The organism is Afipia sp. Root123D2, assembly GCF_001425835.1.
Lineage (GTDB): Bacteria > Pseudomonadota > Alphaproteobacteria > Rhizobiales > Xanthobacteraceae > Afipia.
The window spans coordinates 70,001-125,462 of the sequence record NZ_LMDP01000003.1 but is presented as its reverse complement, the minus strand read 5'-3'; the positions used below and the strand labels follow the sequence as shown (position 1 = coordinate 125,462).

Here is a 55,462-nt window from a genome sequence, read left to right as displayed (position 1 = left end):
GATATTTCGATGCTAAAGCGTGCCTTGCTTCATGACGGAATCATTCCAGAGAAACTGCTCAATAGAGCCGCCAGATAGCGCTCCTATTACGTGTTCATCATGAGAACCGAGATACCGAGCGATATGCTTGGCTTCGACCAAACTCATTGCGCCTATGTTGGCGCGGTTCATGGCGACGGACAGAAGCTTTTTTGAAGGCTCGCCGAGTGCGTCATTTCGCTAAGCGAGCCGAAGGGTAGCCCTCGGAGAGCATCCTCAGGAAAGAGTCAGAGCGGGGTTCCCATTGTCGGCTCTCCAATAGGCCGAATAGTAAAGCCGGTTTGGGCCCGCGCCATGCGCAGTTTTCGTTGCCTATTCCGAAGCTCTAGCCGGGACCGCGTTCGCAGCCGCGCCTTCCCGATCCGGCTAAGCTGGTCCCGCCGATGTTCAAGTGCGTCATGGCGGCGGATAAGGGGCCGGAAGGCGAGAGGAAGTTGTCAGTTAAGGTAGATAGCATCAAAGCAGAAGGGGACGCCGCATGTATTGTAATATAGCCGTCAGATCCTCGGTTGCCGCGTCGCGCGACGCACCCGTCGACCATAACGCTCGTTATCCGTCGGATCGGGGTGCTTGCCGCCGCCCTTCCAGTCGTCGGAGATCAGCCAGTCCTCGAAATAGTAAAGCCACGTTGTGGCCCAGGGTACGAATGTCTGATCGATCCGCATCGTGCCGGTCCACTCGCGCGTTCCTGGCAACGTGAGGCACAGGCGCAGGGGATCATGATAGACGTGCGGCAGGGGCCGCTCACCCGCCAAAGCCGAAAGCTCGGGGTCCGTGACGAAGACGCTTGGTGTTTCGCCCCGCTGAAATGTAATGCGCATGGAGTATTCACGGCTAAGGGGCGTCGGCCTGTCACGATAATCCCAAATAAAGCCAGTCGCGTGCAGCCGGCCTGTCCCCGTACAGATGGGATTGGCGCGCAGAAACATAAACTGCTGCGCGGGCGTCAGGTCTGGGCGGTCACGCGAAAACACCTAGTCACCGAAGAACGTGTTGGAGCGAACCGGCGTCGCATTGGCCGCGCTGGACAGCGTGAGCCCGACCGTCGGCGCGACGTAGAGCTTCTTGGCCGTGCGTGCCTGCGAAATGCTGTCGGTGCGAGCATCGATAACTTTGCGAACGACCGAACTCCCGAGGCTTCCTTCCAAGCTCTTGCCGATAACGTCGATGCCCTGCAAATCCGGAAGGGCCTCGAAGTCCGCCAGTGCCTTCGCATGCCACTCGTAGAAGGCGGCGGCGCGAGCCGGCTCAGTATTCCAGCGCTCGGCGAAGTTCTCGCCGACCGTGGTTTCGTTGGCCACCACATAGATCCGCCGACCATTGACGACCGGCTTATCGATGAAGTGTGGCATCAACCGAATGGTCGCGATCAGAACGTCAAGTTCGGAATCGAAAACAAAGCTCTTGACGCAATACTCATACGACTGTGCCGCGAGCGTGGTGATGATGATGGAGATCGGTGCGATCTCCTCGACGACTTCCAGGAAATGCACATCACGATGCCGCTTGAGGATCTGCACCGTCCGCCGCAGGATGCCTTTGGCGGTGCCATGCACAGGGAAGGGCTCGACGGCCGCACGGTCCTCGGCAGCGAGAGCCTTTTGCATCCGCAAGGTGGGGATTAGGGCTGCCCTGCGTTCAAAGAGCGCCTTGTAGCCTTTCGGATTCGTCGGTTTGAATTCCCGCAGCTTCTTGTCGGGAACCAATTCGCCGCCGTTGGCGCATTTGGCATTGTTGATCGTCGGCGAGATGTCGAGATGATATTCGCGTGCGTAGTTCAAGCGCCAGCAGCGCTTCTTCTCTTCGAGCATGGCAGCGTAGCGCGCGTTCTCCTTCAGGCGATCGCCGACAATGCGTTTCAACTCTGCCGGTGGCCGGTCAGCGGTAAAGCGCAGCACCTTGCAGATGAGATCGACGTCGAAATCTTCGCGCCCGATCGGTTTGACCGTCGTGCCGAGGCCGGTCGAGCCGTGAGCATAAATATCGATCCACTTCAGAAGAGGGTTGTCCGACCCGGAGAGCCATTCCGCGACAGCCTCGTAGCTCGTCCGCGCAGCCTCAAGCTGAGCAGCGGTCAACTCCAGCGCTTGGCAAATCTGATCGAGGAGCGAGTAAACCTCGGCTTTGCGCAAAAGCAGATGCGTCTGGGGAGGCGCCGTGAACATCTGATTCATGGCTCAATTCCTTTCACGGTGTAGATAGGTTTGAACGATTCGGCAGTTTCCGTCAGAAAAACGGGTTCAATGCGAGGACGCTCCTTACGAGCTGATGAGGCGCCCATGCCTTTGAGTTGCGCGATCTTGCGCGTGTCATCGAGATTGAAGAAATCCTTCGGCACATCCGGGCAGCACCGGAAAATCGCCTCACGTTCGTATTGATGGCCGGTAAGCAACTTCGCCATACCAAGCGCGCCATGCGACTGGCCGTCCATGAACAGGCGGGTCACATCCTTTGCGAGACCGCCCCAACCAGGCGCCTCGCCGATCATGTAGACCTCGTTGACGCAGCCCAGGCTCAGCACTCGCAGACTGCTGGCCGGCCAGTCGAGCAAAGTGACGGCCTCGACCACCGCCAACGCGATCGGGTTGTTGGCCCATACGCCGCCGTCGAGCAGACCGACATCCTCGGCGGTCCGGTGGCGCTTGTAGTAGGTGGGCGCGGCGGCCGTCGCCATCGCGGCATCGACGGCGAGGCGCTTGTAATCGGTCTTGAGGCGGGGATGATGCGCTGTCTTGAAAATATAGACACCGCGATGGTCGGCATCCCATGCGGGAATCACCAGTCGCGTTCTCGCATCCCCAATGCGCCTGCTGCCGAGAACTGTAGAGAGTTCGCTCCGCAGCAGATCAGCGTCATGCTTCGGGGTGACGATGTGCTTGAGGCGACGCCACGCGTCGCCGGCGAAGCTCGCCAGAGCGCCGCCCGACTGTCCAAAAATGTGTGGGCCGCGACGGACATAGAGGTCAAGGAGATCACGCGCGGGAAGACCCATCGCCAATCCGATCGCCAGAATGCCGCCCGTGGACGTTCCTGCGATCAGATCGAAATACTCTCCGATGGGCCGGTCGAGATCCTCTTCCAGAGACGTAAGAAAGGACGCCGGCTGCGTTCCCATGATGCCGCCGCCGTCAATCGAGAGAATTCGACGAATCGGCGGTTTATCTGAAGGAACTGCAACCTGCGTCATGTCGCTTAGCCCTTCGGAGGATAGGGATCGTGCCCGTAGGAATTCTTGTCGCGAATCCGACCGTCCGGCCGATGAATGACGACTTCGCTCTGCTGGTTGATCGCGATCTCCCGTGCAGCCCGTTCGGCATCTCCCTGGGTCGGATGGATCGAGGTTGCCCTCTCATTCCTTTCGCCACGCACGGCCCATTCGTCACCGTGCGGAACGACATGCTGATTCTTGCCTGCCATGCTCACAACTCCTGATTCCTTGACCTGATTCGCAAATCGTAATAAGTAGCTATACGCTCTGTCATAGCCTGAGCCGAAGAAATAGCCCCGCGGGGCTGTCGACGATCTAGACATGGAACTCTATACGATCTGTCATGGCCGAGTCAAGCGCACCAAAAGACTTCGCCTCTCGCCTGCGCAAAACGCGCGAAACGCGGGAGCTAAGCCAATCCGAACTGGCCAGGGAAGCCGGCATGCAACCTTCGGCCATCGCCCATTTTGAGGCTGGGCGCCGCAAGCCGTCGTTCGACAACGTGCGAGCGCTCGCGAAGGCGCTGAAGGTCTCGGCCGACTACCTACTCGGGGCGCAAGCCGCGACGACCGCCTTTCGCGACGAAGACAAGCTGAGCGCAAAAGATCGACTTTTTATTCAGAACATCATCGACACAATGATTAAGGACAAGAAATAGGGGGCGAAACATGGCGGGCTTTCGGTTGAAGATGGCAACCCAGCACGGCGAAAAGGTCGCTGAGGAATTTGGCTTCAATCAGTTTCCAGTTAGACCTCGAGAGATCGCCAAGGCCAGGGATATTGTCATCCAGGCGAAACCAGCCGAAGTGACGGGCGTGTCCGGCGCGATCATCTTCGCCGGTGATTCGGCCACCATCATCTACTCCACCGAGCACGGCAACGAAGGCTTCGAGAATTTCTCCATTGGCCATGAGCTGGGGCATTGGTTCCTGCCGGGCCATCCCGAGGAGATTATCAAGGCCGGCGGCGCGCACATGTCCCGCGCCAATTTTACACAGAATACGTCGATCGAGCTGGAGGCTGACCACTTCGCCAGCGGCCTTCTCTTGCCGTCCAATCTCACACGCAACCTGCTCTCCAATTATCAGATCGGCCTCGACGGCATTCTCAAGCTGGCTGAGAAGGCCCATTGTTCGATCACGGCTGCCGCGATTCGGGCCGCGGAGTGCGGCAGCTATCCGATGGCGATCATCGTCAGCAAGGGCAACGAGATCGCATATGCGTTTACCTCGGAGTCTTTCAAGAATCTCGGCAAGCTAGCGTTCTTGCGAAAAGGCGCTCCTTTGCCCGACGGAGCGACGCAGAGGTTCAACGCGGATGCGGCGAATGTCCTTCGCGCCGAACGCGCCGTTGGTGAAACCGACTTGGCGACATGGTTCGACGGCCCGGGTCGGATCACTCTTGATGAAGAGATCATCGGCCTTGGCAAATACGGCTACACCTTGACCGTGTTGACCAGCGAGGGGCTGCCCGAAGCCCCTCTCGATGAGGAGGATGAGGATGCTGAATTGGAGCGAAGCTGGACACCCCGCTTCGCTTATGGCCGGTAGCCACATCCGACATTGGGCCGATTAGCAGGGCCATGCTGCGGGCCGTGGGATTGCCCTCGAACTAATACGGGTGTTGCACCCCCCGCAACCATCCCCTCTTCGAAACAGTATTATGACCCTTCCGGTAATTTCGGCTGCCGGAGATGATATTTCGGACGTGGCCGTAGTCCAGGAAGGTCGAAAATGCTTTATCTTTCAGCGGGGGCTGACTGACACTCTCTCCGTCGCACTGCTTCTCCATTGTATCCGGCCGTTCGAAGCCACGGCAAAGCATTGGATCTAGGCGACAACGGCTGTTGCGGTTATCTCAGGCGGACAAGCGCAACGCGATGCAACGGATGCGAAATCGATCCTTCCAGCACGAGATGCACAAGCGTCGACGATTATCACATGAGCTTTGCGACGGGTTGAATTGGGCAACTTAACAGGCCTGATGATAGGCGACTCAAGCCTGCGCGCCTCCCTTGATCGGCATCACCTTCTTGGGATCGAGCCAGTGGTCGATCCGATCAGCCCAATGCTGCATCAGCTTCGTGCGCGAGCCGATCAGCGCGAGGGGTCCGTGCTTCTTGTAGAGACCTTCCACAGTAGAGTTATCGAGATGTGCGAGCTGCAGCTCGACGACATCGCCATCCCATGTCTTGGCGTCCTTGATCTCTTCGTGGTGAGATAGAGTCGAGAACGTGGTCCGGAATCCGTGGGCACAATGATCAGTCTTGGTATCAATGCCAAGCAGCCGCAAGCGCTTGTTGAGCGTATTGTTTGATAGCGGCGCGTCCTTCGAGCAGGAAAACGCGTACCGGCGATGGCCGGTCAGCTTCTGGACGCTACGCAGGATCGCGAGTGCCTGTCGTGACAAGGGCACAACATGGTCCCAACCGGTCTTCATCTTGGGAGCTGGAACAGTCCAGCGTTTGGCATCCCAATCGACCTCGCCCCATTCCATTTCATTGACCATGCCGGGGCGGGGAATGGTCAGCGCATTGAAGCGCAAGGCAAGGCCAACGACGTCACCAAATCTCGCTCTCGTCCACGGTGCGCTGATAAGTTTGAAGACGCGCGTGACGTCGCGTGGTTCGGTGACACCGGGACGCGGCGTCGAAATGTTGGCAATCATCTGTCCATTCAGGTTGCGGAATGGATTGTAGCCGTCGCCTTCGACGTCGGCATAGTCGCAGATCTGCTCGCCGATGCTGCGCACTCGGTCCCGGGTTTCCAGCCTTCCCTCTGCTTCATATGAACGCATGAAAGCGAGCACGTCGGGACGCTTGATGTCCTGCCTGCACAGCTTGCCGAAGCGAGCCTTGACGTAGCCGACGCGCAGCTCGAGCACCTCGACGGTCTTGGGGTCGCGCACTGCGACGATCCTGCCGCGCTTGACTTTCTCCACCTTCTTCTTGGCGAGCCACTCATCGGCCCATTGCGCGAAAGGCCGGGCGGCGGCCTGCTTGTGCTTGTCGAGCTGCTTCTCGATGCTCGGGTCTTTGCCTTCCTTGAGCAGGTCTTTGGCCTTGTCGCGCTCGCGCCGCGCGTCTGCGAGCGAGAACGTGCCATCCCTGCCGTTGCCGTAGGGGCCGATGGAGTAGGTTTTCTGGCGGCCGTGGAAACGGTAGTCCATCCGCCAGAGCTTGGAGGCAGCGTTGCCGGGCCTGCTCACGTCCGGCGTGACGAAGAGATAGAGCCAGCCGCCGGTCACGTCGGAAATCTTAGCGGGACTCCACGCGCCATTGTCGAATTTCGGTCGGGCGGCGCGGCAGTCGACGTCGGTCTTAATCTGCTTGGGATTGGCGCACGCGCCGTCGTTCTTGCCGCCCATCGGCTCAATTCCTTCATTCGGCAAAGCGAAAGTCGCCGTGAACGTTTGTTCTCCCGATACCAGCAAAAATACCAGCAAATCGGGCGGCTGGGATCGGAGGAGAACAAACGGTGACGAACTAGAACGTACGCGGAAGTGCCTATTTTTCAAGGCTTTCCGAGCACGGTGCGGACGGTTGCGGACGTTTCGGAACGGGCTTGAACAGCCTGGTTGGTGCCCCTGGCCGGAATCGAACCAGCACTCCTTGCGGAACTCGATTTTGAGTCGAGCGCGTCTACCAGTTCCGCCACAGGGGCCCACGGATCGCAGCCCGGAGGCTGCGGTCGCGAAGCGGGCGGACTATAGCCAGCGCCCGCCGCCGGTCAACCGGCTGTGATGCGACGTGTCTCGACACGTCCCGCTGCCCAAGCTAGAGCCGGTGCACGTCTGGCGAAGCGCCCCCGGATTTTCATATGTCTGTCTGGGGCGTTCACGCAAAGTCACCCGATACTGGCGGTAAAATGCACCAGACGGGATAATGGGGGATCAGGACGGTGTCGTCTGAAACGACTTTCAGGCCGGGCTACTCCGGGCGGGATTTCAATCCCGCGCTGATCGCCGCGGTTGCCATAGCCGCCGTCGCGGTCGCGGCGATTGCCGGCGCGTGGTTCTTTCAGCTCGTGCTCGGCATCCAGCCTTGCGAACTGTGCCTTGAACAGCGTTACGCCTATTATCTGATTATTCCGCTGGCGGCGGTTGTGGCATGGAGTGCCTCGCGGGGCGCGTCTCGCACGCTGCTCCTCGCCGGATTCGCCGTGCTTGCGCTGGCGGCGTTCGCCAATGCGGCTCTCGGCGCCTACCATTCCGGCGTCGAATGGGGCTGGTGGCCGGGGCCGACCGCGTGCAGCGGCCCGATCACCGATTTCGGCAAGCCCGGCAATCTGCTCGAAAGTCTCAAGACCCTGAAGGTCGTCCGTTGCGACGAAGTGCAATGGCGTTTCCTCGGCCTGTCGCTGGCCGGCTACAATGTGCTGATCTCGTTGTTCATGGCGATCCTGGCGCTGTGGGGCTTCGGCGCCGCCTCGAAAATGCGGCAGCCGTCGTAACCCGCATCAGTCGTCGACATCATCCTGTGGCCGCCCGAACAAATGGACGATGCCCGGCGTGGCGAGGGTGACGAACAGGAAGCGCGACAGATGATGCGCGCCGACGAACACCGGATCGATGTGCAGTGTCAGCGCCAGCGCCAGCATCGCGTCCATCGCCCCGGGTGAGAACGCCACGACAATATCGCTGAAACGGGCATGAGTGGTGTAGGCGACGATGGCGACGAACACTGCCGACACCGCGATGGCGACGGCAAACGATCCCAGCGCCGCGCGGATGTGACCGAGTAGCGTTTTTCGCGACATGCGAGCGAAGCGGGTGCCGATCAGGGTGCCGATCCCGATCAGGGCGACGGCCCGCGCCCATGGCGGCAGGCCGCCTTCGATCCAGTCGCCGCCGTGAAGCACGCTCGAGGCCAGCATCGCGCCGAACATCCAGCTGGCCGGGAAATTCAGCCAGCGCAGCAGCATTGCTGTCGCGACCGCCGCGACGGCAAGAAGCAAGAGCGCCAGCGGCGAGGCCTCCAACGCGGCTGTGGTCGTGGTCAATGGCGGCGTTAATCCGGAGATTGCAAGCAGCAAGGGCAGTGCCGCGGTCAGCAGGATGACGCGCATGGTCTGCACCACCGAAATGCCGGCGACATCGGCATTGCGCTCCGACGCCAGCATGACGATCTGCGACAGCGCCCCGGGACTTGCCGCAAGAAGGGCCGAGGTGCGATCCCAGCCGTGCAATTTCTGGAGATAATAGCTGCTGCCGAAGGTGGCGCAGAACGTCGCCAGCGCAAGCATCGCGATGCTGAGCGGATAGGCGCCGAGATTCGACAGCAACTGGCTCGACACCATCGAACCCAGCGAAATACCCAGCATCACGAGGATGGTCTGCGCCAGCACCGGAGGAATGTGCAGCGGCCGTCCTGCGATGGCGAACGCGCCGACCGCGATCATCGCGCCCGAAATCAGCCCGCCGGGAAAATGGGTCCACTGGAACAGCAGGCCGCCGATAGTGCCGATCGCGACCGTTTCGAGAATGCGAAGGATGTCGGATCGGCTCGGAAGAGAAAGCGTCATTGTCACGGAGTGCTCGGAATTTGAACTCCGCTTATGGCAAATCCACGCTCCGCCGACAAACCGGCCCGCTCAGCGGGCCGGTTTTTCATGTCTGTAGACGGCGGCCGCTGCATTGCGGCCGCGAAGCAATTCCGGCGAAGGTCAGTTTTAGTTCGCCTTGCTGGCGTTGCGCTTGCACTCGGAGCGGAATTTCTTGCGCTCCTTGCCGTGAAGCCCTTTGGCATCGGCCTGTTTCGAGCATTCGAGCGATGCGGCGGTGCGGGGCTTGGCGGCCTTCGGCGTGGTGGTTGCGGCCTTTGGCGCGGTGGTTGCCGCTTTCGGCGCTGTGGCTGCGGGCTTTGCGGCAGGCGCTGGCGTGGTCTGTGCGAACGCCGAACCGGCGAGCAGAAACGAAGTGACAGCCGTGGCAAGACAGAACGAGGATATTTTCATCATGGGACACTCCTGTGACGAGACGATCCAGCGTCGCGCTCCCTGTCTGAACTGCCGGTGAACGGCGCGGCGCAGCAGGTCTCCCGGCTATGCAATTTTTTGAGCGGGCGCGGAACCCTTCGCGTTGAAACCGGGTTCCAGTGCGTTAGGATGAGGGTGTCTTGATCGCCCCTCAGGAGATTGTGCGATGAAAGTGTCTTCGAAATTGATGTGTTTCGCGACGATGTCCGGCTTGCTCACCTTCGCGGCGGTGCTGCCCGCGCAGGCCCTGTCGATGCAGGAGTGCAGCGCCAAGTATAAAGCGGCGCAAACCGCCGGTACGCTGGGCGGCCAGAAGTGGAATGACTTCCGCAAATCCCAGTGCGGGACCGATGCCACGCCTGCGGCAGCGACGTCGCCCGCTGCTGCTCCCGCTGCGGCACCGAAGACTGCAGCCAAGCCTGCCGCTGCGCCCAAGGTAGCGACAGCTGCACCGGCCGCGCCTTCGGGACCGGCTGTTTTCCCCACGGCTGTCTCGCCGAAATATTCGTCCGAGAGTGCCGGCAAGGCGCGAATGCACACCTGCGTCGATCAATACAACGCCAACAAGGCAGCCAATGCCAATGGCGGCCTGAAGTGGATTCAAAAGGGCGGCGGCTACTACAGCGAATGCACCAAGCGGCTGAAGGGCTGACGCGCTTTCGGTTGCCATCGCGCTGACCGGACGGCCTCATGCCGTCCGGTCGGCGCTTGAGGATCGTGCGTCCGGAAGAGGATCGGATCGGCCCTGCCGATGTCATCGCCCGCCAACCGCCCGGTTGTCCGCAAGCGCCGCCGCTCCAGGCGTGTGATTGCGGTGCTGGCTGTGGTCCTCGCCCTTTACGGTCTGCTGGCCTATCTCCTCCTGCCGGCGCTGTGGCGGCACTACGAACACCAGACCAAGCTCGATGGCCTGCCGATGGTGACGGCCACCGCGCAGGGCATTCCGGGCGATCCGATCAATGTCGGCATGGTCGGAGCGGAGAAAGATATCCTGTGCGCGATGCGCGCTGCCGGGTGGCACGCCGCCGATCCGGTTACCTGGCGCTCAAGCCTGGAAATTTTGGGCAGTGTGATCCTCGATCATCCCTATCCCGACGCACCAGTCAGTCCGCTGTATTACACCGGCCGCAAGCAGGACCTTGCGTTCGAGCGGCCGGTCGGGACCAGCGCCGACCGCCGGCATCATGTCCGGTTGTGGAAGGTACTCGACAGCGGTCAGGAGAACAGGCCGGTCTGGCTTGGCGCCGCGACCTTCGACCGGAGCGTCGGGTTCAGTCATTACACCGGCGCGGTGACCCATCACATCGCTCCTGACATCGACGCCGATCGCGCACTGATCGAGGCCGATCTTCAGGCGGCCGGCATGATCAGCGCGCGCTATCAGGTGATGGGGATCGGGCCGACATTGCTGGGGCGAAACGGCGAGGGCGATCCGTACTTCACCGATGGCGAGGTCTGGGTGCTGCGTCTGGTCGAGGGTTGCGTGAAGCAGACCTCCCCGCCCGAAATTCTCCCCGATCCGCCGGCAGTGGCATTCAAGGATGCGATCTGGAAAAGCGTGGCTGATCTTTATCGCGCCAATACGCATTGAGAAGGTCTGACCCGCGCCGATTGGGGCCGTGCGTGGCGGATCACCTGATAGGATGCCGCGTCGTCATCTGCGGAAACACGCCATGATTGCCAGTCTCAGCCTGATCCTGATCTGCCAGTTGATCGGAGAGATTTTCGTGCGCGGCATCGGCCTGCCTCTGCCGGGACCGGTGATTGGTCTGCTGCTGTTGCTGGCGATCCTGCTGATGCGCGATCGTTTCAACGTGCTGGCGCGTGGACCGTTGCGCGATAGCGGGGTGGAGAATGCGTCCAAGGGGATGCTGGCGCATCTGTCGCTGCTGTTCGTGCCGGCGGGCGTTGGTGTAATCCAGCAGATCGACCTGCTGGCCCAGCATGGCCTCGCGATTTTTCTGGTGCTGATCGGTTCGGTGCTCGTCACGCTCGTCGTGACGGCGGGCGCGTTTCTTGTCGCGAGCCGGATCGTTGCGCGCAGGCGGAGCGCGCCATGAGCAGCAATCCTTTCGCGCTGTGGGTGTACCTGTCGCAGACGCCGCTGCTGTGGCTGACGGTGACGCTGGTCGTGTATGCCGCCGCTGATGCATTTTCGCTGGCGACGAACCGTCACCCGCTCGCCAATCCGGTGCTGCATTCGATCTGGATCGTTGGCGTGTTCCTGACACTCACCGGCACCAGCTACACCACATATTTCAGCGGTGCGCAGTTCGTGCATTTCCTGCTCGGACCGGCCACCGTCGCGCTTGCGGTGCCGCTCTACGAAAACCGCCGGACTGTGATGACAGCCGTGGTACCGATGCTGTTCGCGCTGATCGTCGGCTGTATCACCGCGATCGTGTCGGTGGTGGCGTTCGCCGAACTGGCCGGCCTTCCACGTGAGATCGTGTTGTCGCTGGCGCCGAAATCGGTCACCGCCGGCGTCGCCATGGGCATCAGCGAGACGCTCGGCGCCAATCCGGCGATCACCGCTGTCGCCACGGTGCTGACCGGGATCACCGGTGCGATCGTGGTCACGCCGCTGATGAACCGCATGGGCTTTACCGATTTTCGCGCCCGTGGCTTTGCCGCGGGGCTGGCGTCCCACGGCATCGGCACGGCACGCGCGTTTCAGGTCGACGAGGTCGCCGGCGTGTTCGCAGGGATTGCGATGGGACTGAATGCACTGGTGACGTCGCTGCTGGTGCCGCTCGCCGCGACCCTGCTGCTGCGGCGGTGACCACTCGCTTACGGATCGAGTTCGGTGTCCCAGTAGAGATAGTCGAGCCAGCTATCGTGCAGGTAGTTCGGCGGGAACAGGCGGCCGTTGCGATGGAGCTGATGCACCGTCGGCGCGTAGGGCGTCTGGCGCGGAAACATCTTCGCCTGCTGCATCGTCATGTTGCCCTTGCGCAGGTTGCAGGGCGAGCAGGCGGCGACGACATTCTCCCACGTGGTCTGGCCGCCGCGCGAGCGCGGAATGATGTGATCGAAGGTCAGATCCTCCGGCGACAGGCAATACTGGCAACTGAAGCGGTCGCGCAGGAAGACGTTGAACCGGGTGAAGGCAGGATGCGTCGACGGCTTCACGAAGGACTTGAGCGACACCACGCTCGGCAGCTGCATCTCGAACGAGGGGCTATGCACCGCGTGATCATAATTGGCGACGATATTGACGCGGTCGAGGAACACCGCCTTGATCGCGTCCTGCCACGACCACAGCGAGAGTGGGTAGTAACTCAGCGGCCGGAAGTCCGCGTTCAGTACCAGTGCCGGCCAACCACCTTGCGAGATGTGTGCGTTCAAGAAACGCTCCTGCGAAGCAGCTTGCATTCACATACTACATGGTGCGTGACGGGATTGTGAAGAGCGTTTCCGGCCGCCCCGCCGCCACGCAAAGGTCTTATTCGGCCAGCGACAGCATGTGGGCCTGGCGCGGTTTCACGCGCCCATTCAGGGTGTCGAGATAGACCTGCTTGACTGCGGCCGTGCCGCGCCCGGTCACGATGTCGAGCTTCGGTCCCATCGATTCGGTGAAGCCTGCCCAGAGCGCGCCGAATCGCTGGTCGATGCCGCCCGGCCCCCATTCCTTGGCACGCTTGCGCAACTGGTCGGGTGCGAAGAACCACGTCGGCGCCGCACCCGGCAGGGCTTTGTCGCCCGGCGAGGCGTCCTGATGGGTCAACCCGACACGGCCGCTATAGACCATGCGGTCGCCGAAGTGACGGTGAAGTGTTGCGCGCAAGGCGGCGTCGCCCGCCATGTCGACGAAGGCAACTGGTCCGTCCGCTGACATGTCGGCGATGCGGTCATAGGTCACGACCTCGTCGTAACAGCCGAGCGATCGGACGAACTCCGCGTTATTCCCCGAAGTGAGGCCTATCACGCGCACCGGCTTGCGATGGGTGTGCAGCAGCCATGCGAGGCCGAACGCGGTCTTGCTCGACGCGCTGGAGAGAATGACGCTGCGCGCGCCGAAGAAATCCTGGTCGGCCAGAAAGTCGTCGACCAGGAACGACAGCATGAACAGTGGCCGCAGCAGTGCCTGATAGTCGCCTTGCAGTCCGGCGAAGGCGGGATCGCCGCTGACGCGCGAATAGGTGTTGTAGACTGGCGAGACACCCTGACGATGCGCAGCGCCGTCACGCAGTCCGGTCTTTTTCACGTCGGCGGCCTCGATCAGCAGATGGGTCGCCATCGGAAAATAGCCGAACAGGATTTCGCCCGTGGCGATGTCAGGCCGGCGCGATTCGATCACCTCGCCGAAGCCCCACACCGGAATGTTGCCGAAGCCTTGAGGTGCGGGAAACAGATCCCAGTATTTCAACTGATCGCCGAGCAAGGCGTAGGTGATGTTGTTGGCCGTGAAGGCGAAGCGATCGACCCTCACCACCAGGCCGTCGGCAGGCAGCGCATCGGCGGCGGGCAATGCGATGTCGACGAATTCGCTCTGCTGGAGATCGTCGCGCGCGACGATGAATTGAGTGCATGTCGTCATGAGCGGGTTCTCGGTCTGGCCACGGGCTTTTTGCGTGCCGCGATTGTCTTGCCGGCCGGTGACCCTTTTGCGACGCGGGCCTTGTTTGAAACGCCTTTCGCGTTTGAAACTGATTTGGCCTTCGATGCGGATTTGGCCTTTGCGGCCGATTTGGGCTTCGGCGCTGCATTGGTTTTAGGTTGCGATGGCAACACGCCCTCGCGTTTCTTGATGGCGTGATAGTACGACCACCACAGATGCGCCGCCGCGCCGCGCAACGGGCGCCACGGTTCAGCCAGCGGCTGCATTTCCTTCACCGTCGGCCGCGCCTTCAATCCGAGGCCGATGCGCATCGCCTCCTGTACGGCGAGATCCCCGGCGGGCCACGCATCGCCATGGCCGAGGCAGAACAGCAGATAGATGTCGGCGGTCCATGGCCCGATGCCGGGCAGCGAGGTCAGCGTGTTGTGCGCAGCGTCGGCATCCTCTTCCGCCAGCACGTCCAGATTGAGCCGCTCCTCGCTGAGTTCGCGGGCGATCGCCTTGAGCGATTTGATCTTCGCCGCCGACAGGCCGAGGCGGCCGAGGCGGTCGGCGCGCGCGCTCCTGATCCGGTCGTGGTGAAAGGGATCGAACGCGGTACTGACCCGGCCCCAGATCGCCGCCGCCGCCTTGGTCGACAGTTGCTGACCACAGACGATGGCGGCGAGGCCCGCGAAGCCCGGATCGCGCCGCCTCAGCGCCGGCATCCCGGCGACCTCAAGGATCGGCTGAAGACGCGGGTCGAGATTGACCAGCGCGCGGATCGCGTCGTCGAGGTCGTCCTGCGTATTGAGGTGTATCGTCATGGCAACCTCGAATCAGCACGTCCGCCGAGCAGGATCAATGCCGCCGCCTGTCTTTCGCTTCGCGCCCAGCCCGAACGGCTATCTTCACCTCGGCCACGCCTTTTCGGCGTTGCTGAATTTCGATCTGGCACGCCAGACCGGCGGCCGCTTCCTGCTTCGCATCGAGGATATCGATTCGGCCCGCTGCCGTCCCGAATTTGAGGTGACGATGCGCGACGATCTCTCCTGGCTCGGCATTACCTGGGAAGAGCCGGTGCGGCGGCAGTCGGAGCACTTCGCGCTCTATCAGGACGCGGTCGAGCAACTGGAGCAGGCCGGTCTGCTCTATCCGGCGTTCGAGAGCCGCGCGGAGATCTCGCGGCTCGTTGCCAAGGCCAGCGCCTCGGGGCTGTGGCCGCGCGATCCGGACGGCGCGCCGCTTTATCCGGGAACCCCGTTGCCGCCGGCCGAGCGTGAGGAATTGATGAGCTCCGGCGCGCCCTATGCGCTGCGGCTCGACATGGACGCTGCTCGTGCCCGTGCCGGTGAACTGGTGTGGCAGGAAGAGGGCACGGGACCGGGTGGGGAAACCGGGACGGTGACGGCACGGCCGGAAGCCTGGGGCGATGTGATCCTGGCCCGTAAGGACACTCCAACCAGCTATCACCTGTCGGTGGTCATCGACGACGCCCTGCAGGGTGTCACCGACGTCGTGCGGGGCCGGGATCTGTTCTGGGCCACCAGCGTCCATCGCCTGCTTCAGCGGCTGCTCGGATTGCCCGAGCCGGTCTATCGCCATCATTCGCTGATCCTCGACGCTGCCGGGCAAAAGCTGTCCAAATCGTCGGCGTCGGTGGCGCTGCGGGAACTGCGCGCCGCCGGAGAGACCCCGCAGGACATCCGCCGGATGGTCGGCCTTGCTTTACCTTAAGACACGGCAGGGCACCCACTGGCCGTGACTCGCCCAGTCCCGCCATGTCATGGTGACCCGCAAATGGGGCGGGGAATCATGGCGGCGAAATCGCGCGCAAAGCGCAGCGTCGGAAAAGGCGGCCGGACGGCGACCAAGCGCAAGCTTGTGGCCGGCAAGGCTGCATCAAAAACGCGCGCGGCCAAAACACCTGTCAGGAAGGCACCGGCCCGCGAGGCGGCCGTGCCGAAACGGCCGGCAAGGAAGAAGCCACGCGTCCGCCGTGCACCGAAGCCCGACTCGCGTGTCGTCGAAGCGGCACTGGCGGCCTTCGCCCATGAGGTCCGCACGCCTCTGACCGGAATTCTCGCTATCAGCTCGCTGCTTGCAACGTCGGATCTCGACGAGCGCGAACATCGCTGGGTCGACACCATCAAGGCCGGTGCTGAGCATCTCGCGGCGCTGGCGACGCTGTTCGTCGATGCCGCCAAGCGCGGGCAATCGGGCCTGCTGGTGCGTCAGGATTTTTTCGACCTGCGCGTTCTGGCCCGTGCCATCGGCGATTCCCTGGCCGGCAGGGCTGCGGCCAAGGGGCTGCGGGCGACGATCGCAATTGCCGACGACCTTCCGCAATTCGCCGTCGGTGATCCGGTGCGGCTGCGCGCAGCGCTGGAAAACCTGATCGACAATGCAGTGAAATTCACCCAGACCGGCGATGTCTCTTTGAAGGCTACCGTGGCGCGGTCGTCGAAGAACAGGATCGGCATCACTTTCGCGGTGTCCGACAGCGGCATCGGATTGTCGGCCGCCGAAATCAAGGGATTGTTCCAGCCGTTCTCGCAGGCCAACGTCACCATCGCCTCGCGGTTCGGCGGTGCTGGCCTCGGCCTGTCGTCTGTGAAGCAACTCGCCCGCGCGATGGGCGGCGACATCACCGCGGCACAAAAGCGCGGCGGCGGCACGGTCTTCACGCTGACGGTCACGCTGGCGTCCGCAGGTGACCTGAGTGCGGTGCAGATCGATACGGCCGCGCAGAACATGAACCGCAGGCTGCGGATCCTTAGCGTCGAAGACAACCCGTTCGGCCGCGTCGTCCTCAACGCGATCCTGACCGAGCTTGGCCATCACGCCGAGTTCGTTGGACAGGGCGAACTCGCGGCCGAGCGCATTGCGCAGGGTGGTTTCGACGCGGTGCTGATGGACATGGTGCTGCCTGGCATCGGTGGCGTCGAGGCGATCCGGCGGATTCGTGCGCTCGACGCACCGGCCGGACGAATCGCGGTGATCGGGGTATCGGGCCGCGACACCGATGAGGCGATCGCGCGCGAGGCAGGCGCCGACGCCTTCCTCGTCAAGCCGATCAGTCCTCGCGCTCTGGCAACTGCGCTGCTTGAAGCGAGACGCCGTGCGGCAACCGCGACTTGATGATCGCCGCGTTCAGTTCGCCGCCGTAAACAAAGATCGCGGCGATGAAATACAGGAACACCAGTGCGATGATCACCGAAGCGAGGCCCGCGTAGGTGGTGACGTAGTTGCTTGCGAAACGGGCGAGGTATTGTCCGAACACGATGCCTGACACCAGCGACGCGACCAGCGTGAACACGATGCCCGGCAGGATCTGCAGGAATCCGCGGCGGCCCGCCGGCAGCCAGGTGTGCAGCACGACCAGCGCGATCGCCAGCGACAGGACGGCGATGCCGTAGCGCGCGAAATTGAGCAGCGTTTCATTTGATTCGACGATCAATGGAACGTAGCGCCGCGCGGTCGCCAGCAGCAGCGGGCCGAGCACAATCAGGAACGCCAGCGCCAGCGAAACCAGCGCCGCGAGCAGGGTGTAGCCGATCGATTCCAGCCGCAGCCAGTACCAGCGTCGCGGCTCGGGGACGCTGTAGGCGCGGTTCAGCGCGACGCGCAGGCTTTCGACGCCGTTGGAGGCGAAATAGATCGCGAGCGCGAGGCCGACGGTCAGGGCATCGCCGCGAGGCGTGGTCATGACGTTGTGGATCTCGCCGGACAACGTGTCGGCGACCTGTGACGGCCATGTCTGCAGAATCAGCGAGGCCGCCTGATCGGCCAGGTCCTTGGAGCCGAAAAAGCCCGCCAGCGATGTCACGACGATCAGGAAGGGAAACAGCGCCATCAAAGCCGACAGCGCGATGTGGCTGGCGATGGCCCAGCCATCGTCAGACAGAAACGTGTCAAACGCATCGAGCGCGACGTCGAATACGTAGCGAATCGGCTTCACGTCTGATCCTCAAGTTTGCCGGTTTCGATGTACCGCGCGGGAGCCCCAAAGTCATGTACGGCCGAGATCGAAAAAAGTTCTGTCCCGTATGTTCCGTTAGCCGATGGCGGATCGCCGCGCGCGGTGTTATGTACGGTTCATGTCAACGTTCCTGGGCAGCTACGCCCTTCCCATCGCCCTTGCGGCCGTCACTGTCGTCCTGCTGCTGGGTCTCCTCAACATGATGCGCGGCGGCTCGCCGAACACGTCGCAGCGGCTGATGCGGCTGCGGGTGCTGTTTCAGTTCATCGCCATCGCGATCGCGATGCTCGCGGTCTGGGCGCTGGGTAAAACCTGATCAGCGGCATGGCCTCGGCAGCGACAGGGCCGGCTCGGAAGAAAAGCTGATCTGAAGAAAGGCTTGATCGGAAGACATGGTCGTTCTCAACCGCATCTACACCCGCACCGGCGACGACGGGACCACCGCGCTCGGCACCGGTGAACGCCGCAAGAAATACGATCTGCGTGTCGCGGCCTACGGAACAGTCGATGAGACCAACGCCGTGATCGGCCTCGCGCGGCTTCATCTCGCTGACGCGCCGCATATCGACGCGATGCTAGGCCTGATCCAGAACGACCTGTTCGATCTCGGTGCCGATCTTGCTGTTCCGCAGCGCGACGGCAAGGCCGAGCGACTGCGTGTGCTGCCGAGCCAGGTCGAGCGGCTTGAGCGCGACATTGACACTCTCAATGCGGATCTCGCGCCGTTGAATTCCTTCGTACTGCCGGGCGGCACTGCTGCCGCCGCACACCTGCATCTCGCGCGCACCGTCTGCCGAAGGGCGGAACGCACCGTAGTTGAACTCGCGGCGCAGCCTGATGAGCCGGTAGGGGATTCCACGATCCAGTATCTCAACCGCCTGTCTGATTTCCTGTTCGTGGCGTCGCGGGCCGCAAACGGAAACGGCGCCGGCGACGTACTCTGGGTGCCTGGTCAGAACCGGTAGCCGAAATGGATATCAGTGGGTGCGGCTCTTTGGCCGGCCCCACGTCGGTATGCAAGAAAGTGCATTCGATCAACTACTTGCGCCTATCATGGGCCAGGCAGATAGTGCCATTCGCAAAAGGCGGACCTGCCGCGTTGACCCGGATTGGCGGGGCCTTTAGGTTCCGCCGCCACATGGTCCATCACACTCCGAAGACGAAAGGGAACCGATGAAGGTTCTGGTGCCGGTTAAGCGGGTTGTCGACTACAACGTCAAAATCCGCGTGAAGAGCGACGGGACGGGCGTTGAGCTTGCGAACGTCAAGATGTCAATGAATCCCTTCGACGAGATCGCGGTCGAGGAAGCCCTGCGCCTGAAAGAGGCCGGCAAGGCAACCGAGGTCGTCGTGGTGTCGATCGGTCCCGCACAGGCTTCGGAAACCATTCGTACCGGACTCGCGATGGGTGCCGATCGCGGCATCCTCGTGAAGGTCGAGGGAACGGTCGAACCGCTGGCGGTGGCGAAGATACTGAAGGGCGTGGTCGACGAGGAAAAGCCCGGCCTTGTCATTCTCGGCAAGCAGGCGATCGATGACGACTCCAATCAGACCGGCCAGATGCTGGCCGCACTGCTCGGCTGGTCGCAGGCGACGTTCGCCTCGAAGCTCGAAGTCGACGGTTCCGATTTCAAGGTGACGCGCGAAGTCGACGGCGGCCTGCAGACCGTCAAGGTCAAGGGCCCGGCGATCGTGACCACCGACCTGCGTCTCAATGAGCCGCGTTACGCCAGCCTGCCCAACATCATGAAGGCGAAGAAGAAGCCGATCGACGAGAAGACGGCCGATACCTACGGCGTCGATATCACGCCGCGCATCGAGATTCTCAAGACATCCGAGCCGCCGGGCCGCAAGGCAGGCGTCAAGGTCAAGGACGTCGCCGAACTGGTGTCGAAACTCAAGAATGAAGCCGGGGTGCTCTGATGGCGACGCTGCTGATTGCTGAACACGACCACGCCAATCTTAAAGACTCCACCAACAAGGCGCTGACGGCTGCTGCCGCGCTCGGTGTCGAGGTCCATGTGCTCGTTGCCGGCGGCGGCGAAGGCACCAAGGCAGCGGCGGAAGCTGCCGCGAAGCTCAAGGGCGTGACGAAAGTCCTTCTCGCGGAGGACGCCAGTCTCGAGCACGATCTTGCCGAGCCGCTGGCGGCGCTGATCCTCTCGCTCGCTGGAAATTACGACGCGATCGTCGCGCCCGCGACCTCGCGCTTCAAGAACGCGATGCCGCGCGTCGCAGCGTTGCTCGACGTCATGCAGATTTCGGAAATCACCAAGGTGGTTGCGCCGGATACATTCGAGCGTCTGATCTATGCCGGCAACGCGATCCAGACCGTCAAGTCGAAGGATGCCAAGAAGGTCATCACGGTTCGTACCTCGACCTTCGCCGCAGCCGGCGACGGCGGCAGCGCTGCGGTGGAGAATGCCGCGGCAGCCAGCGATCCGGGTCTGTCGAGCTTTATCGGCGAGGAAGTCGCCAAGAGCGATCGTCCGGAACTGACCTCGGCGAAGATCATCGTCTCCGGTGGTCGCGCGATGCAGAGCCGCGAGAACTTCAGCAAGTACATCGAGCCGCTGGCCGACAAGCTCGGCGCCGGCGTCGGCGCTTCGCGCGCCGCAGTCGATGCCGGTTACGCGCCGAACGACTGGCAGGTCGGTCAGACCGGCAAGGTGGTCGCGCCCGAACTGTATATCGCCATCGGCATTTCCGGAGCGATCCAGCATCTGGCCGGCATGAAGGACTCCAAGGTGATCGTCGCGATCAACAAGGATGAAGAAGCGCCGATCTTCCAGGTCGCCGATTACGGGTTGGTCGCTGACCTTTATCAGGCCGTGCCGGAACTGACTGAAGAACTCGGTAAACTCGGACGTTAACTTAAACACCGGCTGGATGATGAAGCATCAGGCCGGTGTTTGCTAAAAAGTAAGGACAGGCGCATGAATATGCCGTGCGCGGTCCGGCGGGATGATGCGATGACGGGTAAGATCAAGACGATTGGCGTAATCGGGTCTGGCCAGATGGGCAACGGCGTCGCGCATGTCGCGGCACTGGCTGGGTACGACGTGATTCTCAACGACGTCTCGTCCGACAGGCTGAAGTCGGCGATGGCCACCATCAATGGCAACCTGACGCGGCAGGTCTCCAAGAAGATCATCACCGAAGAAGCCCATCAAAAGGCGCTCAAGAAAATCACTTCGTCCGAATCTCTCGAAGGGCTCGGAAGCTGCGATCTGGTGATCGAGAGCGCGACCGAGAAGGAAGAGGTCAAGCGCAAGATATTCCACGACCTGTGCGCGATCCTGAAGCCCGAGGCGATCATCGGCTCGAACACCTCGTCGATCTCGATCACGAGGCTCGCCGCGTCGACCGACCGCCCTGAAAAATTCATCGGTATTCATTTCATGAATCCGGTGCCGGTGATGGAACTGGTCGAACTGATCCGTGGCATCGCCACCGACGACGCGACCTTCGAAGCCGCGCGGGAATTCGTCACCAAGGTCGGAAAGCAGATCGCCGTCTCGGAAGATTTCCCGGCCTTCATCGTCAATCGTATTCTGCTGCCGATGATCAACGAGGCGATCTACACGCTCTATGAAGGCGTCGGGAACGTCGAAGCGATCGACGCCGCCATGAAGCTAGGCGCGCACCACCCGATGGGGCCGCTCGAACTTGCGGACTTCATCGGTCTCGATACCTGTCTGTCGATCATGCAGGTGCTGCACGAAGGACTGGCCGATTCCAAATATCGCCCGTGCCCGTTGCTGGTGAAGTACGTTGAGGCGGGCTGGCTGGGACGCAAGTCGCTGCGCGGTTTCTACGACTACCGAGGCGACAAGCCGGTGCCGACGCGCTGATCGCGCACGATTGAAATTTATTAACCTGTCCCCGATAGATTCCGGCGACTTCAGTCGGGATGGGTGCGTGTTTCCATGGATATGATGAGTATCGTCAGCAGCATGATGGCCATGCAGGCTGCCAGCACGCAACAGCAGATCGCCACCGCCGTCCTGAAGCAGAACATCAATTCCGACCGCTCGGTCCTGCAGTTGCTCGCGCCAGCGCAGAACGCACCGGCGGCGAACAATGCGCCGGGCGTCGGCGGTAATCTCGACATCACTGCCTGATCAGGCGGCTTCCGCACACGCCACTGGTGTGATCCAGCCGATTCCGGCGCCGCCGGGTTCGGTCAGGATCGCAATCCGGCCGACATTCGGCACGTCGAAAATCGGGCGCATCAGTTTCGCGCCGCCGTTGACGGCTTTGCGGACGCGGGTGTCGACGTTATCGACCGACAGATACGACATCCACGAGACGGGAACGCCGGCGAAATCGGGACGGTTGGTCGGGAATATCCCCGCCACCGGTTCCTTGCCGATCTGCGCGACCCAATAGGTCGCACCGTCGTCCATCGGCATCGGTTCGAAACTCCAGCCGATGGTGTCGCGATAGAATTGTTTGGCCTGTTCGACCTCGGGTGTCAGCAGTTCGTTCCAGTGAAAATGCCCATGAGCAGCCATGGCACACTCCGTGTTGGCCAGAGTGCGCGCGGCCTGCAGCCAGGCCGTGCGCAGCATTTGGGTGTAAACGTTGCCGGTGTCGTGCGGGCGAGACATGGTCAGAATTTCACGAGGGTTTCGAAGCCGCCGTAGATCATGCGCTTGCCATCGAACGGCACCGATTTCATGTCCATGGTGGCGATCCGTGGGTCCTTCATCACCTTGGCGTTGACGCGGTCCCGATGCTTGCGCGACTTGTAGGTGATCCATGAGAACACCACGGTCTCGCCTGGCTTCAGTTTCACGCTGCGCGGAAACGATGTCACCTTTCCGACCTTGACGTCCTCCGCCACGCATTCGCGGTAGTCGATCGCGCCGTGCTCGCGCCACACCTTGCTCGCCAGGCGCGCCAGCTTTTGATAGTCCGCAAGCTTCTTCTTCGGCACCGGTACGATAAATCCGTCGACATACTGCATCTGGATGTTCCCTTTTCTGATCGCGTCTGGAAGTTACGAATGGCAGCACGAGCCGGTCTTGCCGGCCGTGTCATACTCGTCGTGGCGTTTCACCCAATCCATCAGACTGTAACTCGGGCCATGTTCGTCACGGCCCTTCGGCGTCATGTCGAGCAATATGTAGGTGCCGAGCAATTCCTCGCCACCGCGGCCGAAGCAGGAATAGGTGTGGTACACGCTGCCTGCATCATCCTTCGCGAACACGCTGCAACCGGCGAGTTCGTCGATTCCCGGATCGGTCGTCGTGTAATTATATTCGGCCTTGCCCCTGGCGAGTTCTTCCGGAGTGAACGACACGTGGAAGTCGTAGTTGAAGTCGCTGCCGAACGATGACACCCAGGCGAAATGCCAACCCATCCGCTTTTTGTAGGCTTCGATTTCGGCCAGCGGCGCGCGCGACACCGCGACATAAGCCACGTCGCGGTGCGCCAGATGAACCAGCGTTGCCTCGGCATGGTCGGCGCCGAACGAGCAGCCGATGCAGCCGTCCTTCCAGCCTGGGCCGAGCATGAAGTGGTTGACGATCAGCTGACTTTTGTCGCCGAACAATTCGGACAATGTCTTTTTGCCGTTGGGGCTTTCGAAGACGTAGTCTTTTTCCATCTTCACCCAGGGCGGGGCGCGGCGTTCCTCGCTGATCCTGTCGCGCAGGCGGGTCATTTCCTTTTCGTGCGCCAGAAGTGCCTTGCGCGCGGTGAGCCATTCGCTTGGGGAGACGATCTTGTGCGGTTGCATGGGATTCTCCTTTCGCTGTTACAGGTCAGGCCGCGATCGCAGCCTTCGGGAACGGGTCGCGCCACGCAGGCAATTCATTCAGGCGATCATGCCAGCGCACGATATTGGGAAACTCATTGAGCGGAATGCTGGCAGCTGCGGCATAGGGCAACGCCACGGCGGTTGCGAAATCGGCCACCGTGATGCGGTCTCCGAGGAGATACTTGCGGTCGCGGAGATGGTTATCGAGGACTTGCGCCGAGCGCCGGAAAAATCCGATTGCTTCCTGCACCGCTGAGTCATCGGGTGCACCCATGCCGAAATGCGGCTTGATGAGATACTGGAAGTACAGGCTTCCCGCGTGGCGGGTAAAATGGTTGGTGTTCCAGCTTAGCCAGCGCATCACCTCGATCTGGCTGGCATCCGATGGCCACAGGTCGGACCCGGCAACGCGCGCCAGATGGCACATGATGGCGTCGGCCTCCCACAACGTGATGTCGCCATCGACCAGAGCCGGCACCCGGCCGTTGGGATTGATCGCGAGAAATTCCGGCCGGCGCTGTTCGCCGTTGCCGAGATCGACACGCACGAATTCCACGGGCGAGCCGAGATATTTTGCGACCGCGCAAGCTTTCCGCGGATTGAGAGTCTCCGAATAGAACAGCTTCATAACGCGCCTCCTAACCGTTGGCGAACATACGCTCGAGCTTGTCGATAGTGCCGGTCCAGCCGCGTTCGTGGCCGTCGCGCGCGGCCTGATCGAAGAACTGGCCGTGGTTGAGCGACAGCAGCGTGCCGTTGCCGTCTTCCTTCAAGGTCACGGTGACGACGGATTCCCGCTCCGGCGTCGAATGCCATGCCCAGCTGAACACAAGCCGCTGGTTCGCCACCACCTCGCGGTAGGTCCCGCCGACCTCGTGATATTCACCGTCTTCGGTATTGAAGCTAATGCGGAAGCTGCCGCCGACCCGCACGTCCATCTTCGCCTTCACTGAGCCGAGGATGGTGGGCGCCGGGCCGAACCACTGGATTATTTTTTCCGGGTCCGTCCACGCGGCGAAGACTTTCGCGGGCGGGGCGTTGAGTCGCCGGTTGATGGTAAGGCTTGGCTGGGTGAGCATGGATTCTCCTCAACGAAAGCGGCAAGACGATCGAGCTGTGCGGTCCAGAAACGCTGGTAGCGATTGAGCCATTCCATCGCTTCTTCCATCGGCCCGGCGGTCAGCCGGCAGGTGACGGTGCGGCCGCTCTTGGTGCGCACGATCAGGCCCGCATCGGTCAGCACATCGAGATGCTTCATGACGGCGGGCAGCGACATTGCGAACGGTTTCGCGAGTTCGCTGATCGTGATGGCGTCGCGCCCTTCGAATTGGGTGAGCAGGGCACGACGGGTCGGGTCCGCGACGGCGGCGAAGGTCCGGTCCAGCTGATCTGACGAATAGTAAACCATATGGTTAAGTATAGGCACGCGCGGACGCCCGTCAAGAGGCTGTCTTCACACTCCGGTGAGGGAACCCGCTTATTGCCCGGTGGCGGCCTTGATCAGTTTCACCGCATCGTCGCTGGTCCATTCGGCGGGGCCTGCAATGGTGGCGATCTCGCAGCCCGCGCCGTCGATCAGCATCGAAGTCGGCATGCCCAGCGCCTTGCCGACGTTCTTCAATTCCTGAAACACCTTGGCGCTGGTGTCGGTGAAGTATGCGAGGCGCGTCAGCTTTTCCTCTTTCAGGAAAGTCTTCGGTTTTGCGGGGTCGCGGGTGTCGATGTTGATGGCGATGACATTGAACTTTTCGCCGCCGAGCTTGCCCTGCAATTCGTCGAGCGCCGGCATTTCCTTGCGGCAGGGCACGCACCACGTCGCCCACAGATTGAGCAGTATCGGCTGGCCACGGAATTCCGACAGTTTCCGCTGTTTGCCGTCGGCATCATGGAAAGTCAGGTCGGGCACGCGCAGCGGTGCGGTCGCCATGGTTAATGCGGCGACCTCGCCATGCGCCAAAGGCGCGATTTTCTTCGCCAGATCGACGGCCGGGCGGCAGGTCGGATCGCCTGATGCATTGCGCATGAACCCGCCGATCCCGTATACCCCGATAAATCCGATCCCGGCCCCTATAATGACGGCGCCGAGCACCAGCAGAATGCGGGAACGGGTGCGGGGTGGCTGGGCAGGTTCAGTCATTTTGTGTGTCATTTATCGCTTGGTTGCAGGCGAGTGGAATTCGATTGGCGAGTGAGACATGAGCAACAAGATGTGGGGCGGCCGCTTTGGTGAAAGCCCCGATGCGATCATGGAGGAAATCAACGTCTCGATCGACGTCGATCAGCATTTGTACGCCCAGGATATCGCGGCGTCCAAAGCCCATGCAGCCATGCTTGCCGCTCAAGGCATCATTACGGCGAACGATGCAAAAAACATCGTCGGCGGTCTAGACACGATTTTGTCAGAAATCAGCGGTGGTGGCTTCGCGTTCAAACGCGCGCTTGAGGACATCCACATGAATGTGGAGAGCCGCCTCGGTGAATTGATCGGCCCTGCTGCGGGAAGGCTGCATACCGCGCGTTCGCGCAACGATCAGGTCGCAACCGATTTCCGGCTCTATGTGCGTGACGTCATCGACGACGCCGACAGGGCGCTTGCGGCATTTCAGCGCGCGCTGGTCGATCGCGCACTGGAACACGCCGGCACCGTGATGCCGGGCTTCACTCATTTGCAGACCGCGCAGCCGGTGACGTTCGGTCATCATCTGCTCGCCTACGTAGAAATGGCGGCGCGTGATCGCGGACGCTTCGCCGACGCACGCAAGCGGCTCAACGAAAGTCCGCTCGGCGCCGCGGCGCTCGCCGGCACGTCGTTTCCGATCGATCGTCACGCCACCGCGTCGGCACTCGGCTTCGTGCGGCCGATGGCGAATTCGCTCGACGCGGTATCGGATCGCGATTTCGTACTCGAGACATTGTCGGCGGCATCGATCGCGGCCGTGCATCTGTCGCGCTTCGCCGAGGAGATCGTGATCTGGACCTCGCCGCTGGTCGGACTGGTGCGGCTGTCGGACAAGTTCACCACCGGCTCGTCGATCATGCCGCAGAAGCGCAATCCGGATGCTGCCGAACTGGTGCGCGCCAAGACCGGGCGCATCATCGGGTCGCTGACCGCGCTGCTGATCGTGATGAAGGGCCTGCCGCTCGCCTATCAAAAGGACATGCAGGAGGACAAGGCCGGCGCGATGGAAGCGTTCGGCGCGTTGTCGCTGGCGGTGCGGGCAATGACCGGCATGGTGCTCGATATCGAGCCCGACGAGGCACGGATGAAGGTCGCGGCCGGTGACGGCTATGCCACCGCCACCGATCTTGCCGACTGGCTGGTGCGGACGCTGAAAATGCCGTTCCGCGAGGCTCACCATGTCACCGGCCGCATCGTTGCCAAGGCCGCGGAAGGTGGCTTGCCGCTGCATAAGCTGGCGCTGGGCGACATGCAGGCGATCGAACCGCGCATCACCGCTGAGGTGATGGATGTGCTGTCCGTGGAGGCGTCGGTCGCGAGCCGCACGAGCTATGGCGGCACCTCGCCTGAAAACGTCCGTGAACAGGCCAAAGTCTGGCTCAAGCGACTGGAAAAAGAACAAAATCCGGGCTGAAGCATGGAATTTGCCGCGTCGCAGGCCTCGCCAGAACGGCATGTTGTTTGTATGGTGGCGCCGAATTTCAGGGACCTAACGTGAGCCGTACTTCCAAGACCGCCTCTTTCTCGAAACTGGCCGTGGCCGGCGTGATCGTGCTTGCTCTTGCCGGTTGCGGCCGCAAGGGCGGGCTGGATCTGCCGCCGGACGCCACCTCCGCGCAGGTTGCCCCGAACGGCGAGGGACAGCAACCGCAGAACGGCCCAGCCAGGGCGGCGACCGCGCAAGGCAACGTATTCGATGCAACGCGGGGTGACAGGCGATTCGCCGTCGCGCCGCGCGGCGAGAAGAAACGCATCATCCTCGATCCGATCCTGGATTGAGCGCGCCATGCATCACTTTCACTATCGCGACGGCGTGCTTCACGCCGAGGACGTGAATCTCACCGCGCTGGCCGCGACCGTGGGCACGCCGTTCTATTGCTATTCGACCGCGACGCTCGAGCGGCACTACCGTGTGTTCACCGAGGCCTTTGCCGGGGTGAAGACGCTGGTGTGTTACGCGATGAAGGCAAACTCCAACCAGTCGGTGCTGCGGACGCTCGCGAAGCTCGGCGCCGGCGCCGATGTCGTGTCCGGCGGCGAATTGATGCGGGCGCGGGCGGCGGGAATTCCGCCCTCGAAGATCGTGTTCTCCGGCGTCGGCAAGACCGAGGCCGAACTCCGGCAGGCGCTCGCCGAAGACATCCTGTGCATCAACGTCGAGTCCGAACCCGAGCTGGAGTTGCTGTCGTCAGTGGCGGCATCGATGGGCCGGACCGCGCGGGTTTCGCTGCGCGTCAATCCGGATGTCGATGCTGGCACGCACGCCAAGATTTCCACCGGCAAGTCCGAGAACAAGTTCGGGATTCCGCTCAAGTATGCACGCGGGGTCTATGCCCGTGCTGCGAAGCTGCCCGGCATCGAGGTCACCGGCGTCGATATGCACATCGGCAGCCAGATCACCGATCTCGGGCCGATGGAGGCTGCTTTCCGCCTGCTCGTCGATTTCGTGCGGACGTTGCGCGCCGACGGCCACACGATTGCGCATGTCGATTTCGGCGGCGGGCTTGGTATTCCTTACGAGACCGATCTGCCGGTGCCGCCGGATCCGGTTGCTTATGCCGACGTGGTCAAGCGCGTTACCCGCGATCTCGATTGCATGCTGATGTTCGAGCCGGGCCGGATGATCGTCGGCAATGCCGGCATTCTCGTCTCCAGCGTCGTCTATGTGAAGCACGGCGACGCGCGCAATTTCGTCATCATCGACGCCGCGATGAACGACCTGATCCGTCCCACGTTGTACGAGGCACATCACGAGATACTTCCCGTGATCGAACCGCATAAAGGCGCGCCGGCGATCACGGCGGACGTCGTCGGGCCTGTGTGCGAGACCGGCGACTATCTTGCGTTGGGTCGCAGCATGACGGAGCCGAAGGCGGGCGATCTGCTGGCGATCATGTCGTCGGGTGCGTATGGCGCGGTACAGGCCGGCACCTACAACACCCGCGCGCTGGTGCCCGAGGTGCTCGTCAATGGCGACAAGTATGCGGTGGTGCGGCCGCGAATCGATGCCGCGCAACTGATCGCGATGGACAAGGTCGCACCCTGGCTATAACTCGTCGTACCGCGCGGCTTCTTCACCAAACGCCCGGAATGAGCCTGAAGCGGACCTTGTCGCAATAGGCGGCATAGCCCGGCAGGTTCGCTTTCAGGAACTTCTCCTCGTCGAGCGCCCGCACGCCCACCAGAACGCATTCGATTGCCGCCGGAATCAGCGCCCACCACGAGCCGAGCGCGAGCGGCATCGACAAAAAGCAAAGGTTGGCGCCGGAATACATCGGATGCCGGACCAGCGAATAGGGGCCGGTCGAGATCACCTTCTGGTTTTCGGCGACTTCGATGATGCCGGATGTGTAGGTGTTCTCGCGAAACACCAGAAACACGATCAGATAGCCGAGCGCGAAGCCTGTAAAGCCGAGCACGACAATGGACGTCGGCACGTCGGACCAGTGCATGCGATGGTCGAGGCCCGGCAAGGCAACGATCAGGATGCCGACAATCGAGGTGGCAAGCTGTATCCGTTTTTGCGACGGCTCTTTCTCGTCCACCGGGCCGGCCTTGAGCCGCCGTTCCAGAAGTGCAGGATCGTGCTTGTCGAGATAGAGGATCACCGCCGCCGACAGCGTTCCGAGCACTGCCAGAAAGATCCATCCCTCCACGTAGCGCAGCGACCACGCGAGCAGGAACAGCATTGCCGCCATCACGATGAGCGATTTCAGCAGGCTGGTGAGCGCTTTTCGGGCATTGGCTGACATGCGCGTTTTGTCGCAGGGTTTTCGGGCAACGGTTGGTTGCATGAGGGTGGCGTCACGCTTTCGTGAAATCAAGGCAGCGAGGCGAACACCTGCATTGCATGGGGGTTGCATGTCGCAGGGCGATGCCGCAATGCCGCCGCCGTGCTAGGATCAAGTTGCAGCGACAGCAGGAGAGCTCGTTGAGCGGTCCGAATCTCGATCCATCTAGGCGCGCGCCCGATCCCGAAGCGGTGCAGCGCAATCAGCTCGCGCAGGCCTTGCAGCGGGCGCGGATGGCGATTGCGTGGGAACGCCTGTGGCCGAATCTGGCGCGGGTTCTCACGGTCACCGGATTGTTTCTGGCGGCATCGTGGGCCGGCGCCTGGGTCGCGCTGCCGCTGTTCGCGCGAATCGGCGGTCTGGTGCTGTTTGCGGCATTGGCGCTGGCGTCGCTGCTGCCATTCGCGAAGTTTCGCTGGCCGACGCGTGAAGATGCGCTGCGGCGTCTTGATCGCGGTTCCGGCATTTCGCATCGCCCCGCAACCGCGCTGACCGATACCATCACGTCGCAAGATCCGGTATCGCAGGCGCTGTGGGCCGAACAGCGGGCGCGAACGCTGGCGTCACTCAACCGAATTCGCGCCGGGCTGCCGACGCCGCGCCTTCCGCTTCACGATCCGTGGGCGCTGCGCGGCCTTGTCGCGATGCTGATGGTGGTGACTTTCATCGCCGCCGGGGAGGATCGTTTCGCGCGCGTCGCCGCTTTCTTCGACTGGAACGGGGCCCTGTCGCCGGCCAATGTCCGGGTCGATGCGTGGATTAGCCCGCCGCCTTACACCAGCCGTCCGCCGATCATTCTGTCGGCCTCCACGGCCAAGGATGCACCCCCGGCTGAGTCCGGGGCAGTGCCAGTTCCTGTTGGCAGCACGCTGATCGTGCGCGCCAGCGGCAGCAGACTCGATGTCAGCGTTGGCGGCGATGTCAGCGAAGTTCCTGTCACCGAGCAGGTGGCGCAGGGCACCAGCGAGCGGCGCTTTACGATCGCCGGTGACGGCAGCGCGCATATCCGCGCTCCGTCCGGCCACCCACAATGGACGTTCAAGGCGGTGCCGGATCGTGCACCGGCGATTGCGCTGGCCAAGGATCCCGAGCGGCAGGCACGCGGTGCATTGCAATTGTCCTACAAGCTTGACGACGATTATGGCGTCACCGAAGCGCACGCGCATTTCGCCGCGCATCCGGTCGGCGGTGGCGGCTCCGCAGCGCAGCCCCTCTACGATGCGCCGGATGTTACATTGTCGTTGCCGAACGCCCGGACCCGCAACGGGGTTGGCCAGACCGTGAAGGATCTCAGCGAGCATCCTTATGCCGGCACGGACGTGACGTTGACCCTGACGGCCAAGGACGAAGCGGGCAATGAAGGGCACAGCGAACCGTTCGAGCTGAAATTGCCGGAGCGGCTGTTCACCAAGCCGCTGGCGCGCGCTCTGATCGAGCAGCGTCGCACGCTCGCGCTCGACGCCAATCAGAAGCCACTGGTGCTGATCGCGCTCAAGGCGCTGATGATCGCGCCGGAGACCTTCGTTCCCGAGTTCGGGCAGTATCTCGGCCTGCGCAGCGTCGCCGGTCAACTCGCCGGGTCCAGCAACAAGGATGCGCTGCGTGCCACGGTCGACAGTATGTGGGCGCTCGCGGTGGCCATCGAGGACGGCAACATCACCGACGTCGACAAGGCGCTGCGCGCCGCGCAGGACGCGCTGAAGCAGGCGCTGGAGCGGGGCGCCAGCGACGAGGAAATCAAGAAGCTCACGGAAAATCTGCGTGCGGCGCTCGACAATTTCATGCGCCAGCTTGCCGAGCAGCTGCGCAACAATCCGCAGCAACTCGCCCGCCCGCTCGATCCCAACGCCCGCGTCATGCGCCCGCAGGATCTGAAGAACATGATCGATCGCATGGAGCGTCTGTCGCGTTCCGGGGACAAGGATGCCGCGCGGCAGTTGCTCGACCAGATGCAGCAGATGCTGGAAAATCTGCAGATGGCGCAGCCCGGCCAGGGCGATTCCAGTATGGATCAGGCGCTGAACGAACTCGGCGATCTGGTGCGCAAGCAGCAGCAGTTGCGCGACAGGACTTTCAAGGAAGGTCAGGAGTCGCGGCGCGGCGACCGCAGCCAGCGCGACCAGAATGCGATGAACGGGTTGCAGCAGGACCAGCAGGGTCTGCGCGAGCGTCTCCAGAAATTGCTCGAGGACATGAAGCGCAACGGCATGATGCCGGGCCAGCAGGGTGAGGACGGCGAGAGCGATTCGGCCGAAAGCGGTCAGCAGGATGGCGGTAACGCGCTCGGCGACGCGGAGTCGGCGATGGGCGACGCGGATGGCCAGCTCGGAGACGGTAACGCCGAAGGCGCTGTTGGCTCGCAGGGGCGGGCGCTCGAGGCGCTGCGCAAGGGTGCGCAGAATCTGGCGCAGTCGCAGCAGGGTGAAGGACAGCAGGGCGAGGGCCCGGGCAATCGCGTCGGCCGTCAGCAGAGCGGCGGCAATGACAGGGATCCTCTGGGACGTCCGCTGCATGGCCGCGACTACGGCGACGATCTGTCAGTGAAGATTCCCGGCGAGATCGACGTGCAGCGTGTTCGCAGGATTCTTGAAGAACTGCGCCGCCGCTTTTCCGATCCGCAGCGCCCGCAGATCGAGCTCGACTACATCGAGCGGCTGCTCAAGGATTATTGATCCTTTTTTTCGATGCCAGCGCGTCGGCCACCGCAGTGCGGATGTCGGCGATCGCAAATGGTTTGGTGATGACGTCGTAGATGATGGCATCGAGGCCAGACGCCCGTTCGCGCTGATCGGCAAAGCCGGTCATCAGCAGGATCGTCAGATCGGGAAAATCACGAGCCACCGCGAGCGCCAGCGCGATACCGTCCATCAGCGGCATCTTGATGTCGGTCAGCAGCAGGTCGAAGGCGCCGTTTTCGCGGACGATGATCTCCAGCGCCTCGGCGCCGTCCTGGGCGGTGACGATCTCGTGGCCGTCCATGGCGATGGCGCGCGACACCAGCGAGCGCATCGAATCTTCGTCGTCAGCAATCAGAATCCGCGCCATTCAGATGGCTCCGGCCGCGATGTCCTGCCGGTTGAAGAATCGCACTGCGATTTCCCGCCCTTCCGGCGGCGGCGAGGCGAGACGGGTTTTGAACCACGCCTTTTCGCCGGGATTGAGGATAGGCCGCTCCAGAACCGCGTTCCAGGCGTAGATATCGGCCCCGTGTGCGTCGCGCACGATGAAGCGCAGCCGCGGCAGTTCCGCCGGCTTGCGGGCGGTGTCGGCGATGGATCCCTCGATCACCAGCACCGGCTTGTTATCGACGGTCTCGGTGGTGAGCTTGAGGTCTTCGAACGCCAGTCCGCGCAGGTTGACGCCCAGACCGATGGTTTTGAAGAACAGCGCGGTTTGCGGCATCAGGCGGACGACATCTGTGCGCCAGGCGACCAGCGCGAAAACCATCGCTGCCATCGCGACGCAGGCGGTGTTGAGATTGAGCGCGGGCAGATAGGCCTTCAGGCCGGACCGGGATCGTGCGCTGCGCCGTCCGGTTCCGCCGCCGAAACCGCGCCGCCCGAATCCGGATGCACGGGGAGGCTTCACGTCGTTCGCAACCTGTGCCGCAGGCTCGGTGGGGCCGGAACCGTCTTCTTGCGCGGTCGTGCCGGTGTCGTCCCAGTCGGCTGAAATCGACGGGCTTTCGATATGAGGAGTGTCGTCCTCCCGCCAGTCATTGGTTGCGGGATGCGGGGAACCGGCTGATGGGGCTTCGGCTGCGAATGCAGGTCCGGCGGCCGGCGCCAGCGCGGCGATTTCTTCCGGATGGGCCTGCCAGGTTTCATGGCAGCGGGCACACCGAACCTTGCGCCCGGAGGCGCCGAATTTGGCCGGATCGACCGCGTAGGATGTCGTACAGTGAGGGCAAATGATCTGCATGGACGAATCGCCAGAGTGAACCCGAGCGCAACCTACAAAACGTCCGTTAACGAATCGGAAACCATAACGGCGGCAAAACCGGACTGGATGATGTCTGACCGCGACACCCTGGGGGAGGCGACCCCTGTGCGTGAACTCGAACGGAGCTGAACTTGGTCCGGTTCGAAAATGTCGGTTTGCGCTATGGGCTCGGCCCGGAAATTCTGCGCGACCTCACCTTCCAGATTCCAGCCCACTCCTTTCAGTTCCTGACGGGGCCGTCCGGCGCGGGCAAGACCTCGCTGCTGCGGATGCTGTTCCTGTCGCTGCGGCCGACGCGCGGCCTCGTCAATCTGTTCGGGCAGGATGTGTCGCTGCTCGATAAGAATGCAGTCGCCGATCTGCGCGCGCGCATCGGCATCGTGCTGCAGGATTTCCGCCTGCTCGATCACATGACCACTTACGAGAATGTCGCGCTGCCATTCCGGGTGATGGGCCGCAACGAGTCCAGCTACCGCAAGGAGGTCATTGACCTGCTGAAATGGGTCGGTCTCGGCGAGCGGATGGACGCATTGCCGCCGATCCTGTCGGGCGGCGAGAAGCAGCGCGCCGCGATCGCGCGCGCGGTGATCGCGCGGCCGCAGTTGCTGCTGGCCGACGAGCCGACCGGAAACGTCGATCCGTCGCTGGCACGGCGGCTGCTCAATCTGTTTATCCAGTTGAATCGTACCGGGACCGCGGTCGTGATCGCCACTCACGATATCGCGTTGATGGACCAGTACGAAGCGCGCCGCATGGTGCTGCACGAATCCCGGCTGCATATCTATGAATAGGACCCCCGCCAATAGATTTTCCGTGACGGGTGTCTCGCCATGATGGACATGGGCAGCGACCAGCCGCGGATGGGCATCCATGCGCGCAACATGTCGCCGATCGTGCCGCGCGGATCGATTTCCGGAACGGCGCTGGTCGCGGTGGTTGCGATCATGACGTTCCTCGCGTCGATCACCACCGGCGCGGTGCTGCTGGTTCGCGCATCGGCGCATGAATGGCAGGCCGACGTCGCCAGTGAAGTCACCATCCAGGTGCGTCCGGTGGGCGGCCGCGATCTCGAGCGCGATGTGCGCGCCGCCGTCGAGGTGACGCGCAGCCAGCCCGGCATTGTCGATGCGCGGGCGTTCAGTAAGGAAGAATCCGCCAAATTGCTCGAGCCCTGGCTCGGCACCGGGCTGTCGCTCGATGAATTGCCGGTACCGCGCATGGTGGTGGCGCGTGTCACGCCGGGACAGGCGCTCGATCTTGAAAACCTGCGCCGTCGGCTCACCGAGGTCGCTCCGTCAGCGACGGTCGATGATCATCGGGCGTGGATCGGCCGGATGCGCTCGATGAGCGGCGCGATCGTGTTCGCCGGTATGGCGATTCTGGCGCTGGTGATCGTCGCCACCGTGATCTCGGTATCGTTCGCGACGCGCGGCGCGATGGCGGCCAACCGGCCGATCGTCGAGGTTTTGCATTTCGTCGGCGCGCACGACAGTTACATCGCCAACCGGTTCTTGCGGCACTTCCTGCGGCTCGGACTCGAAGGCGGCCTGATCGGAGTCATTGCGGCCATGCTGGTCTTTGGATTTTCCGAATCCATTGCCAGCTGGTTTTCGGGGACGCCGGTCGGCGACCAGTTCGCCGCGCTGCTCGGGACGTTTGCGCTGCCGGGCTGGGGCTATCTGACGCTGGCGGCACAGGCGTTGCTGATTGCCGCGGTGACCGCGTGGGCATCTCGCCGCACCTTGTTCGCAACCCTCGATGACATCGATTGACGCACCGCTTCGAGGGCGAGATCGCAAAAGTCACAGCCCCGCCGGAATTTAAGATACACTTGCGCGAGGGCGCCCGAATTGACACTTGAGGGCAAATCAGGGGCGGACTGCACGATATCGTTATGACCATGCAGACTAATCGACATTCGCCGGAGACATCGTCCGGCCGCGGCACCCGGCCGCGGCGATCGGGCTGGCATGTCCTGATGCGCTGTCTGGCCGTGGTCATGTTGGTGGTGCTGGGTGGATTCGTCTGGTTTCTGACACTGCTGCGCTCGGACGAACAGAAGCCGCCACGCAATGCGGACGGTATTGTCGTGCTGACCGGCGGTTCGTCGCGGGTGTCCGATGCGCTGGAATTGCTTTCGGTCGGTTATGGCAAGCGGCTGCTGATATCGGGCGTTCACCGCGCCAACGGATTCAACGACATCGGGCGGTCGCTGCCGGACACCCAGAAGCTGCTGGCGTGCTGCGTCGATCTCGACCGCTCGGCGGTGAACACCCGCAGCAACGCGACGGAAACCCGGCGCTGGGCGACCGAGCGCGGTTTCAAGTCGCTGATCGTGGTGACGTCGAACTATCATGTGCCGCGTGCGGCGGTGGAATTGACGCATGCGATGCCGGACATCGACCTGATCTGGTATCCGGTGATCGGCGAAAAGTGGCGCGACGAGCCGTGGTGGAGCAGTGGCGCGGCGCTGCGGCTGCTGTTATCGGAATACGTGAAATACGTCGTGGCCGAAGTGCGGGTGCGTCTTGAGGATCGCGGTCTGGAATTGATCCCCGACATCGAGGATCAGCCGGTCGCCAGCGAAATGGTCCGCAAGCCGGCCAAGGTATCCACCAACTAAGCGAGTCGATTGATGGTTTCGGTGTTTATACGCTCGCTGATCTACAACGCCCTGTTCTATCTCAATCTTGTGTTCTGGGTTCTGCTCGGATTGCCGACCTATGCCATGCCGCGCTGGGGCATCGTCTGGATCGCCAAGAACTGGGGCAAGACCAGCATCTGGCTGATGCGCATCGTGTGCAACACGCGCGTCGAATATCGCGGGCTGGAGAAAATTCCATCCGGACCGCTACTCGCGGCGGCCAAGCATCAGTCGGCGTGGGAAACCTTTGCGCTGCTGCAGTTCTTCGATCAACCGCTCTACATTCTCAAGCGCGAGTTGCTGTGGCTGCCGTTCTTTGGCTGGTATCTGTCGAAGGCCGACATGATCGGTGTCGATCGCAATGCCGGCGGCCGCAGTTTGCTGAAGATGGCAAAACGCGCCGCCGAGGAAGTTCGTCGCGGGCGCCAACTCATCATCTTCCCGGAAGGAACGCGCCGTGCGGTCGGTGCGCCGCCAGACTACAAGGCCGGCGTCAGCCAGATCTATGTCGGGTGCGGCGTGACCTGTATTCCGATCGCGCTCAATTCCGGGCTGTTTTGGCCGCGCCGCAGCTTCATGCGCTATCCCGGCACGCTGGTGGTTGAATTCCTCGATCCGATTCCGCCGGGCCTCAAGCGCGACGAATTCACCGCGCGCGTGTCGACCGCGATCGAGGACGCGTCCAATCGGCTGATCGAGGCCGGCCGCGCGGAGCAGGTCCGGCTGATGGGATTTTCGGCGCCGGTGCCGGCAGCCCAGCAATCATAAATCGGGATCGAATTTCGTCGCCGCAGTGACGCCGCCGTGCAGCAGCGCGGCGAGATGGTGCAGCGGCGTATCGCGGATACCCCTTGTCTCCAGTGCCTTCACCGTGGCGAGGACGTATTCGGCGTTCGGCCCATACTGGCCATGGCCCTGACGGACCAGCCGCAATTGTTCGTCGAGTGTCAGGCGGCCAGCATATTGGGTATGGCCCCGGTCGGCTACGTAAGCGAGGGCCCGGACCCGCTCACGCGCATCGCCATCGAGCCAGACCGAGCGCATCACCTCGCGGTAAACGCTGGTGACCTGTTCGCGCTCGCGCAGGTAAGCCACGGTCTCGGCGCGCCGTTGCCGGCTGACGCGGAACGCGACGCCCTGGCAGGCGCCGCCGCGATCGAGCCCGAGCACCAGTCCGGGTTTTTCGTAAGTGCCGCGATGGACCATCGAATAGATGCAGAGCGAGCGATGTTCGCCGATCAGCCGCGCCGAGCGTTGCTCGACGAATTCGAATCCCGGCTTCCAGATCAGCGATCCGTATCCGAAGACCCACAGATCACTGTCGGGGAAGTCGCTGTCGGATAGCGTTTTCGCGGTCATGGCGTCACGCCTACCAGCCCCCTTGGTGGGGCGCAAGCATCTGGACTACAAGGTTAATCAGGAGAAAGAATCAGTTCTTTCAATTGCCCAATTCCCGTGTTCTAGGTTCCTAATGCTCAGCCCCTCTCCCGCACGCCGCCGTCGTCTGTGGCCCGTCTTCATCATGCCCGCTGTGGTTCTCGTTCTGGCCATCGGCTGGAGCGCGTTCTGGTTCTACGCGGCATCGCAGGTCGACGTGCAGTTCGATGGCTGGCGCACCCGCGAGGCCAAATCGGGCCGGACCTATGAATGCTCGAACCGCAGCGTGGCGGGCTATCCGTTCCGTCTCGAGGTGCGTTGCGCCGATCCGGTGATTTCGCTGATCGCGCAGACCGCACAGCAAATTGCCACCCGCACGCCGCTGACCGCGAAGCTGAAGGAAATTCTCGCGATCGCGCAGATCTACAATCCGCGTCTGGTCATTGCCGAATTCACCGGCCCGGCCACGGTGGCAACCACCGGACAGGCTCCGTTCGCTACCGCCAAATGGAGTCTCGGGCGCGCCAGCGTCGCCGGCCTGCCGGATATTCCGCAGCGTGTGTCACTGGAATTCAACGATCCCGCCATCGACCGTCTCGATGGTGGCAACCCGACCCAGCTTTTGCGCGCGAAGCATCTCGAATGGCACGGCCGGCTGCTGGACGGCTCGACGCCGGCCAATCCGGTGATCGAGACCGTGCTGGAATTGACCGGCGCCAGCCTGCAAGGGATTCATCCGGTGTTGGCCGATCCGTTCGATGCCAACATCCGCGCCCAGTTGCGCGGGCTGAAGGATTTTTCGCCGAAGCCGTGGCCCGAACGTTTCCGTGAAATTCAGGCCGCCGGCGGCCGGATCGATTTCACCGAGTCGCGACTGCAGCAGGGCGATACGCTCGCCGTGGCTGCCGGGTCGCTCGGCCTCACCGCCGATGGTTATCTCGAAGGCGAACTGCAGATGACCGTTGCCGGCATGGAGCGGTTGATTCCGGCACTCGGACTCGAGAAGGCAATGGAGCAGGGCGTGTCGCAATCGTCAGTCGATCGCGTCGCGCCGGGCGTCAGCGCGCAGGACGTCAACAAGGTGATCGGTGCGCTCGACCGGATGATTCCGGGGCTCGGCAACATCGCGCGAAAGAACGCCAACGCCGGTCTTGCGGCAGGCATCAATCTGCTCGGCCAGCAGACCACTCTCGAAGGCCGCAAGGCGCAGGCCTTCAAGGTGACGTTCACTCACGGCGCGCTTCTGCTCGGGCCTTTCCGCGTGGCGCAGACCCCGCCGCTGTTTTGAGATTTTGACACTTGTAGTCTGGTTGTCATGGCCGGGTTCGTCCCGGCCATCCACGTCTGTCTTTCAGGACTTCTTCGGCAGACGGGCGTGCGGACGGCCGAAGTCGGCGCTGTCGGTTTCCTGACCCATGCTGACGATGCCGCGGCGGATCGCGCGGGTCCGGGTGAAGTGCTCGAACAGCACGTCGCCGTCGCCGCGGCGGATGGCGCGGGTTAGCTTGGACAGGTCTTCCTGAAACGCGCCGAGCATTTCCAGCACAGCGTCCTTGTTGGTCAGGAACACGTCGCGCCACATGGTCGGATCGGACGCGGCGATACGGGTGAAGTCGCGGAAACCGCCGGCGGAGAATTTCAGCACTTCCGAGCGCGTCACGTCTTCCAGTTCGTCGGCGGTGCCGACGATGGTGTAGGCGATCAGGTGCGGCAGGTGGCTGGTCACGGCGAGCACGAGATCGTGGTGATCCGCCGCCATGGTTTCGACATTGGCGCCGAGCGCGCTCCAGAATGCGGCGAGCTTCTCGACCGCTGCCGCATCGGCACCTTCGGGCGGCGTCAGGATGCACCAGCGGTTGATGAACAACTCAGCGAAGCCTGAGTCCGGCCCCGAGTTCTCGGTGCCGGCGACCGGATGCGCCGGAATGAAATGGACGTTGGCGGGCAGGTGCGCGGCCATATCCCGCAGCACCATGCCTTTGACGGAGCCGACATCGGAAACAATCGCACCCGGTTTGAGATGTGGCGCAATTGCTCCCGCGACTGGCCCGCAGGCGCCGACCGGGATGCACAGTATAACGAGGTCCGCGTCCTTCACGGCCTCCGCGTTTGTGTCCACCACGCGATCGACGATCCCAAGCTCTTGCACGCGCGCGCGGGTCGCCGGCGAGCGCGCGGTGGCCACGATCTCTCCCGCAAGCCCCTGGGCGCGTGCCCCACGTGCAATCGAGCCGCCGATCAGGCCGAAGCCGATCAGCGCGATGCGTCCGAATAACGGCTCGGCGTTCACTTCTGCCCCATGAATTCGCGCAGCGCATCGACGACGAGACGATTGGCCTCCTCGGTGCCGATGGTCATGCGCAGCGCGTGCGGAAGCTGATAGTTCTTCAATGCGCGCAGGATCAGGCCGCGCTTGGTGAGGAATGCATCGGCATCGTCGGCGGTCTTGCCCTTGTCGAGCGGGAAGTGGATCAGGATGAAGTTCGCCACGCTCGGCGTCACCTTGAGGCCGAGCTTGCTAACTTCGTCGGTCAGCCAGGTGCGCCACGTCTCGGTGTGGTTGCGTGACATCTGATAGTGCTCGGTGTCCTCGATGGCGGCTACGGCAGCGAGCATCGCCGGCGTCGAGACGTTGAACGGTCCGCGAATCCGGTTGACGGCATCGACGATGTTGGCGGGGCCGTACATCCAGCCGATCCGCAGTGCGGCAAGGCCGTAGATTTTAGAGAAAGTGCGGGTCATCACCGTGTTGTCGGTGGTCGCCACCAGTTCGATGCCGGACTCGTAGTCGTTGCGCGACACGAAATCGGCATAGGCGGCGTCGAGCACCAGCAGCACATGCGGCGGCAATTCGTTGCGCAGCCGCTTGACCTCGTCGAAGGGGATGTAGGTTCCGGTCGGATTGTTCGGGTTGGCGAGCCACACCAGCTTGGTGCGCGGCGTCACCGCTTTCAGGATGGCGTCGACGTCGGCGGTGAAGTTGGTTTCCGGCACCACGACGTTGGTCGCGCCGTTGCCCATGGTGGCGATCGGGTAGACCAGAAATCCGTGGGTGGTGTGGATCGCCTCGTCGCCCGGGCCGAGATAGGTGTGCGCCAGGAAATTCAGGATCTCGTCGGAGCCGGCGCTGCAAATGATGCGGTCCGGATCGAGGCCATAGGCGCGGCCGATGGCCTCGCGCAGCACCCGCGACGTTCCTTCCGGATAATCCTCGAGATGATCGGCGGCTGCCTTGTAGGCGGCGATCGCCTTCGGCGACGGGCCGAGCGGCGTTTCGTTGGCCGACAGTTTGAACACGCGCCCGCTAACGCCAGCGCCGCTCTTGCCCGGTGTATAGGGCGCAATATCGAGAATGCCGGGCTTCGGCACGGGACGGGACATCGACTTCAACTCCGGAACGATGGATCAGGTTTTCGCGGCAGCGCCGTTTGAGGGGACCGTATAGCGCGTCGCATGGCCGCCGACGAGGGCGGAAGAGCGGACCGATGCACCGGCGGCGATCAGGACCGATTTGATCTTGTCGAGACCGGTTGCGGTCGGGATCGAGGCCAGCAGCGCAGCGCCGTCGGAGGCGGTGTCGGGGACCGCGATGACCTCGGACAATGGCGACAGCGCGCGCGCGGCGTCGGCGCTCCAGCCGGAGACGCGGATGCTCCACATCTCGATCTCGGTCACGATGGCGTCGTCGGCGACACGGGAGATCACGAACACCGGCAGCGCTGCCGGGTGATCGGCGCGTTCGATGAACGGCAGCCGGGCAATGATCTTCGGTGCGTCCTTGGCTTCCAGTGCGAGCCACCATGGCGCCATGCTGCTGGTTGCGGATAGCAGAGCGAGATCGCCACGCGACTTCGCGACTGCCTCGACCGCCGCAGGTGCATTGAAGTGGGAGACGAACGGCACTGTGAAGCCGAAATGAAACCGTGCGGAATCCCGTATTGCGGACTCACCCGATGACACATCGGCATGAAGCGCGAACGGTGCCTGAACGTAAGTGAAGGTCGAGATGATAACGCGCCAGATGCCCTCGACAGTATCGAGCGGCAGGATGCCGCGATGGCGCGTGACCAGACGGCGCATCATGTCGGCTTCGCGCGCCGGCCTGAATGCCGAGCCGACCTCCTGGGTCTTCTTCACCGAGATCAGGCGGTCGATGATGTCGCCGCGCCGCATCAGCAGTTCGTGGACCTGCGAGTCGATATCGTCGATCTCGCGGCGCAGGTCTTGAAGCGATGGTGGGGCTGGTGGCGTGTTGGTCATGACATCGTAACTTGCATTTGCAGCGGCGGTGCTGCGCTGGCGGCCTGTCTGGGAGGGAATGGGCTCGCCGCATTGATAGGGCCATATGCCTCGAAAGCAAAGGAAACATTGCTCCGGAGCAAGCGTCGGCGTGTCGGGTTCGCTTGACGCAAGGCTAGGTGGGGACTAGTGTTTTCCCACTTCCGTGGTCATTTGAGCCGGCCGGCTTGCAGCCACGTTAAACAACTCGCTAAACAGGCCGGGGACAGAAGTGATCCCGGCCGAGCTTTCGTTCAGGCCGGTTTTTTATGGCCTGATGTCCCGTCCTGTTCCGCAGGACCTCGGGAGGCCCGTATTCGGATGGTAAATTTCAAGCCGCAGACGACCCCGGCGGCGCAGGCCGGAGAGCGTGCGCGCGAGGCGGATCATCCGTCGTCGCAGGTCGCAGCTTTTGGCGCCGACAAGCCGCTCCATCTCGACTGCGGCGTCGATCTCGCCCCGTTCCAGATCGCCTATCAGGCCTACGGCCAGCTCAACGCCGATCGCTCCAACGCCATTCTGATCTGCCATGCGCTAACCGGAGATCAGCATGTCGCAAACGTGCACCCGGTCACCGGCAAGCCGGGGTGGTGGGAGACGATGGTGGGACCGGGCAAGCCGATCGACACCAATAAGTATTACATCATTTGCTCCAACGTCGTCGGCGGCTGCATGGGGTCGACCGGCCCGTCGTCGACCAATCCCGCCACCGGCAAGCCAAGGGGGCTGGATTTTCCGATGATCACCTTGCCCGACATGGTGCGGGCGCAGGCGATGCTGCTCGATCATCTCGGCATCCGGAAACTGTTTGCCGTGGTCGGCGGATCGATGGGCGGCATGCAGGCGCTGCAATGGGCGGCGGCCTATCCGGAGCGCGTGTTCTCGGTGCTGGCGGTGGCGTGCAGCACGCGGCATTCGGCGCAGAACATCGCCTTCCACGAACTCGGCCGTCAGGCGGTGATGGCCGACCCGGACTGGCGCGGCGGGCGCTATTTCGAGTTCGGCACCCATCCGCGCCGCGGCCTCGGCGTCGCGCGCATGGCGGCGCACATCACCTATCTGTCCGACGCGGCACTGCATCGCAAGTTCGGGCGGCGTTTGCAGGATCGCGCGGTGCCGACGTTCTCGTTCGACGCCGACTTCGAGGTCGAGAGCTATCTGCGGCATCAGGGCTCGTCGTTTGTCGAGCGCTTCGATGCCAACAGCTATCTCTATCTGACCCGCGCGATGGATTACTTCGACATCGCCGCCGATCATGACGGTGTGCTGGCGGAAGCGTTTCGCGGCATCGTCACCCGCTTCTGCGTGGTGTCGTTCACCAGCGACTGGCTGTTTCCGACATCGGAATCGCGCGCGGTGGTCCATGCACTCAACGCCAGCAGCGCGCGTGTGTCGTTCGCCGAGATCGAAACCGACAAGGGGCACGACGCCTTCCTGCTCGATGTGCCGGAGTTCTTTGATATCTCGCGCGCCTTTCTGGAATCGGGCGCCACGGCGCACGGACTGAATGCGGTGACACGATGACGACTGTGCAGGACACGTTCCATCCGACTGCGAACCTGCCGAAAATCGACGGCCATTATCGCGGTGACCACCTGCTGGTGGCGGAGATGGTGGAGCCCGGCTCGCGGGTGCTCGACGTCGGCTGCGGCGAAGGCGATCTGCTGCGATTGCTGGAGACGCGCGGCGTGGATGGCCGCGGCATCGAGTTGTCGCGCGAAGGCGTCAACGGATGCGTCGCCAAGGGCCTCGCGGTGGTGCAGGGCGACGCCGACACCGATCTCGTCAATTATCCGGATGACGCGTTCGACTACGTGATCCTGTCGCAGACTCTGCAGGCGACGCGTCAGCCGCGCGTGGTGCTGGAGAATCTTTTGCGGATCGGACGCCGCGCGATCGTCTCGTTTCCGAATTTCGGTCACTGGAAAATGCGGCTTCAGCTTCTGGTCAAAGGACAGATGCCGCGCACCGATAATCTGCCGGCGACATGGTACGACACGCCGAACATCCACTTCTGTACCATTAAGGATTTTGTCCAGCTTTGCGACGAAATCAACGTCAAGATGGAGCGTGCGGTCGCGCTCGATCTGTACGGAAGGCCGCTGCGGCTCAACGCTCCGTGGTGGTTCTGGAATATGTTTGGTGAGCAGGGCGTGTTCCTGCTGACTCGCCGCGATTAATCTAAGCGGCTGAAATAGGGCGCTTTTCGCCGGTTTTTGATACGAAATGATCGCGCCAATACCGCGAAATGATTAGGTGCTATGCGTTCCAGGCCATTTTCTCGCCACATCTAAACTTGTTTTACAGGCCATCAATCTTCACCCCGCGTCTGCTGGAGGAACGCGGCCATTCATGAGGGACTGTTTTGATGGATTTTTCTAACGCGTTTCACCGTCCGCTTCGGCACGTGGCATTCGCATTGTGCTCGGTGGCAATCGTTGCAATGGCCACTCCAGCCTCTGCAAGACCGTCGCACCACCACGGACGACATGCACACGCGCATCACGCTCAACATCATCACGTCAAGAAGCATCGCCACGTCCGGCGTCATCGCAGCCATCGGCATCGCGCGCGTCACGTCTCGCGCTGGGATGCCGGCGTGCGTACGATGAAGGCGCAGCGTCTTCACACCGCCAATGCCTCGATGGGCAATAGCTCCGAAGGATTCGGCGGTTCGGGATTCAGCATGTCGAATGTTGTCTCCGAAGCGCGGCGCTACATCGGTCGTGGAAATCCGACCGGCCGTAGCCGCCTGTGGTGTGCGCGTTTCATGAATATGGTTCTGCAGCGCTCCGGTCATCAGGGCACTGGTTCTGACATGGCGCGCTCGTTCGCGAGTTACGGCCGTCGCGTGTCCGGTCCGCAGGTCGGAGCCATCGCTGTGATGTCGCGTGGCCGCCGTGGCGGTCATGTCGGCGTGGTCAGCGGGATCGACGCGCAGGGCAATCCGATCATCATTTCGGGCAATCACGGCCATCGCGTCGCCGAGGCGAAGTATTCGCGCGGTCGGGTCTACGCCTATGTGATGCCGAACTGATCTCGGCAAACTGATCTCGGGCGATCATTCTGTCGCCGGCGGCTCCCTGCCGCCGGCGTTTTCTTTGGCGCCGCCGCGCGCTCGCCGGGCTGCCGGTTCAGAGCTTCCCAAGGTCCGGCAAGGCGAAATGCCAAGGCCTCGCCATCCGTAGCCCGGGTGACGATTTTGCGGCCCGCGCCTCTTTTCCAGGCGCGAGGGGGTTCCCACATGTGGTCCAAGCCGGCGTTATGCCGGGTAAACCCATTGAAGATGCTTGGGGCGTGCCTTCGGGGCGCCACGAGGCAGGCTGAGGGACACCACGAATGAATATTGAAAAATATACCGACCGCGTGAAGGGCTTTATCCAGTCGGCGCAGTCGCTTGCGCTGCGTGAGGGTCACCAGCAGTTCTCGCCGCTTCACGTGCTGAAAGTCCTGTTGGACGACAGCGAAGGCCTGGCCGGCGGTCTGATCGATCGGTCCGGCGGCAATTCGCGCGCGATCCTGAAATCCACCGAAGAGGCTTTGGCGAAGCTGCCGAAAGTATCCGGCGCGGGCTCGGGACAGATTTATCTCGCGCCCGAGACGGCGCGTGCTTTTTCCGCCGCCGAGCAGGCGGCCGAAAAAGCCGGCGACAGCTTTGTCACCGTCGAGCGCCTGCTGCAGGCGCTGGCAGCCGACAAGGACAGCGAAGCCGGCAAGCTGCTCGCCAAGGGCGGCGTCACGCCGCAGAATCTCAACGCGGCGATCAACGCGCTGCGCAAGGGTCGCACCGCCGACAGTGCGTCGGCGGAAAACGCCTATGACGCGCTGAAGAAGTATGCCCGCGACCTGACGCAAGCGGCGCGCGACGGCAAGCTCGATCCGGTGATCGGCCGCGACGAGGAAATCCGCCGCACGATTCAGGTGCTGTCCCGGCGCACCAAGAACAATCCGGTGCTGATCGGCGAGCCCGGCGTCGGCAAGACCGCGATCGTCGAGGGTCTGGCGCTGCGTATCCTCAACGGCGACGTGCCGGAGAGCCTGAAGGACAAGAAGCTGCTGTCGCTCGATCTCGGCGCGCTGATTGCCGGTGCGAAATATCGCGGCGAGTTCGAAGAGCGCTTGAAAGCGGTGCTGCAGGAAGTGACCTCCGCCGAGGGCGGCATCGTGCTGTTCATCGACGAGATGCATACCCTGATCGGCGCCGGCAAGGCGGACGGCGCGATGGATGCGTCGAACCTCTTAAAGCCTGCTCTCGCTCGCGGCGAACTGCACTGCATCGGCGCGACCACGCTCGATGAGTACCGCAAGCATGTCGAGAAGGATGCGGCGCTGGCGCGGCGCTTCCAGCCGGTGTTCGTGTCCGAGCCGACGGTCGAGGATACGGTGTCGATCCTGCGTGGCCTCAAGGACAAATACGAGCAGCACCACGGCGTCCGGATCACGGATTCCGCGCTGGTCGCGGCGGCAACGTTGTCGAACCGCTACATCACCGACCGCTTCCTGCCGGACAAGGCGATCGACCTTGTCGACGAGGCGGCGGCGCGGCTGAAGATGCAGGTCGATTCCAAGCCCGAGGAGCTGGATTCGCTCGACCGCGAAATCATCCGGCTCAAGATCGAGCAGGAGGCGCTCAAGAAGGAGAGCGACGCCGGCTCGAAGAACCGGCTGCAGACGCTGGAAAAAGAACTGGTGGACCTCGAAAAGCGGTCGGCCGATCTCACCTCGCGCTGGCAGGCCGAGAAGAGCAAGCTGTCCGACGCGCAGAAAATGAAAAGCGAGCTTGAGCAACTGCGCACCGAGCTGGCGAACGCCCAGCGCAAGGGCGAATTCCAGAAAGCGGGCGAACTGGCCTATGGCCGGATTCCCGAACTTGAGAAGAAGCTCGCGGCCGTCGAGGCAAGCGAAAGCTCCTCGACCATCGACGAGGCGGTGACGGCCGACAACATCGCGCAGGTGGTATCGCGCTGGACCGGTGTGCCGGTCGACAAGATGCTCGAAGGCGAAAAGGAGAAACTGCTGCGGATGGAGGACATGCTGAGCAAGCGTGTCATCGGTCAGGCGCAGGCGGTGCGTGCGGTGTCGACCGCGGTGCGTCGCGCCCGTGCCGGGTTGCAGGATCCCCACCGGCCAATCGGTTCGTTCATGTTCCTCGGCCCCACCGGCGTCGGCAAGACCGAACTGACCAAGGCGCTCGCCGAATATCTGTTCGACGACGAAACCGCGCTGGTCCGCATGGATATGTCCGAATACATGGAAAAGCATTCGGTGGCGCGGCTGATCGGCGCGCCTCCTGGCTATGTCGGTTACGACGAAGGCGGCGCGTTGACCGAAGCGGTGCGGCGCAGGCCGTATCAGGTCGTGCTGTTCGATGAGATCGAGAAGGCGCACCCGGATGTGTTCAACGTCCTGCTGCAGGTGCTCGATGACGGCCGCCTGACAGACGGGCAGGGCCGCACCGTCGACTTCCGCAACACGCTGATCATCATGACGTCGAACCTCGGCGCCGAGTATCTCGTCAACCAGCCGGAGGGCGAGGACACCAACGCGGTGCGCGAGCAGGTGATGGGCATGGTGCGCTCGCACTTCCGTCCCGAATTCCTCAACCGCATCGACGAGATCATCCTGTTCCACCGGCTGCAGAAGAGCGAGATGGGCCGCATCGTCGAGATCCAGTTCTCGCGGCTGCGCAAGCTGCTGGAAGACCGCAAGATCGAACTGTCGCTCGACGCCAAGGCGCGGGATTGGCTCGCCGAGAAAGGCTGGGATCCGGCCTACGGCGCGCGTCCGCTCAAGCGGGTGATCCAGCGCACCGTACAGGACCCACTGGCCGAGATGATCCTGGCCGGCGACGTGCAAGACGATTCGAAGGTGAAGATCTCCACGGGCAAGAATGGCCTCACGTTCAACGGAAAGGCTGCCCCGACCGACGAAGCAGAAGCCGACCTCGATCAGTCGGTGCCGAAGCGGATGCTGAATTGAAACGTGAAGCGCCCCTTTTCTTGCGAAAAAGGGCGCTTCGTTTTCGTGGTGAGTTCTTCGGCCGCTATTTCTTCGTCAGCTTGTAGATCGCATTTTCGATGTCGGACGACACGTAGATCGTGCCGTTCGGGCCGACGCCGACGCCCGTCGGAAGGTTGGTCGGCAGGCCACCGGGCGCGCCCTGAAGGCCGATTGGCAGATTGGCGGCCAGTTCGATGACGGCGCCGCTCTTCGGGTCAATCGAAATAATCCGTTTCGCTCCGACCTCGGCAACGAACAGCCTGCCGTCAGCCGCCAGTGCAAGTCCTTCCGGACCTTTCAGATCTTTGGCAACGGCGGTCTTCGCACCACTCGCCAGATCGACCTTCGTCACTTGTCCGGCGAGCGCTTCCGTCAGGTAGACTGTGTTGTCGTCGGCCGCGACCAGCCCCACCGGGCCGGCGAGGTCGGTCGCAATCGTCTTGCGATCCTTGCCATGCTCGCCGCTGGCCCGCACCAGCGACTTGGTGCCGTATTCGTTGACGAGGACGCTGCCGTCGGCGAGGCGGATCGCATCGTGCGGCGCCTTGAAGCCATGCCACATGTCGATGCTCTTGCCGGTCTTGCGATCGACCAGTTGCACCGTGCCGGTGAACCAGCTCGACAGCACGACATGATCGCCCTTGGCGGTGGCGCTCATCGGATATTCGAGGACGGTGCCGTCGGCGTGCATGCGCGAAACTTCGCTGACTTTTCCGGTCGCACCATCCACCGTGCGATAGGCAAACACATCGGCGACGTAGATCGTATCGGTGCCGTTATCGGAGACGACACCGATGCCGCCGGGCAGCGCCAGCGCACCGATGATCACCTGTTTGGCTGTACCGGTCGCGGGATCGACCTGCTGTACGCCGTTGTCGGCCATGTTGGAGACGAAGATCGTGTCCTGTGCATCGATCGCGAGATTGTCGAGCGACGGCTTGAGCTGCGCGGCGACGGTTTTCGCGCCGGTTTTCGGATCGACGCGGATCAATTGGCCAGTCGCGGTATCGACCACCCAAAGATTGCCCTTGGAATCGAAGTTCGCAGCAGCCGGTGTCTTGAACCCGTCGGCGACCACGGTCAGTTCGCCCTTGTCGACATCCACCTTGACGACCTGATGCTTGAACCACAGCGGGCCGTAGAGCATGTCATCGGGGCCGAACTCGAAGCCGTTCAGGCCGCCCATCTTTTCCATGATCTTGCGCGGCGGCTTGTCACCCGCAACGTCGATCTCATAGAGCGCGTCGCCGAGGAACACCTGTGTGGCGTAGAGCCGGCCGTCCTTTCGGAACGCCAGCGAATTGATGCCGGGCAGGCCGGCCGCGAGTTTCCTGATCAGGCCGTCGCCCTTGCGCGCGTAGATGTCGCCGGTCAGGAAGCCGGTCCACGCCATCGTGCCATCGGGTGCAAAGGCGATATCGTCGGCCATGCCGCCATCGGCGGTGGAGATGGCGATCTTCGCCGTGCCGGTGGCGCGATCGATCTCATACAACGCGGCACCGGCGACGCTGCCGGCGAACAGACGACCGCTGCTGTCGATGCCTAGCCCGTGCACGCCGTGGAAGGCGGAGCCGGGAACGAGTTTGGTGACCTCGTAACTTTCAGCAGATGCGGTAGAGACGAACGGAGCGGCTGCAAATATAGCCGCGAATGCCAAACCCGTGACAAGCCGATGTGTCATGGCCGTAACCTCCCGGATTTTGCTTAATCGCGTTGTGCGCAAAGCATCCGTTGGCAGCTGCGGGTTGGCAATGAAAATCGACCTTGCAGCGCACGCGCTACGCACGGCGTCAAACAGTCGGTGATGTTTTGAGAAGTTGGAAGGGTCAGCGGATGCTGGCTTGGGCGGCGATCGGGTTTCGGCCGCTCTTGGGCGGCTCGTCCAGCGCCACGCGCGCATTGCGGTTGGCCATGATGCCGTCGAGCCGGTCGCGTTCAGCTTCAAAGCTCGCAAGCAGCGGGCCCTGAAGCGAACGGCCACGCGGAAGTTTCACACGCATTGGATCGACGAAGCGGCCGTTGACCAGGATTTCGTAGTGGACGTGAGCGCCGGTCGACATGCCGGTCGAGCCGACGAAGCCGATCACCTGTCCCTGACGAACCCGCTTGCCGGGCTCCATGCCCTTGGCGAAAGCGCTCATGTGGCCGTAGGCAGTCTCGTATCCGTTGGGATGCTTGATGCGGATGTACTTGCCGTAGCCGCCTTCCCACTGGGCCTTTTCGATGATGCCGTTGCCGGATGCGAAGATCGGTGTGCCGTAGGAAGTGGCCCAGTCGACGCCGGTGTGCATCTTGGCGTAGCCGAGGATCGGATGGCGGCGTCCGCCGAAACCGGAGCGCATGATCGCGTTGGCGACAGGTTTGCGGACCAGGAACTTCTTCGCGCTCTTGCCGGTCTCATCGTAGTAATCGACGATGGCGTCGTCCGGAGTCTGGAAGCGGTAGTATTTCTTGGTTTCGCCGCCGACTGTGAGGGCGGCGTAGAGAACGTCGTTCTTTTCGGCGTTGCCGGAGCCTTCGTCCTCGCCGGCGAAGAAGACATCGAACGAGTCGCCTGGCTGGACCCGGCGCTGGAAGTCGACGTCGTAGGAATAGACGCGGATCATGTCCTCGATCACGCTTTGCGGGACCTTGTCGCGCAGTGCCGTCTCGTAAATGCTCTGATAGAGCCGGACGCCAGTGCCGTCGTCATCGTCGTCGTCATCGCTCTTGTTGCTGGCGGTTTCGGTGACGCCGTTGAAGCTCTGGACGTCGACCGCGACGTAGCGGCCGAGATCCGACAGGGCAGCGACGGCTTCGATCATGGTTTCGTTGGCGACGATGACGCGAACCGGCTGCGCCGGGCGTCCCGGACCGATTGACTCCATCAGGATGCGCAGCTTCTGGCCTTCCTTCAATCCGCCGTCGCGGCCGCGCGGGCCGAGATTGGCGGCGATCGCTCTGGCGTCTTCCGGCGCGGCGCCCATGTCGCGCAGCACGGACTGGATGGTGTCGCCTTTCTTGACGATGTGGACGCGTTCGCCGGTGGGATTGCCGCCGGTGATCTGGTCCTTGGTCTTCGCGAGCAGCGTGACGTTTTCGGGAACGATGCGCGTTTCAAACCCGGCGTAAGGATCGGCCGGAGCGCCTTCCGCGGCGTAGGCCATCTTGATGCCGGCCGGCGATGCCGCGGCATAACGCACGCCCGCGTTGCCGCGCCAGTTCGATGCCTCTCGCACGCGCATCAGCACGTCTTCGATCGTCACATGGGTCGCGATCTTGGCGCGCGGCAGTATGCTGCCGAGATCGCGGACCACGAACGAGACTTCGGCGTCCGGCTCGGCGTTGGCGTTGGGATTGCGCGGATCGTCCTCGGTATTGGCGACGGTGCTGTCGACGTCGGTCAGGATTTTCTGGGCGTTGAACGGCGGCACCTTGGAGGACAGGTCGCTGGTGGTCAGCGACAGGTTGCCTGAAATGCGAACGAACGGGCGGACACGCATGATTTCGCGATTGCCGACGCGGGTCGCGGTCGAAACCCGGATCACCTGGCGGGCCGCGGCGGCTTCGCTCGGCGGCGGCAGGCGATCGCTCTTGCGTGCGACGGCGCCCTTGTCAGCGCCGCTGAATGCGCCACGCAGTGCACTCTCGACGCGCTCGGGCACCTTCGCGAATGTCATTTCGCCGTCGAGCGACGCAAAAACGGCGCCGCCGATCAGGGCTGCGCCGCAAAGACCAGTCAGGATGGTGCCGCTGAACCACTGCACGGATACGCTGCGGCGATCGATAACGGCGGCTTCCGAACCATCGACGGAAAGCGGTGGCTCATGTCCGAGATCGATGACCCCGGCACGTCCGTATTGTCCCCCGCGTAACGTCCCGTGGTTCAAACCGCCGTCCCCCAACGTCTTTCAACAGTTGTTTAGCTGGTCTGAGATGCCCGGGGGCGTCTCGGAACCCGCACCATATGTCCGCCGCCCGTGCGGGAGCGAATCTGTTTAGCCCAAACCGGCCTGAAACCCTACTTGCGATCGGCGGTTTGTTGCATATTTCACATACAGAACGTCGCAGGAATGTGGCTCAAGTACGGCGTCAGCCCTGATAAATCAGGGACTTCTTGGCTCCCGGAAAATCTTCCACACGATGTGACGATTTCTTGAAATCGAACGTTGACAACCCGAACCGGGGCGGCCTATAACCCGACCACTGAGCGCGGCGCGGCCATGACCCCGGTCACGGCACAGCGGCGCGTCTTTGAAGCTCCTCACTACGATGAGTGAATAAGCAGCCGATAGTTGTCGGTTGTTATTTCGCGTCGGATGGATGTTTCAGAATTTGGGACCTGCGGTCCCGGGCTGTTTGACAAGTAAAGATGAAGAAAGAGAAACGTGGACGGCGGAGTCCTTGCGGGTCTCGATCGTGAGAAAGCTTCGGCTTTCAAAGGGTTGAGACCGGACGAAAGACTTCGGCGGTACACGTTTTAAAGGTTACACCATCGTTGTCAGCGATGTGAATCGCGGACAGCTGTTGGCTTCGGCTAACAAAAAATGGTGGGACCTCGTCAAACGTTGTGATCAGCCGGTTCAAAGTTCAAGTCCAACTTGAGAGTTTGATCCTGGCTCAGAGCGAACGCTGGCGGCAGGCTTAACACATGCAAGTCGAGCGGGCGTAGCAATACGTCAGCGGCAGACGGGTGAGTAACGCGTGGGAACGTACCTTTTGGTTCGGAACAACACAGGGAAACTTGTGCTAATACCGGATAAGCCCTTACGGGGAAAGATTTATCGCCAAAAGATCGGCCCGCGTCTGATTAGCTTGTTGGTGAGGTAACGGCTCACCAAGGCGACGATCAGTAGCTGGTCTGAGAGGATGATCAGCCACATTGGGACTGAGACACGGCCCAAACTCCTACGGGAGGCAGCAGTGGGGAATATTGGACAATGGGCGCAAGCCTGATCCAGCCATGCCGCGTGAGTGATGAAGGCCCTAGGGTTGTAAAGCTCTTTTGTGCGGGAAGATAATGACTGTACCGCAAGAATAAGCCCCGGCTAACTTCGTGCCAGCAGCCGCGGTAATACGAAGGGGGCTAGCGTTGCTCGGAATCACTGGGCGTAAAGGGTGCGTAGGTGGATTTTTAAGTCAGGGGTGAAATCCTGGAGCTCAACTCCAGAACTGCCTTTGATACTGGGAATCTTGAGTTCGGGAGAGGTGAGTGGAACTGCGAGTGTAGAGGTGAAATTCGTAGATATTCGCAAGAACACCAGTGGCGAAGGCGGCTCACTGGCCCGATACTGACACTGAGGCACGAAAGCGTGGGGAGCAAACAGGATTAGATACCCTGGTAGTCCACGCCGTAAACGATGAATGCCAGCCGTTGGGGAGTTTACTCTTCAGTGGCGCAGCTAACGCTTTAAGCATTCCGCCTGGGGAGTACGGTCGCAAGATTAAAACTCAAAGGAATTGACGGGGGCCCGCACAAGCGGTGGAGCATGTGGTTTAATTCGACGCAACGCGCAGAACCTTACCAGCCCTTGACATGTCCAGGACCGGTCGCAGAGATGTGACCTTCTCTTCGGAGCCTGGAGCACAGGTGCTGCATGGCTGTCGTCAGCTCGTGTCGTGAGATGTTGGGTTAAGTCCCGCAACGAGCGCAACCCCCGTCCTTAGTTGCTACCATTTAGTTGAGCACTCTAAGGAGACTGCCGGTGATAAGCCGCGAGGAAGGTGGGGATGACGTCAAGTCCTCATGGCCCTTACGGGCTGGGCTACACACGTGCTACAATGGCGGTGACAATGGGACGCTAAGGAGCAATCCTTCGCAAATCTCAAAAAGCCGTCTCAGTTCGGATTGGACTCTGCAACTCGAGTCCATGAAGTTGGAATCGCTAGTAATCGTGGATCAGCATGCCACGGTGAATACGTTCCCGGGCCTTGTACACACCGCCCGTCACACCATGGGAGTTGGTTTTACCTGAAGGCGGTGCGCTAACCCGCAAGGGAGGCAGCCGACCACGGTAGGGTCAGCGACTGGGGTGAAGTCGTAACAAGGTAGCCGTAGGGGAACCTGCGGCTGGATCACCTCCTTTCTAAGGATGGTTCTTCAAGAGCTTGCTCTTATCGAACCTCTTCAGAAACATCAGTGGCCAATGATCGTCAGGATTGTTGAGCTGCATTGGCGGGACACCGCCGTCTTCGTTTCTCTTTCTTCGCGGACGAACACGCGCCAGGGGCGGCGCTGCAGCGATACGTTTGCGCAAGCGACGTCGCGCCGGCTTGAGCTCCTCGTCGTTAGGGCTTGTAGCTCAGTTGGTTAGAGCGCGCGCTTGATAAGCGTGAGGTCGGAAGTTCAAGTCTTCCCAGGCCCACCATCTCATTGAGCGTTGCATTCGTCTTCTGGTACGGGGCCATAGCTCAGCTGGGAGAGCGCGTGCTTTGCAAGCATGAGGTCGTCGGTTCGATCCCGTCTGGCTCCACCAGATGGTTTGATTGATCACGGCATCGCTTACCGTTCATCGTCCGCGAAACATCGCTTCGCTTTCGTCGTTCTCACCAGAACGGCGTCTGCGGGATTTCTGACATCGTAAAGAGGAGATCGATCCGAGCTTGGATCGCAAAGCACATCGCAAGATGTGTGATGCGGAGCCTTGCATAATCTCCAGGTCATTTTCGGCGCCTGTTCATCGCAAGATGAGCGGGTTGTAAAATGATCTTTTTAGTGAAGCTTGACCGCCTCACTATCGGTTCGATCTTACGAAGCAAGCTGGTCTTTCTAATCATATCCAGCCGCATGCAGCATCTATCGAGGGTGCGCGCTACAGGTCTTCGGATCTGCGGCAAGTGTGCGGTAAACATTCTGCCGAGTGTGTGGATATCGATAATGAGAGCAATCAAGTGCCTTAAGGGTGTTCGGTGGATGCCTTGGCGCTGAGAGGCGATGAAGGACGTGCTACGCTGCGATAAGCCGTGGGGAGCTGCGAAGGAGCTTTGATCCACGGATTTCCGAATGGGGAAACCCACCTTCGATAGCCGGAACTCTAAGCGCATGATGACGCAAGTCATCGTGGGTTTGGATTTCCGGTTATCAAGCGAAGGTATGAGATCTCTGAATACATAGGAGGTTTCAAGCGAACCCAGGGAACTGAAACATCTAAGTACCTGGAGGAAAGGACATCAACCGAGACTCCGCTAGTAGTGGCGAGCGAACGCGGACCAGGCCAGTGATACATCAAAGACAACCGGAACCTGTCAGGAAAGCAGGGCCTTAGTGGGTGATAGCCCCGTACGGGTAATGCGATGATGTATCCTCGAGTAAGGCGGGACACGTGAAATCCTGTCTGAACATGGGGGGACCACCCTCCAAGCCTAAGTACTCCTCAGCGACCGATAGTGAACCAGTACCGTGAGGGAAAGGTGAAAAGCACCCCGACGAGGGGAGTGAAATAGACCTGAAACCGGACACCTACAAACAGATGGAGCCCAAGATACGTTCTGGGTGACATCGTACCTTTTGTATTATGGGCCAGCGACTTAATTTAACGAGCAAGCTTAAACCGATAGGTGTAGGCGTAGCGAAAGCGAGTCTTAATAGGGCGCCAAGTTCGTTGTATTAGACCCGAAACCTAGTGATCTAGCCATGAGCAGGTTGAAGGTGAGGTAACACTCACTGGAGGACCGAACGGGTGTCTGTTGAAAAAGACTCCGATGACTTGTGGTTAGGGGTGAAAGGCCAATCAAACTGGGAAATAGCTGGTTCTCCGCGAA

Annotated in this window: 57 protein-coding genes, 3 tRNA genes, 2 rRNA genes and 1 riboswitch (2 of these 63 cut by a window edge); of the genes, 34 read left to right on the top strand and 28 right to left on the bottom strand. The window is 62.1% G+C overall.

The annotated features are described in order from the left end of the window. Nucleotides 1-78, top strand: the end of a protein-coding gene (locus ASC80_RS15830; RefSeq protein WP_006018767.1) for an NAD(P)/FAD-dependent oxidoreductase. It extends 1,104 nt beyond the left edge of the window; 78 of the gene's 1,182 nt are visible here — the last part of the coding sequence; the start codon falls outside the window, past its left edge; it ends in the stop codon at nt 76-78. Between the two features lie 76 nt (nt 79-154). Then, nucleotides 155-223: a DUF2274 domain-containing protein gene (locus ASC80_RS24650; RefSeq protein ID WP_244438006.1), complete on the top strand. Its 69-nt coding sequence runs from the start codon at nt 155-157 to the stop codon at nt 221-223. A 313-nt stretch (nt 224-536) separates the two neighbouring features. On the opposite strand, the gene ASC80_RS15825 is transcribed toward ASC80_RS24650, so the two are convergent. Genes ASC80_RS15825 through ASC80_RS15810 form a run of 4 tightly spaced genes read right to left on the bottom strand, consistent with a single transcriptional unit; the run spans nt 537 to nt 3,456 of the window. Then, nucleotides 537-1,013, bottom strand: a complete 477-nt coding sequence (locus tag ASC80_RS15825) for a type II CBASS E2 protein (RefSeq protein WP_013500415.1) — start codon at nt 1,011-1,013, stop codon at nt 537-539. After that, nucleotides 1,014-2,213 carry a nucleotidyltransferase domain-containing protein gene (locus ASC80_RS15820; protein WP_006018769.1) on the bottom strand — a complete coding sequence of 400 codons (1,200 nt, stop codon included), beginning with the start codon at nt 2,211-2,213 and terminating at the stop codon, nt 1,014-1,016. Then, nucleotides 2,210-3,226, bottom strand: a complete 1,017-nt coding sequence (locus ASC80_RS15815; protein ID WP_006018770.1) for a CBASS cGAMP-activated phospholipase — start codon at nt 3,224-3,226, stop codon at nt 2,210-2,212. Before ASC80_RS15815 ends, ASC80_RS15820 begins: the two co-directional genes overlap by 4 nt. 5 nt (nt 3,227-3,231) lie before the next feature. Beyond that, a complete protein-coding gene (locus ASC80_RS15810; protein ID WP_006018771.1) occupies nt 3,232-3,456 on the bottom strand; it encodes a DUF2188 domain-containing protein in 225 nt (74 codons plus the stop codon). Nucleotides 3,457-3,590: 134 nt separating this feature from the next. Here ASC80_RS15810 and ASC80_RS15805 point away from each other — a divergent pair, with 134 nt between their 5' ends. Together ASC80_RS15805 and ASC80_RS15800 are read left to right on the top strand one after the other, a co-directional pair. Next, complete coding sequence (locus ASC80_RS15805; protein ID WP_013500416.1) at nt 3,591-3,905, top strand: helix-turn-helix domain-containing protein; 315 nt, start codon at nt 3,591-3,593, stop codon at nt 3,903-3,905. 10 nt (nt 3,906-3,915) lie between these two features. After that, nucleotides 3,916-4,797 carry an ImmA/IrrE family metallo-endopeptidase gene (locus tag ASC80_RS15800; protein WP_006018773.1) on the top strand — a complete coding sequence of 294 codons (882 nt, stop codon included), beginning with the start codon at nt 3,916-3,918 and terminating at the stop codon, nt 4,795-4,797. Nucleotides 4,798-5,242: 445 nt separating this feature from the next. On the opposite strand, the gene ASC80_RS15795 is transcribed toward ASC80_RS15800, so the two are convergent. Together ASC80_RS15795 and ASC80_RS15790 are read right to left on the bottom strand one after the other, a co-directional pair. Continuing rightward, nucleotides 5,243-6,613 (bottom strand): tyrosine-type recombinase/integrase, encoded by a 1,371-nt coding sequence (locus ASC80_RS15795; RefSeq protein WP_056300821.1) that lies wholly within the window; start codon nt 6,611-6,613, stop codon nt 5,243-5,245. A gap of 211 nt (nt 6,614-6,824) precedes the next feature. Continuing rightward, nucleotides 6,825-6,909 (bottom strand) — tRNA-Leu (locus ASC80_RS15790). Nucleotides 6,910-7,146: 237 nt separating this feature from the next. On the opposite strand from ASC80_RS15790, the gene ASC80_RS15785 reads away from it, so the two are divergent. Next, nucleotides 7,147-7,698, top strand: coding sequence for a disulfide bond formation protein B (locus ASC80_RS15785; protein ID WP_056299296.1), 552 nt, complete (start codon nt 7,147-7,149; stop codon nt 7,696-7,698). A gap of 6 nt (nt 7,699-7,704) precedes the next feature. On the opposite strand, the gene ASC80_RS15780 is transcribed toward ASC80_RS15785, so the two are convergent. Then, nucleotides 7,705-8,769: an AbrB family transcriptional regulator gene (locus tag ASC80_RS15780; protein ID WP_056299293.1), complete on the bottom strand. Its 1,065-nt coding sequence runs from the start codon at nt 8,767-8,769 to the stop codon at nt 7,705-7,707. A 147-nt stretch (nt 8,770-8,916) separates the two neighbouring features. Next, nucleotides 8,917-9,204 (bottom strand): PsiF family protein, encoded by a 288-nt coding sequence (locus tag ASC80_RS15775; protein WP_056299290.1) that lies wholly within the window; start codon nt 9,202-9,204, stop codon nt 8,917-8,919. A 184-nt stretch (nt 9,205-9,388) separates the two neighbouring features. Here ASC80_RS15775 and ASC80_RS15770 point away from each other — a divergent pair, with 184 nt between their 5' ends. The 4 genes from ASC80_RS15770 (at nt 9,389) to ASC80_RS15755 (ending at nt 12,004) form a co-directional block, all read left to right on the top strand. Then, on the top strand, nt 9,389-9,874 hold the full coding sequence (locus ASC80_RS15770; RefSeq protein ID WP_056299287.1) for a hypothetical protein: 486 nt from the start codon (nt 9,389-9,391) through the stop codon (nt 9,872-9,874). Nucleotides 9,875-9,973: 99 nt separating this feature from the next. Next, nucleotides 9,974-10,813 (top strand): LssY C-terminal domain-containing protein, encoded by an 840-nt coding sequence (locus tag ASC80_RS15765; protein ID WP_056299285.1) that lies wholly within the window; start codon nt 9,974-9,976, stop codon nt 10,811-10,813. A gap of 82 nt (nt 10,814-10,895) precedes the next feature. Continuing rightward, on the top strand, nt 10,896-11,282 hold the full coding sequence (locus ASC80_RS15760; protein WP_056300819.1) for a CidA/LrgA family protein: 387 nt from the start codon (nt 10,896-10,898) through the stop codon (nt 11,280-11,282). Further along, complete coding sequence (locus ASC80_RS15755) at nt 11,279-12,004, top strand: LrgB family protein (protein WP_056299282.1); 726 nt, start codon at nt 11,279-11,281, stop codon at nt 12,002-12,004. The genes ASC80_RS15760 and ASC80_RS15755 overlap by 4 nt, the downstream gene beginning before the upstream one ends. 8 nt (nt 12,005-12,012) lie before the next feature. Here ASC80_RS15755 and ASC80_RS15750 read toward each other — a convergent pair whose 3' ends face one another. The 3 genes from ASC80_RS15750 to ASC80_RS15740 form a co-directional block, all read right to left on the bottom strand. Beyond that, complete coding sequence (locus ASC80_RS15750) at nt 12,013-12,570, bottom strand: HNH endonuclease (protein WP_056300817.1); 558 nt, start codon at nt 12,568-12,570, stop codon at nt 12,013-12,015. 97 nt (nt 12,571-12,667) lie between these two features. Beyond that, on the bottom strand, nt 12,668-13,762 hold the full coding sequence (locus ASC80_RS15745; RefSeq protein ID WP_056299279.1) for a DUF2855 family protein: 1,095 nt from the start codon (nt 13,760-13,762) through the stop codon (nt 12,668-12,670). Beyond that, the gene (locus ASC80_RS15740) at nt 13,759-14,589 is read right to left on the bottom strand and encodes a DNA-3-methyladenine glycosylase family protein (RefSeq protein ID WP_082512633.1); all 831 of its coding nucleotides are present in this window, start codon (nt 14,587-14,589) and stop codon (nt 13,759-13,761) included. The genes ASC80_RS15745 and ASC80_RS15740 overlap by 4 nt, the downstream gene beginning before the upstream one ends. Before the next feature lie 37 nt (nt 14,590-14,626). Here ASC80_RS15740 and gluQRS point away from each other — a divergent pair, with 37 nt between their 5' ends. Together gluQRS and ASC80_RS15730 are read left to right on the top strand one after the other, a co-directional pair. Then, nucleotides 14,627-15,499, top strand: coding sequence for a tRNA glutamyl-Q(34) synthetase GluQRS (gene gluQRS / locus ASC80_RS15735; protein WP_056299278.1), 873 nt, complete (start codon nt 14,627-14,629; stop codon nt 15,497-15,499). A gap of 78 nt (nt 15,500-15,577) precedes the next feature. Next, a complete protein-coding gene (locus ASC80_RS15730; RefSeq protein WP_056299275.1) occupies nt 15,578-16,903 on the top strand; it encodes an ATP-binding protein in 1,326 nt (441 codons plus the stop codon). On the opposite strand, the gene ASC80_RS15725 is transcribed toward ASC80_RS15730, so the two are convergent. Then, entirely contained in the window at nt 16,839-17,723 is an 885-nt protein-coding gene (locus ASC80_RS15725; RefSeq protein WP_056299272.1) for a YihY/virulence factor BrkB family protein, read from the bottom strand. The two genes, ASC80_RS15730 and ASC80_RS15725, sit on opposite strands and share 65 nt — an antisense overlap. Nucleotides 17,724-17,862: 139 nt before the next feature. Here ASC80_RS15725 and ASC80_RS15720 point away from each other — a divergent pair, with 139 nt between their 5' ends. The 6 genes from ASC80_RS15720 to ASC80_RS15695 all read left to right on the top strand — a co-directional run bounded on the left by ASC80_RS15720 (nt 17,863) and on the right by ASC80_RS15695 (nt 21,868). Continuing rightward, on the top strand, nt 17,863-18,060 hold the full coding sequence (locus tag ASC80_RS15720; RefSeq protein WP_056300813.1) for a twin transmembrane helix small protein: 198 nt from the start codon (nt 17,863-17,865) through the stop codon (nt 18,058-18,060). A gap of 76 nt (nt 18,061-18,136) precedes the next feature. Beyond that, a complete protein-coding gene (locus tag ASC80_RS15715) occupies nt 18,137-18,709 on the top strand; it encodes a cob(I)yrinic acid a,c-diamide adenosyltransferase (protein ID WP_056299269.1) in 573 nt (190 codons plus the stop codon). 208 nt (nt 18,710-18,917) lie between these two features. After that, nucleotides 18,918-19,667, top strand: coding sequence for an electron transfer flavoprotein subunit beta/FixA family protein (locus tag ASC80_RS15710; protein ID WP_056299266.1), 750 nt, complete (start codon nt 18,918-18,920; stop codon nt 19,665-19,667). Next, nucleotides 19,667-20,617, top strand: coding sequence for an electron transfer flavoprotein subunit alpha/FixB family protein (locus ASC80_RS15705; RefSeq protein WP_056299264.1), 951 nt, complete (start codon nt 19,667-19,669; stop codon nt 20,615-20,617). Before ASC80_RS15710 ends, ASC80_RS15705 begins: the two co-directional genes overlap by 1 nt. A 99-nt stretch (nt 20,618-20,716) precedes the next feature. After that, the gene (locus ASC80_RS15700; protein ID WP_056300812.1) at nt 20,717-21,598 is read left to right on the top strand and encodes a 3-hydroxybutyryl-CoA dehydrogenase; all 882 of its coding nucleotides are present in this window, start codon (nt 20,717-20,719) and stop codon (nt 21,596-21,598) included. A gap of 75 nt (nt 21,599-21,673) precedes the next feature. After that, nucleotides 21,674-21,868 carry a putative motility protein gene (locus ASC80_RS15695; RefSeq protein ID WP_056299261.1) on the top strand — a complete coding sequence of 65 codons (195 nt, stop codon included), beginning with the start codon at nt 21,674-21,676 and terminating at the stop codon, nt 21,866-21,868. Here ASC80_RS15695 and ASC80_RS15690 read toward each other — a convergent pair whose 3' ends face one another. From ASC80_RS15690 to tlpA, 7 genes are read right to left on the bottom strand one after another with little or no spacing between them, the layout of a single operon-like run. After that, nucleotides 21,869-22,357 carry a VOC family protein gene (locus ASC80_RS15690; protein ID WP_349509666.1) on the bottom strand — a complete coding sequence of 163 codons (489 nt, stop codon included), beginning with the start codon at nt 22,355-22,357 and terminating at the stop codon, nt 21,869-21,871. It abuts the gene before it with no gap. A gap of 2 nt (nt 22,358-22,359) precedes the next feature. Further along, nucleotides 22,360-22,716, bottom strand: coding sequence for a DUF1428 domain-containing protein (locus tag ASC80_RS15685; RefSeq protein WP_056299258.1), 357 nt, complete (start codon nt 22,714-22,716; stop codon nt 22,360-22,362). 33 nt (nt 22,717-22,749) lie between these two features. After that, complete coding sequence (locus ASC80_RS15680; RefSeq protein ID WP_056299256.1) at nt 22,750-23,490, bottom strand: DUF899 domain-containing protein; 741 nt, start codon at nt 23,488-23,490, stop codon at nt 22,750-22,752. Between the two features lie 25 nt (nt 23,491-23,515). Further along, nucleotides 23,516-24,139, bottom strand: a complete 624-nt coding sequence (locus tag ASC80_RS15675) for a glutathione S-transferase family protein (protein ID WP_056299252.1) — start codon at nt 24,137-24,139, stop codon at nt 23,516-23,518. A gap of 10 nt (nt 24,140-24,149) precedes the next feature. Further along, a complete protein-coding gene (locus tag ASC80_RS15670) occupies nt 24,150-24,590 on the bottom strand; it encodes an SRPBCC family protein (RefSeq protein ID WP_082512632.1) in 441 nt (146 codons plus the stop codon). After that, nucleotides 24,500-24,937 carry an ArsR/SmtB family transcription factor gene (locus ASC80_RS15665; protein WP_244487298.1) on the bottom strand — a complete coding sequence of 146 codons (438 nt, stop codon included), beginning with the start codon at nt 24,935-24,937 and terminating at the stop codon, nt 24,500-24,502. Before ASC80_RS15665 ends, ASC80_RS15670 begins: the two co-directional genes overlap by 91 nt. 51 nt (nt 24,938-24,988) lie before the next feature. Further along, entirely contained in the window at nt 24,989-25,648 is a 660-nt protein-coding gene (gene tlpA / locus ASC80_RS15660; RefSeq protein WP_056300803.1) for a thiol:disulfide interchange protein TlpA, read from the bottom strand. Between the two features lie 58 nt (nt 25,649-25,706). Between tlpA and argH the strand changes: the two genes are divergently transcribed. From argH to lysA, 3 genes are all read left to right on the top strand, one after another. Continuing rightward, a complete protein-coding gene (gene argH / locus ASC80_RS15655; protein WP_056299247.1) occupies nt 25,707-27,104 on the top strand; it encodes an argininosuccinate lyase in 1,398 nt (465 codons plus the stop codon). 80 nt (nt 27,105-27,184) lie between these two features. Continuing rightward, nucleotides 27,185-27,469 carry an LPS translocon maturation chaperone LptM gene (lptM, locus tag ASC80_RS15650; RefSeq protein WP_056299244.1) on the top strand — a complete coding sequence of 95 codons (285 nt, stop codon included), beginning with the start codon at nt 27,185-27,187 and terminating at the stop codon, nt 27,467-27,469. A 7-nt stretch (nt 27,470-27,476) separates the two neighbouring features. After that, on the top strand, nt 27,477-28,742 hold the full coding sequence (gene lysA, locus ASC80_RS15645; RefSeq protein ID WP_056299239.1) for a diaminopimelate decarboxylase: 1,266 nt from the start codon (nt 27,477-27,479) through the stop codon (nt 28,740-28,742). 22 nt (nt 28,743-28,764) lie between these two features. Here lysA and ASC80_RS15640 read toward each other — a convergent pair whose 3' ends face one another. Next, nucleotides 28,765-29,442: a methyltransferase family protein gene (locus ASC80_RS15640; RefSeq protein ID WP_056299236.1), complete on the bottom strand. Its 678-nt coding sequence runs from the start codon at nt 29,440-29,442 to the stop codon at nt 28,765-28,767. Between the two features lie 179 nt (nt 29,443-29,621). On the opposite strand from ASC80_RS15640, the gene ASC80_RS15635 reads away from it, so the two are divergent. After that, the gene (locus ASC80_RS15635; protein WP_056299233.1) at nt 29,622-32,153 is read left to right on the top strand and encodes a TIGR02302 family protein; all 2,532 of its coding nucleotides are present in this window, start codon (nt 29,622-29,624) and stop codon (nt 32,151-32,153) included. Here ASC80_RS15635 and ASC80_RS15630 read toward each other — a convergent pair. Beyond that, nucleotides 32,140-32,526: a response regulator gene (locus tag ASC80_RS15630; RefSeq protein WP_056299232.1), complete on the bottom strand. Its 387-nt coding sequence runs from the start codon at nt 32,524-32,526 to the stop codon at nt 32,140-32,142. The two genes, ASC80_RS15635 and ASC80_RS15630, sit on opposite strands and share 14 nt — an antisense overlap. Beyond that, on the bottom strand, nt 32,527-33,402 hold the full coding sequence (locus ASC80_RS15625; protein WP_056299228.1) for a zinc-ribbon domain-containing protein: 876 nt from the start codon (nt 33,400-33,402) through the stop codon (nt 32,527-32,529). A gap of 152 nt (nt 33,403-33,554) precedes the next feature. On the opposite strand from ASC80_RS15625, the gene ftsE reads away from it, so the two are divergent. The 4 genes from ftsE (at nt 33,555) to ASC80_RS15605 (ending at nt 36,835) form a co-directional block, all read left to right on the top strand. Then, the gene (gene ftsE / locus ASC80_RS15620) at nt 33,555-34,214 is read left to right on the top strand and encodes a cell division ATP-binding protein FtsE (RefSeq protein ID WP_056299226.1); all 660 of its coding nucleotides are present in this window, start codon (nt 33,555-33,557) and stop codon (nt 34,212-34,214) included. A gap of 39 nt (nt 34,215-34,253) precedes the next feature. Continuing rightward, nucleotides 34,254-35,195: a cell division protein FtsX gene (locus ASC80_RS15615; protein WP_056299225.1), complete on the top strand. Its 942-nt coding sequence runs from the start codon at nt 34,254-34,256 to the stop codon at nt 35,193-35,195. A gap of 122 nt (nt 35,196-35,317) precedes the next feature. After that, the gene (locus tag ASC80_RS15610) at nt 35,318-36,046 is read left to right on the top strand and encodes a YdcF family protein (RefSeq protein WP_056299222.1); all 729 of its coding nucleotides are present in this window, start codon (nt 35,318-35,320) and stop codon (nt 36,044-36,046) included. A 12-nt stretch (nt 36,047-36,058) separates the two neighbouring features. After that, nucleotides 36,059-36,835: a lysophospholipid acyltransferase family protein gene (locus ASC80_RS15605; protein ID WP_056299219.1), complete on the top strand. Its 777-nt coding sequence runs from the start codon at nt 36,059-36,061 to the stop codon at nt 36,833-36,835. Here the strand turns inward: ASC80_RS15605 and ASC80_RS15600 are convergent. Continuing rightward, nucleotides 36,830-37,426, bottom strand: coding sequence for a gamma-glutamylcyclotransferase (locus tag ASC80_RS15600; RefSeq protein ID WP_056299216.1), 597 nt, complete (start codon nt 37,424-37,426; stop codon nt 36,830-36,832). The genes ASC80_RS15605 and ASC80_RS15600 overlap by 6 nt on opposite strands. A gap of 163 nt (nt 37,427-37,589) precedes the next feature. On the opposite strand from ASC80_RS15600, the gene ASC80_RS15595 reads away from it, so the two are divergent. Continuing rightward, a complete protein-coding gene (locus ASC80_RS15595; protein ID WP_056300800.1) occupies nt 37,590-38,732 on the top strand; it encodes a DUF2125 domain-containing protein in 1,143 nt (380 codons plus the stop codon). A 63-nt stretch (nt 38,733-38,795) separates the two neighbouring features. Here ASC80_RS15595 and ASC80_RS15590 read toward each other — a convergent pair whose 3' ends face one another. The 3 genes from ASC80_RS15590 to ASC80_RS15580 are packed head-to-tail and all read right to left on the bottom strand — an operon-like array spanning nt 38,796 to nt 41,704. Next, nucleotides 38,796-39,734, bottom strand: a complete 939-nt coding sequence (locus ASC80_RS15590; RefSeq protein ID WP_056299213.1) for a prephenate/arogenate dehydrogenase family protein — start codon at nt 39,732-39,734, stop codon at nt 38,796-38,798. Beyond that, nucleotides 39,731-40,825: a histidinol-phosphate transaminase gene (gene hisC / locus ASC80_RS15585; RefSeq protein ID WP_056299210.1), complete on the bottom strand. Its 1,095-nt coding sequence runs from the start codon at nt 40,823-40,825 to the stop codon at nt 39,731-39,733. The genes ASC80_RS15590 and hisC overlap by 4 nt, the downstream gene beginning before the upstream one ends. 24 nt (nt 40,826-40,849) lie before the next feature. Next, nucleotides 40,850-41,704, bottom strand: a complete 855-nt coding sequence (locus ASC80_RS15580; RefSeq protein WP_056299207.1) for a chorismate mutase — start codon at nt 41,702-41,704, stop codon at nt 40,850-40,852. A 174-nt stretch (nt 41,705-41,878) separates the two neighbouring features. Beyond that, nucleotides 41,879-41,958, top strand: a riboswitch (SAM riboswitch). 85 nt (nt 41,959-42,043) lie between these two features. Between ASC80_RS15580 and metX the strand changes: the two genes are divergently transcribed. The 4 genes from metX to clpB all read left to right on the top strand — a co-directional run bounded on the left by metX (nt 42,044) and on the right by clpB (nt 47,701). Continuing rightward, nucleotides 42,044-43,246 (top strand): homoserine O-acetyltransferase MetX, encoded by a 1,203-nt coding sequence (gene metX, locus ASC80_RS15575; RefSeq protein ID WP_056299204.1) that lies wholly within the window; start codon nt 42,044-42,046, stop codon nt 43,244-43,246. Beyond that, nucleotides 43,243-43,902, top strand: coding sequence for a methionine biosynthesis protein MetW (gene metW / locus ASC80_RS15570; RefSeq protein ID WP_056299201.1), 660 nt, complete (start codon nt 43,243-43,245; stop codon nt 43,900-43,902). Before metX ends, metW begins: the two co-directional genes overlap by 4 nt. A gap of 188 nt (nt 43,903-44,090) precedes the next feature. Beyond that, nucleotides 44,091-44,759: a TIGR02594 family protein gene (locus ASC80_RS15565; protein WP_056299198.1), complete on the top strand. Its 669-nt coding sequence runs from the start codon at nt 44,091-44,093 to the stop codon at nt 44,757-44,759. Nucleotides 44,760-45,061: 302 nt separating this feature from the next. Further along, nucleotides 45,062-47,701, top strand: a complete 2,640-nt coding sequence (gene clpB / locus ASC80_RS15560) for an ATP-dependent chaperone ClpB (RefSeq protein WP_056299197.1) — start codon at nt 45,062-45,064, stop codon at nt 47,699-47,701. Between the two features lie 64 nt (nt 47,702-47,765). Here the strand turns inward: clpB and ASC80_RS15555 are convergent, their stop codons facing one another. Together ASC80_RS15555 and ASC80_RS15550 are read right to left on the bottom strand one after the other, a co-directional pair. Then, nucleotides 47,766-49,403 (bottom strand): NHL repeat-containing protein, encoded by a 1,638-nt coding sequence (locus ASC80_RS15555; protein WP_056299196.1) that lies wholly within the window; start codon nt 49,401-49,403, stop codon nt 47,766-47,768. Nucleotides 49,404-49,548: 145 nt separating this feature from the next. After that, a complete protein-coding gene (locus ASC80_RS15550; RefSeq protein WP_056300797.1) occupies nt 49,549-51,591 on the bottom strand; it encodes a M23 family metallopeptidase in 2,043 nt (680 codons plus the stop codon). A 707-nt stretch (nt 51,592-52,298) separates the two neighbouring features. On the opposite strand from ASC80_RS15550, the gene ASC80_RS15545 reads away from it, so the two are divergent. From ASC80_RS15545 to ASC80_RS15530, 4 genes are all read left to right on the top strand, one after another. Continuing rightward, a 16S ribosomal RNA gene (locus tag ASC80_RS15545) occupies nt 52,299-53,787 on the top strand. A gap of 205 nt (nt 53,788-53,992) precedes the next feature. After that, a tRNA-Ile gene (locus tag ASC80_RS15540) sits at nt 53,993-54,069 on the top strand. 32 nt (nt 54,070-54,101) lie between these two features. Beyond that, nucleotides 54,102-54,177: transfer RNA gene (locus tag ASC80_RS15535), tRNA-Ala, on the top strand. Between the two features lie 409 nt (nt 54,178-54,586). Next, a 23S ribosomal RNA gene (locus ASC80_RS15530) occupies nt 54,587-55,462 on the top strand; it runs 1,942 nt beyond the window's last position. The 16S and 23S rRNA genes sit together here with 2 tRNA genes alongside, the layout of an rRNA operon.

Coding starts and splice junctions, on each gene's coding strand:
- ASC80_RS15820 (WP_006018769.1), bottom strand. CDS start 2,213: ATGAATCAGATGTTCACGGCGCCTCCCCAGACGCATCTGCTTTTGCGC.
- ASC80_RS15815 (WP_006018770.1), bottom strand. CDS start 3,226: ATGACGCAGGTTGCAGTTCCTTCAGATAAACCGCCGATTCGTCGAATT.
- ASC80_RS15810 (WP_006018771.1), bottom strand. CDS start 3,456: ATGGCAGGCAAGAATCAGCATGTCGTTCCGCACGGTGACGAATGGGCC.
- ASC80_RS15805 (WP_013500416.1), top strand. CDS start 3,591: ATGGCCGAGTCAAGCGCACCAAAAGACTTCGCCTCTCGCCTGCGCAAA.
- ASC80_RS15800 (WP_006018773.1), top strand. CDS start 3,916: ATGGCGGGCTTTCGGTTGAAGATGGCAACCCAGCACGGCGAAAAGGTC.
- ASC80_RS15795 (WP_056300821.1), bottom strand. CDS start 6,613: ATGGGCGGCAAGAACGACGGCGCGTGCGCCAATCCCAAGCAGATTAAG.
- ASC80_RS15780 (WP_056299293.1), bottom strand. CDS start 8,769: ATGACGCTTTCTCTTCCGAGCCGATCCGACATCCTTCGCATTCTCGAA.
- ASC80_RS15775 (WP_056299290.1), bottom strand. CDS start 9,204: ATGATGAAAATATCCTCGTTCTGTCTTGCCACGGCTGTCACTTCGTTT.
- ASC80_RS15770 (WP_056299287.1), top strand. CDS start 9,389: ATGAAAGTGTCTTCGAAATTGATGTGTTTCGCGACGATGTCCGGCTTG.
- ASC80_RS15765 (WP_056299285.1), top strand. CDS start 9,974: ATGTCATCGCCCGCCAACCGCCCGGTTGTCCGCAAGCGCCGCCGCTCC.
- ASC80_RS15760 (WP_056300819.1), top strand. CDS start 10,896: ATGATTGCCAGTCTCAGCCTGATCCTGATCTGCCAGTTGATCGGAGAG.
- ASC80_RS15755 (WP_056299282.1), top strand. CDS start 11,279: ATGAGCAGCAATCCTTTCGCGCTGTGGGTGTACCTGTCGCAGACGCCG.
- ASC80_RS15745 (WP_056299279.1), bottom strand. CDS start 13,762: ATGACGACATGCACTCAATTCATCGTCGCGCGCGACGATCTCCAGCAG.
- ASC80_RS15740 (WP_082512633.1), bottom strand. CDS start 14,589: ATGACGATACACCTCAATACGCAGGACGACCTCGACGACGCGATCCGC.
- gluQRS (WP_056299278.1), top strand. CDS start 14,627: ATGCCGCCGCCTGTCTTTCGCTTCGCGCCCAGCCCGAACGGCTATCTT.
- ASC80_RS15730 (WP_056299275.1), top strand. CDS start 15,578: ATGGCGGCGAAATCGCGCGCAAAGCGCAGCGTCGGAAAAGGCGGCCGG.
- ASC80_RS15720 (WP_056300813.1), top strand. CDS start 17,863: ATGTCAACGTTCCTGGGCAGCTACGCCCTTCCCATCGCCCTTGCGGCC.
- ASC80_RS15715 (WP_056299269.1), top strand. CDS start 18,137: ATGGTCGTTCTCAACCGCATCTACACCCGCACCGGCGACGACGGGACC.
- ASC80_RS15710 (WP_056299266.1), top strand. CDS start 18,918: ATGAAGGTTCTGGTGCCGGTTAAGCGGGTTGTCGACTACAACGTCAAA.
- ASC80_RS15705 (WP_056299264.1), top strand. CDS start 19,667: ATGGCGACGCTGCTGATTGCTGAACACGACCACGCCAATCTTAAAGAC.
- ASC80_RS15700 (WP_056300812.1), top strand. CDS start 20,717: ATGACGGGTAAGATCAAGACGATTGGCGTAATCGGGTCTGGCCAGATG.
- ASC80_RS15695 (WP_056299261.1), top strand. CDS start 21,674: ATGGATATGATGAGTATCGTCAGCAGCATGATGGCCATGCAGGCTGCC.
- ASC80_RS15690 (WP_349509666.1), bottom strand. CDS start 22,357: ATGTCTCGCCCGCACGACACCGGCAACGTTTACACCCAAATGCTGCGC.
- ASC80_RS15685 (WP_056299258.1), bottom strand. CDS start 22,716: ATGCAGTATGTCGACGGATTTATCGTACCGGTGCCGAAGAAGAAGCTT.
- ASC80_RS15680 (WP_056299256.1), bottom strand. CDS start 23,490: ATGCAACCGCACAAGATCGTCTCCCCAAGCGAATGGCTCACCGCGCGC.
- ASC80_RS15675 (WP_056299252.1), bottom strand. CDS start 24,139: ATGAAGCTGTTCTATTCGGAGACTCTCAATCCGCGGAAAGCTTGCGCG.
- ASC80_RS15670 (WP_082512632.1), bottom strand. CDS start 24,590: ATGCTCACCCAGCCAAGCCTTACCATCAACCGGCGACTCAACGCCCCG.
- tlpA (WP_056300803.1), bottom strand. CDS start 25,648: ATGACTGAACCTGCCCAGCCACCCCGCACCCGTTCCCGCATTCTGCTG.
- argH (WP_056299247.1), top strand. CDS start 25,707: ATGAGCAACAAGATGTGGGGCGGCCGCTTTGGTGAAAGCCCCGATGCG.
- lysA (WP_056299239.1), top strand. CDS start 27,477: ATGCATCACTTTCACTATCGCGACGGCGTGCTTCACGCCGAGGACGTG.
- ASC80_RS15640 (WP_056299236.1), bottom strand. CDS start 29,442: ATGTCAGCCAATGCCCGAAAAGCGCTCACCAGCCTGCTGAAATCGCTC.
- ASC80_RS15630 (WP_056299232.1), bottom strand. CDS start 32,526: ATGGCGCGGATTCTGATTGCTGACGACGAAGATTCGATGCGCTCGCTG.
- ASC80_RS15625 (WP_056299228.1), bottom strand. CDS start 33,402: ATGCAGATCATTTGCCCTCACTGTACGACATCCTACGCGGTCGATCCG.
- ASC80_RS15615 (WP_056299225.1), top strand. CDS start 34,254: ATGATGGACATGGGCAGCGACCAGCCGCGGATGGGCATCCATGCGCGC.
- ASC80_RS15610 (WP_056299222.1), top strand. CDS start 35,318: ATGACCATGCAGACTAATCGACATTCGCCGGAGACATCGTCCGGCCGC.
- ASC80_RS15605 (WP_056299219.1), top strand. CDS start 36,059: ATGGTTTCGGTGTTTATACGCTCGCTGATCTACAACGCCCTGTTCTAT.
- ASC80_RS15600 (WP_056299216.1), bottom strand. CDS start 37,426: ATGACCGCGAAAACGCTATCCGACAGCGACTTCCCCGACAGTGATCTG.
- ASC80_RS15595 (WP_056300800.1), top strand. CDS start 37,590: ATGCCCGCTGTGGTTCTCGTTCTGGCCATCGGCTGGAGCGCGTTCTGG.
- hisC (WP_056299210.1), bottom strand. CDS start 40,825: ATGTCCCGTCCCGTGCCGAAGCCCGGCATTCTCGATATTGCGCCCTAT.
- ASC80_RS15580 (WP_056299207.1), bottom strand. CDS start 41,704: ATGACCAACACGCCACCAGCCCCACCATCGCTTCAAGACCTGCGCCGC.
- metX (WP_056299204.1), top strand. CDS start 42,044: ATGGTAAATTTCAAGCCGCAGACGACCCCGGCGGCGCAGGCCGGAGAG.
- metW (WP_056299201.1), top strand. CDS start 43,243: ATGACGACTGTGCAGGACACGTTCCATCCGACTGCGAACCTGCCGAAA.
- ASC80_RS15565 (WP_056299198.1), top strand. CDS start 44,091: ATGGATTTTTCTAACGCGTTTCACCGTCCGCTTCGGCACGTGGCATTC.
- clpB (WP_056299197.1), top strand. CDS start 45,062: ATGAATATTGAAAAATATACCGACCGCGTGAAGGGCTTTATCCAGTCG.
- ASC80_RS15555 (WP_056299196.1), bottom strand. CDS start 49,403: ATGACACATCGGCTTGTCACGGGTTTGGCATTCGCGGCTATATTTGCA.